A 57,351-nucleotide genomic window follows, 5' to 3' on the forward strand; every position below is an offset into this window, starting at 1 on the left:
ATTTTCATTCCTGTCGCCCTGTCAATCGCCTTTACCGAGATTGTTATTTATTTGTGACAACTTCCCCGCTAACCGCGGGAAGAAAAAGCAACTTTTTGCCTTTTATTCTTCCCGTTTCGCTCAACTTAGTATAAAAAAGCAGGCTATTTCAGTTGTCCCCCTATTGATATGTTTTGCAGGAGCTTCCCTTGAACATTTCCAGGATTTCTCGTCTGGCGCTGGCACTCGCATTTGGCGTGACGTTATCGGCGTGCAGCTCTACCCCGCCGGATCAACTGCCATCAGAGCAGGCTGCGCCGGGCACGGCTTCCCGTCCGATCCTCTCCGCTGACGAAGCGAAAAACTTCCAGCAGGCTCGCTACTTTACGGCCATGGATCCGAACGCGGCGCCGTGGAGTCCTTATGCCATCCGCCTGCCTGAGCAGCCGAACTTTGTGGTTGGCCCGGCGGGAACCCAGGGCGTGACGCACACCACCATCCAGGCGGCAGTCGATGCTGCCATCGCTAAGCACAGCAGCTCCCGTCAGTACATCGCCATTTTACCGGGCGAATACGAAGGTACCGTCTATGTGCCTGCTGCGCCGGGGAGCGTGACGCTCTACGGTACGGGTGAAAAACCAATTGATGTCAAAATTGGTCTGGCGATCGACTCCGAGATCGACACCGCAACCTGGCGTCGTCTGGTTAACCCGGGCGGTAAATACATGCCGGGCAAACCGGCCTGGTATATGTTCGACCGTTGCCAGAGCAAGCACAGCGCCACGGTTGGCCTGATGTGTTCCGCGGTCTTCTGGTCGCAGAACAACGGCCTGCAGCTGCAGAACCTGACGATTGAAAACAATCTGGGTGACAGCGTAGATGCCGGTAACCACCAGGCGGTGGCCCTGCGCAGCGATGGCGATCGGGTCCAAATCGACAAGGTGAACATTCTGGGTCGCCAGAACACCTTCTTCGTCACTAACAGCGGCGTTGACAATACCCTGAAAAACAACCGTATCACCCGTACGCTGGTGACCAACAGCTACATTGAAGGGGATGTGGATATGGTTTCTGGTCGCGGTGCCGTGGTGTTTGATAACACCGATTTCCGCGTCATGAACACCCGTACCCAGCAGGAAGGCTACGTCTTCGCCCCTGCGACGCAGTCCAATCTGTTCTACGGCTTCCTGGCAGTGAACAGCCGCTTTACCGCGATGGGCGACGGCGTGGCGCAGCTTGGCCGCTCCCTGGATGTCGATTCCGCCACTAACGGTCAGGTGGTGATCCGCGACAGCGTGATCAACGAAGGCTTTAATATGGCTAAACCGTGGGGCAACGCCGCCATCTCTCAGCGTCCGTATGCGGGTAATACCGGTGCGGTGGATGAGAAAGGCAACGTGCAGCGTAACCTCAACGACGCTAACTTCAACCGCATGTGGGAATACAACAACCGCGGCGTGGGAAGTAAAGTGATCGCAGAGCCGAAGCAGTAAACGTTTAGCAAAAAGGGGGAGCAACTCCCCCTTAATGCTGCGGCTGAAAACGTCAGGCACCAGTTTTAAGATACGCATCCAGCAGTTGCAGGAACAGAATTATCCATCCCATCATGCTCATACGCCACTCCTTGGGTCAGGAGCACTTCCACTGACTTACCTTTCCGCTGCCTGTCGCCAGTGGGCGTTGGTTTATGTTGATGTGCTCCGCAGTTAAGGCACTGACGGCACCACCCGCCAGCCAGGACTTAAAAGTGATCCCAGATTGCGGACTGCCACACATCCACACCAACAGTTCTGATTATAAGCAGACGAGACTGGATATTTAAACAGTCTTTCATCAAATAGGAATTTATAAAGGAGCGAGACTAAAAACCATATTATTCAAATCATTAAATAAATATCACTACAAGTCACTCTTTCAGGGTTAAGCAACTGACGTTGTGCAAAGGGTCAGCACGACGCTAATATAAGGCGGTTGGTTTATGTTGATGTGCTCACCCGGCTACCACCGGGCATAAAAAAACCTCGCATTCGCGAGGTTTTTTTGTTTCATCCGTCTTAGTGCGCGTTCACCACCACCCACATTGGCCCCTGGCCGACGGCGTAACGTCCCTTCTCTTCCAGCAGCCCCTGCTCGCCCTGAATCTCATACAGCGCGATATGGTGCGATTTTTGCCCCGCCGCAATCAGGAATTTACCGCTGTGATCGACGTTGAAGCCGCGCGGCTGCGTTTCGGTTGGCTGGAAGCCTTCGATAGCCAACACGCTACCATCTTCCGAAACACTAAACACGGTGATCAGGCTGGAGGTACGGTCGCAGGTATAGAGGTGACGGCCATCAGGCGTGATATGGATATCTGCCCCCCAGCGGGTATCGGTGAAATCAGACGGCATCATGTCCAGGGTTTGCACACACTCAATCTTACCGTGCGGATCGCGCAGGGCCCAGACGTCTACCGAGCAGTTCAGCTCATTCACCACATAGGCGTACTGCTGATTCGGATGGAAGGCCATATGACGCGGACCGGCCCCTTCAACGGTAGTCACTTCCGCCGGGTTCTGCGCGGTCAGCTTGCCGTCATCGCCCAGCGTAAAGAGGCAGATACGATCCTGCTTCAGTGCCGGTACCCACAGGGTGCGGTTATCCGGGGAGATGTTCGCCGAGTGGCACCCTTCCAGCCCTTCAATCACCTCAACGGTTTCACCAGGAATACCGTCATCCAGACGGGTTACGCTGACGCAGCCAGCATTGTAGGAGCCGCTAAAAATGAAGCGTCCCTGCAGATCGGTGGAGATATGCGTCGGGCTGCCCGGCAGCGCGGCTTCGGCCGTGTATGTCAGAGCGCCATCTTCAGGCGAGATACGGTACGCGAGCACGCGGAACTCTGGGCGAACACCCACATACAGGAAACGTTTATCCGGGCTGATCACCATCGGCTGAACCTGGCCGGGAACATCGACAACCTGAACAAGGGTGAGCGAACCTTCGGGATTCAGACGCCAGGCATGGATCTGCTGGCTTTCAGGACTGGCGGTATAAACGGTTTGTTTCATGAATGCTCCTTTCCTCACTGCGCGTAAAAGTAATGTACCAGGATAGTCGTTTTTAACGGTGAATGCTGAATTTTAACCAGGAATTTTGCAGCGTTAGTTGCACGGTGTACCATCTGCGCATCCCCTCCTTTCAACATTAACCCGGAATATCAAATGACCTCGCGTGTGATTGCACTGGATTTAGACGGTACGCTGTTAACGCCGCAAAAAACCCTGCTCCCCTCTTCGCTTGAAGCACTGAAGCGTGCCCAGGAGGTAGGATATCAACTCCTCATCGTTACGGGTCGGCATCACGTTGCTATTCATCCTTTTTATCAGGCACTGGCGTTAGATACACCTGCAATTTGTTGTAATGGAACCTATTTGTATGATTATCAAGCAAAAAAGGTTCTGCAAGCCGATCCTTTACCGGTTCCGCAGGCGCTGCAGCTGATCGATCTGCTCGATGAACATGCCATTCACGGCCTGATGTATGTTGACGACGCGATGATGTACGAGCGTCCTACCGGCCACGTGATTCGCACCAGCAACTGGGCACAGGCGCTGCCGGAAGCGCAGCGCCCGGTGTTTACGCAGGTACCGTCCCTCGCCCAGGCCGCACGTGAGGTCAACGCGATCTGGAAATTTGCCCTGACCGGTGAGGACACAGGCAAACTTAACGACTTTGCCTCACAGGTCGAGCAGACGCTGGGGCTGGAGTGCGAATGGTCATGGCACGATCAGGTGGACATCGCCCGTAAAGGCAACAGCAAGGGGAAACGCCTGGCGGAGTATGTGGAATCCATCGGCGGCTCCATGAAGGACGTCATTGCCTTTGGCGATAATTACAATGACATCAGCATGCTGGAAGCGGCTGGCACCGGAGTGGCGATGGGGAATGCGGACGACGCCGTCAAAGCGCGCGCGAATGTGGTGATCGGCGATAACACCACCAACAGCATCGCCGAATTTATCTATACCCGTCTGCTGTGATCAGGTGGTGATGGAGACGCTCTTGATCTGCGCGTAAAGCCAGAGGCCAGGTTTGATCCCCAGTTCATCTCTGGCCCACGGGCTGATGCGGGCCCACAGCGTGCGGCTGCCAATCTCCAGCTGCACCTCCACCTGGCCGTTGTCGTCGTAACACTGGGCGACTTTGGCGCGCAGAATATTACGGATGCTGCTCTGTAGCGGCGGCTGGAGTACCAGCGAGACATCGGACGCCTGAATGCGAATGCGCAGGTTGGTTTGCAGCGGCTTATCCAGCTTGTTGACCCAGACGTGCTGATCGCCAATCGCCAGGGCGGTCATCGCATAGTGCGGATGGTGTTCCAGCACGCTCACCTTCAGAATGCTGCTCTGCTGCTCCTGCGGCAGCCAGGGATGCATTACGCTGCTCCCCCACACCTCTTCCAGATTACCGAACGCTTTCACGCTGCCATTTTCCAGTACCAGCACCTTATCGGCCAGATGCAGGATCTCATCCAGCGAATGGCTCACATAAAGCATTGGGATGTTGATTTCGCGGGCCAGGCGCTGCAGATAAGGCAGCAGCTCGCGCTTACGGGGGATATCGAGGGAGGCCAGCGGTTCGTCCAGCAGCAGCAGTTCCGGGGCGGTAAGCAGCGCCCGGCCTATCGCCACGCGTTGCTTTTCCCCGCCCGACAGCGACGACGGGAGCCGGTCAAGCAGGTGCTCAATGCCCAGCAAAGCCACCAGCTTATCGAACTGCCCGGCCATGCTTTTCGCCATGCCGTAACGCAGGTTGCCCAGCACTTTGTAATGGGGAAACAGCCTGGCGTCCTGGAAGACATAACCAATCCGGCGCTTTTCTGGCGCGAGAAAAATACGCTTTTCGACATCGTTCAGCACCCGATCGTTGAGTACAATCCGCCCCGTCTGAGGTCGAGTTAACCCGCTTATCGCGTTGATTAGCGACGTTTTGCCCGCGCCGGAGACACCAAAAATGGCGGTAATGCCGCTGGCAGGCAGGGTTTCGTTGAGAGTCAGGCAGTGATCGCCCAGCGTCTGGGTAAAATTGAGTTCCAGCATGATTATTTCCCCATCCGTTCACGGCTGATGCGCGACAGCCACTCCGACACCAGCAGCGACACCAGCGCCAGCACAATGGAGATCAGGCACAACCGCGCCGCAGCCCCCTCGCCACCCGGGGTCTGGATCAAGGTATACATGGCCGACGGGAGAGTGCGTGTTTCGCCCGGAATGTTGGAAACAAAAGTGATGGTGGCGCCAAACTCCCCCAGCGAGCGGGCAAATGCCAGCACCGTGCCGACAATAATGCCCGGCAGCGTCAGGGGAAGCGTAATGGTGAAAAAGACGCGCCAGCGCCCGGCACCGAGGGTACGGGCCGCCTGTTCAAGTTTAAGATCGACCCCTTCAAGCGCCAGGCGGATCGCCCGCACCATCAGCGGGAATGACATCACCGCCGCCGCCAGCACGGCGCCGCGCCAGCTGAAGGCAAAGCTGATGCCAAACCACTCATACAGGCGTTCGCCGATAAAACCGCGCCGCCCCATGGCAATCAGCAGCAGATATCCCACCACCACCGGCGGCAGCACCAGAGGCAGGTGCAGAATACTGTCGAGGAGCGCTTTGCCCGGAAACTGACAGCGAACCAGTAACCAGGCGAAAAAGACCCCAAAGGGCAAACTCAATGCAACCGCGAGGGAAGAGACTTTCAGGCTCAGCAGCACGGCCTGCCATTCGGGATCGGTCAATATCATTCGTGCGTCGTAAATCCGTAACGTTTAAAGATGGCAGACGCCTGCGGCCCCTTCAGATAATCGTAAAAGGCGCTGACGGTTGCGTTTTTATGTCCATCAATGATGGCCACAGGATATTCCACTTTCTTATGCGAGTCTTCAGGGAACGTACCCACCACTTTCACCCCTTTTTCAGCAACCGCATCGGAACCGTAGACGATCCCAAGCGGCGCTTCATTGCGCGCCACCAGCGCCAGCGCGCCACGCACATCTTCTGCCGGTGCCAGTTGAGGTGCCAGCGTCTCCCAGGCACCCAGTTTTTGCAGCGCCTCTTTGGCGTAAATGCCTGCTGGAACGTGTTCCGGATCGCCCACCGCCAGACGCCCCCCTTTCAGCAGGCTGGTCCAGTTTGTCTCCTTGTTGATACCCACCTCGCCCAGAGTGCTGGCTTTAGGCGCCACCACAACCAGGCTGTTGCCGAGCAGGGTGACACGGCTCGCTGCATCAACCGCTTTTTTATCGACGGCGTAATCCATCCACTTTTGATCGGCCGAGATAAAGAGATCGGCAGGCGCACCTGCTTCAATCTGTCGCGCCAGGGTGGACGAAGAGGCAAATGACGACACCACGTCGACGTTTTTCTCTTTTTTATACACCGCGGCAATATCCTGCATTGCGTTCGTCAGTGATGCAGCGGCAAAGACGGTGATCTTGCCTTCGTCTGCCAGCGCCTGGCTGGCCAGCGAGAGTGTCAGCGTCACGCCGGTAACAAATCCTGACCATGTACGTTTCATTTAAAGCTCCTGCAAAGACCGTTATATAAATAAAAATATAACGATAACCGTCAGGTTTGCCCAGCGTTAAATCGTACCGATCGGGGAGTAGATCAATTTTGTACTGAAAATAATATCGGCGAGGAAGGGGGAAACTTGAGAGCAAAACGCCCGGCGGAACCGGGCGTTTTAACAGAAATTAAGGCTGTTTTTTCGGCTGTTTTCTGTGGCCGACATTGGAAAAGATGTTGAACACCTCACCCAGGCCGTAGATGGCACCGAGGATGATAGCCATCACCACTGGTACCATGATCACGGCGAATACCAGACTTTTCAGCAACTCTAACATGGCTTTCTCCAGACATTGTGAATTGTCTTATTCTAACCGGAAAAGCGAGAATTACATCCCCTTTTGTGCGGTACAGTTTGCGCCGGTAACGAATTACGTCACAATAACCCTTTTGCCAGGACATTGTTATGCAGGCCGAAATTCTCCTCACCCTACGTCTTTCGCAAAAACTGTTCGCCGATCCCCGCCGCATTGCCCTGCTCAAGCAAATTGAGCAAACCGGCTCCATCAGCCAGGGGGCAAAAAACGCCGGAATTAGCTATAAAAGCGCGTGGGATGCCATCAACGAGATGAATACCCTGAGCGAACAGACCCTGGTCGATCGTGCCACCGGCGGCAAAGGCGGCGGCGGTGCTATCCTGACGCGCTACGGGCAGCGGCTGATCCAGCTCTATGACCTGCTGGCGCAGATTCAGCAAAAGGCCTTCGATGTCTTAAGCGATGACGACGCCCTGCCGCTGGACAGCCTGCTCGGCGCCATCTCGCGTTTCTCTTTGCAAACCAGCGCCCGTAACCAGTGGTTTGGCACAGTCACCGCCCGCGATGATGACCAGGTGCAGCAGCATGTCGATATTTTGCTCGCCGACGGCACCACCCGCCTGAAAGTCGCCATTACGGCCCAGAGCGGCAAGCGGCTGGGTCTGGATGAGGGCAAAGAGGTGCTGGTGCTGCTGAAAGCACCCTGGGTCAACATCACGCTGGACAGTGAGGCGGCAAAACAGGCGGATAACCAGCTACAGGGAGTTATCAACCATATCGACCGTGGCGACGAGCAGTGTGAAGTGCTGATGACCCTGCCTGACGGCCAGACGCTCTGCGCCACCGTACCTGCGGCCCAGAGCCAGGATTTAGAAGAAGGTGCTGAGGCGACCGCATATTTTAATGCTGACCGGGTGATTATCGCCACGTTGTGCTAAGCGCATTGACATGTGTGCCGACAGTAGGTTATCCCTGATGCTTATTGCTGCAAAAAATGGGATAAATCATGTCATCATTGCAAATTTCGCAAGGCACGTTTCGTCTTAGCGACACGCGCACGCTCACCCTCGCTGATTTTACGTTGAATGGTGGTGAAAGCTGGGCTTTTGTGGGCAGTAACGGCAGCGGCAAATCTGCCTTCGCCCGCGCCCTGGCTGGCGAGCTGACGCTGCTGAAGGGCGAACGCCAGAGCAGTTTCACCCGCGTGACCCGCCTCTCCTTCGAGCAACTGCAGAAACTGGTCAGCGACGAGTGGCAGCGTAACAACACCGATATGCTCAGCCCCGATGAAGACGATACGGGCCGAACGGCCGCCGAAATCATTCAGGACGAGATCAAAGACGACGTCCGCTGCCGCCAGCTGGCGGAACAGTTCGGCATCGCTCACCTGCTGGACCGACGCTTTAAATACCTCTCTACCGGCGAAACCCGCAAAACATTGCTGTGCCAGGCCCTGATGGCCGACCCCGACCTGCTGATCCTGGATGAACCTTTTGACGGCCTCGACGTGCAATCCCGCGGCCAGCTGGCGGATCTGCTGGCCTCGCTTAATCAGCAGGGCTATACCCTGGTGCTGGTCCTGAACCGTTTTGATGAGATCCCCGATTTTGTGCAAAACGCTGGGGTGCTGGCCGACTGCACCCTGACGGCGGTGGGCGAAAAAGCGACCCTGCTTAACCAGGCCCTGATTGCCCAGCTTGCACACAGCGAAAAACTGAACGGGGTCACCCTGCCCGAACCGGATGCGCCGTCTGCGCGTCACGGTTTGCCGGAGGGCGAGGCGCGGATTGTGCTGAATAACGGCGTGGTCTCCTATAACGATCGCCCGATCCTCAACCAGTTAAGCTGGACGGTAAATCCCGGCGAGCACTGGCAGATTGTCGGCCCTAACGGCGCCGGTAAATCGACCCTGCTTAGCCTCATTACCGGGGATCACCCCCAGGGCTACAGCAACGATCTCACCCTCTTTGGCCGCCGTCGCGGCAGCGGCGAAACCATCTGGGATATTAAAAAACATATCGGCTACGTCAGCAGCAGCCTGCACCTCGATTACCGCGTCAGTACCACGGTACGCAACGTCATCCTGTCCGGTTATTTCGACTCCATCGGGATTTATCAGGCGGTGTCTGACCGGCAGCACAAGCTGGCGCAGCAGTGGCTGGATATTCTGGGGATGGATAACCGGGTTGCGGATGCGCCGTTCAGCAGCCTCTCCTGGGGACAGCAGCGGCTGGCGCTGATTGTGCGCGCGCTGGTGAAACACCCGACGCTGCTGATCCTCGACGAGCCGCTGCAGGGGCTGGATCCCCTGAACCGCCAGCTTATTCGCCGTTTTGTTGATGTCCTGATTAGCGAAGGGGAGACGCAGCTGCTGTTTGTTTCTCACCATGCCGAAGACGCACCCGCCTGTATCACCCACCGCCTGGAATTTGTCGCCGACGGCGACGGCTATCGCTACCTGGTTGGCCGCATCTGACATCCTGACGGGGGCCACGCCCCCGCTCTTTTTCGGACAACCTGCAACATCCCACCCCGAGCGCTTTGATCTACAATCCTTTTTTAGCCGGAGAGCAGCTGCGTTTTACGCAGTGTAAACGATTCCACTATTTTATCCCATGTCACACTTTCCTGCTCTCTGTTATGCTAGGATTATCTCATACCATAAGCCTAATGGAGCGAAATATGCGAGTTCTGGTAACAGGTGGTAGCGGTTACATAGGAAGTCATACCTGTGTGCAACTGCTGCAAAATGGCCATGACGTCATCATCCTTGATAACCTGTGCAACAGTAAACGCAGCGTGCTGCCGGTTATGGAGCGCCTGGCCGGTAAGCAGCCTGCTTTTGTCGAAGGCGATATTCGTAACGAAGCGCTGATGACTGAGATCCTGCACGATCACGCCATTGATACGGTGATCCACTTTGCTGGCCTGAAAGCAGTGGGCGAGTCCGTGGCGAAGCCGCTGGAATATTACGACAACAACGTCAACGGCACGCTGCGTCTGGTCTCTGCCATGCGCGCGGCGGGCGTCAAAAACCTGATCTTCAGTTCTTCCGCCACCGTCTACGGCGACCAGCCGCAAATCCCTTATGTTGAAAGCTTCCCGACCGGTACGCCGCAAAGCCCGTACGGCAAGAGCAAGCTGATGGTGGAACAGATCCTGACCGACCTGCAAAAAGCACAGCCGGATTGGAGCATTGCCCTGCTGCGTTATTTCAACCCGGTGGGTGCACACCCATCCGGCGACATGGGTGAAGATCCGCAGGGCATTCCTAATAACCTGATGCCCTATATTGCCCAGGTTGCGGTAGGCCGTCGTGACTCGCTGGCGGTCTTCGGCAACGACTACCCTACCCCGGACGGCACCGGCGTTCGCGACTACATTCACGTGATGGATCTCGCCGACGGCCACGTCGCCGCCATGCAACAGCTGGCCGATAAACCGGGCGTTCACATTTACAACCTCGGCGCAGGCGTCGGCAGCAGCGTGCTGGATGTGGTGAATGCCTTCAGCGCCGCCTGCGGCAAACCGGTGAGCTACCACTTCGCCCCGCGTCGCGAGGGCGATCTGCCTGCCTACTGGGCCGATGCATCGAAGGCGGATAAAGAGCTTAACTGGCGTGTCTCCCGCACGCTTGACGAAATGGCACAGGATACCTGGCGCTGGCAGTCTCGCCATCCCCAGGGTTATCCGGACTAAGGACCTGTCATGACCCAATTTAACCCCGTCGATCACCCGCATCGTCGTTTTAATCCATTAACCGGGCAGTGGATCCTGGTCTCTCCGCATCGCGCCAAACGCCCCTGGCAGGGCGCGCAGGAGACACCGTCCAGCGAGACGCTGCCCCAGCACGATCCGGACTGTTTCCTCTGTCCGGGAAATACCCGCGTCACCGGCGATATCAACCCGGACTATAAAGGCACCTTCGTCTTTACCAACGATTTTGCCGCCCTGATGACCGATACGCCGGACGCCCCACAGAGTGACGATCCGCTCCTGCGCTGCGAAAGCGCGCGCGGCACCAGCCGGGTGATCTGCTTCTCGCCGGATCATAGCAAAACCCTGCCGGAGCTGAGCGTAGAGGCGCTGACCGAAGTGGTGAAAACCTGGCAGGAGCAGACCGCCGAACTGGGACAGACCTATCCCTGGGTGCAGGTCTTCGAGAACAAAGGCGCGGCGATGGGCTGCTCCAACCCGCATCCCCACGGCCAGGTGTGGGCCAATAGCTTCATGCCTAACGAAGTGGAGCGGGAAGATCGGTTGCAAAAAGCCTATTACGCTGAGCAACAGTCGCCCATGCTGCTGGACTATGTCCAGCGCGAGCTGGCTGATGGCAGCCGCACCGTCGTGGAAACCGAACACTGGTTAGCGGTGGTGCCATACTGGGCGGCATGGCCATTCGAGACCCTGCTGCTGCCGAAAGCCCACGTTTTGCGGTTAACCGATCTGAGCGACGTCCAGCGCAGCGATCTGGCGCTGGCGCTGAAAAAACTGACCAGCCGCTATGACAATCTGTTCCAGTGCTCCTTCCCCTATTCCATGGGCTGGCACGGCGCACCGTTTAACGGCGAAGAGAATCAACACTGGCAGTTGCACGCCCACTTCTATCCGCCGCTGCTGCGCTCCGCCACCGTACGTAAGTTTATGGTCGGCTACGAGATGCTGGCAGAAACCCAGCGTGACCTGACGGCGGAGCAGGCCGCAGAGCGTCTGCGTGCAGTGAGTGATGTCCATTTTCGCGAATCCGGAGAATAACAATGAGTCTGAAAGATAAAACCCACGCCCTTTTTGCTGAAAAATTTGGTTATCCCGCCACTCACGCAATCCAGGCGCCAGGCCGCGTTAACCTGATCGGCGAACATACCGACTACAACGACGGTTTCGTCCTGCCCTGTGCCATTGATTATCAGACGGTGATCAGCTGCGCGAAACGCGACGACCGCAAGGTGCGCGTGATGGCAGCGGATTATGACAACCAGATCGACGAATTTTCGCTGGATGAGCCGATTGTTGCCCATGACAGCCAGCAGTGGTCTAACTACGTCCGCGGCGTGGTGAAGCATCTGCAAAAACGTAACAAGGAGTTTGGCGGCGCAGATCTGGTGATCAGCGGCAACGTCCCACAGGGTGCGGGCCTGAGCTCCTCCGCCTCACTGGAAGTGGCCGTCGGCACCGTCTTCCAGCAGCTCTATCACCTGCCGCTGGATGGCGCGCAGATTGCCCTTAACGGCCAGGAAGCAGAGAACCAGTTCGTCGGCTGTAACTGCGGCATCATGGATCAGCTGATCTCGGCGCTGGGCAAAAAAGGCCACGCGTTACTGATCGACTGCCGCTCGCTGGGCACCAAAGCGGTCAGCCTGCCGAAAGGCGCGGCGGTGATCATCATCAACAGTAATTTCAAACGCACCCTGGTGGGCAGCGAGTACAACACTCGTCGCGAGCAGTGTGAAACTGGCGCGCGCTTCTTCCAGCAGTCTGCACTGCGTGATGTCTCGCTCACCGAGTTCAATAAAGTGGCCCACGAGCTGGATCCGGTGGTGGCAAAACGCGTTCGTCACGTCCTGACCGAAAACGCCCGTACCGTAGAAGCAGCAGCTGCGCTGGAGAAAGGCGATCTGCAACGGATGGGTGAGCTGATGGCCGAGTCGCATGCCTCTATGCGCGACGACTTCGAAATCACCGTCCCACAGATCGACACCCTGGTGGAGATTGTGAAATCCGCCATTGGCGATCAAGGCGGTGTGCGTATGACCGGCGGCGGCTTCGGCGGCTGCGTGGTGGCGCTGGTACCGGAGGAACTGGTGCCGGTTGTTCAGCAAGCCGTGGAACAACAGTATGAAGCCAAAACCGGTATCAAAGAGACCTTCTATGTTTGCAACGCCTCACAAGGAGCTGGCCAGTGCTAAACGAAACACCTGTTCTCGCCCCTGACGGCCTGCCGTATCGCCTGATCACCCTGCGCAACGAAGCAGGGATGGTCGTCACGCTGATGGACTGGGGTGCGACGCTGCTCTCCGCCCGCGTCCCGATGACCGACGGTAGCGTCCGCGAAACCCTGCTCGGCTGTGCCTCGCCTGAGCAGTATGTGGAGCAAACGGCCTTCCTGGGCGCCTCGGTAGGCCGTTATGCCAATCGTATCGCCAAAAGCCGCTTTGAACTGGACGGCGTGCGCTATGACCTGCTGCCAAGCCAGGGCGAAAACCAGCTGCACGGCGGCCCGGATGGATTTGATAAACGTCGCTGGCGCATTATGCAGCAGAACGACGCCGAAGCGCTGCTGGCGCTCGACTCGCCGGACGGCGATCAGGGTTTTCCGGGTAACTGTTCGGCGAGCGTGCATTACCGCTTAACGGATGATAACCGTATCGCCATTGAGTATCGCGCCACCGTGGATAAGCCCTGTCCGGTCAACCTGACCAACCACGCTTATTTCAACCTCGACGGCAGTTGCAGCGACGTGCGCCAGCACCGCCTGCAACTGCTGGCGCAACGCTATCTGCCTGTGGATGAGATGGGGATCCCGCAGGAAGGGTTAAAAGACGTTGCCGGTACCAGCTTTGATTTCCGCACCACCAAAGCCATCAGCCAGGATTTCCTGGCGGATGACCACCAGCGCAAGGTGAACGGCTACGATCATGCTTTCTTGCTTGATGCCCAGGGCGATCTGAGCCAGCCCGCGGCGCATCTCTGGTCTGCCGATGAAAAGCTGCAGATGACGGTCTATACCACCGCCCCTGCCCTGCAATTCTATTCTGGCAACTTCCTCGAGGGTACCCCGGCGCGCGAAGATGGAGAATACCGGGCCTGGCAAGGTCTGGCGCTGGAGAGCGAGTTCTTACCCGACAGCCCGAATCACGCGGAATGGCCGCAGCCTGACTGCATACTGCGCCCGGGCGAAGAATACATCAGCGTCACCGAATATCACTTTATTGCGCAATAAAAACGAGCCCTCCTGCCGGAGGGCTTTTTTTATCCATCTTGCTGAAAATAGCGTCAGTTACGGACAAAATCACAACCCCTCATTCACAAGCACCTTACACTGCGACACTATTTTCGCTATGGTTAGGGTTAAGCGTTGCCCGCGGCTCAGCCGCAGCAATATAATGAGAATTGTTATCATTCAAATAATGCTTGTTCTGGAGGAGTAAAATATGGCTGTAACTAAGCTGGTTCTGGTACGTCATGGCGAAAGCCAGTGGAACAACGAAAACCGCTTTACCGGTTGGTATGATGTTGACCTGTCCGAAAAAGGTGTTGGCGAAGCGAAAGCAGCGGGCAAACTGCTGAAAGACGAAGGCTTTAGCTTCGATTTTGCTTATACCTCCGTGCTGAAACGTGCCATCCATACCCTGTGGAACGTGCTGGACGAACTGGATCAGGCCTGGCTGCCGGTTGAGAAGTCCTGGAAGCTGAACGAGCGTCACTACGGTGCGCTGCAGGGTCTGAACAAAGCCGAAACCGCAGAGAAATACGGTGACGAGCAGGTTAAACAGTGGCGTCGCGGCTTCGCGGTCACCCCACCAGAGCTGACCAAAGATGACGAGCGTTACCCGGGCCACGATCCGCGTTACGCGAAACTGACCGACGCTGAGCTGCCTACCACTGAAAGCCTGGCGCTGACCATCGATCGCGTTGTTCCTTACTGGAACGAAACCATTCTGCCACGCCTGAAAAGCGGTGAGCGCGTCATTATCGCTGCGCACGGTAACTCCCTGCGCGCGCTGGTGAAATACCTGGATAACATGGGTGAAGATGAGATCCTCGAGCTGAACATCCCGACCGGCGTGCCGCTGGTGTACGAGTTCGACGAAAACTTCAAACCAATCAAGCACTACTATCTGGGTAACGCTGACGAAATCGCGGCTAAAGCTGCGGCCGTTGCGAACCAGGGTAAAGCCAAGTAATAAAAAAGCCCGGTCGCGATGACCGGGCTCTGCGTTCTGAATGCCGGATGCTTATCCGGCATTTTTTAGCCGCGACGGGCTTTCACCGCGTTCGCCAGCTGACGCAGTACCGTTTCGGTATCGTCCCAGCCGATGCAGGCATCGGTAACGCTCTTACCGTAAACCAGCGGCTCGCTGCCTTCCAGATTCTGATTGCCTTCCACCAGGTGGCTTTCAATCATCACCCCGATAATCGCCTTTTCACCGCCAGCAATCTGCTGGCAGACATCGGTGCCGACGTCCATCTGCTTTTTGAACTGCTTGCTGGAGTTGGCATGGCTGAAGTCGATCATTACCTGCGCCGCCAGACCAGCTTTTTCCAGGCCCGCCTTCACTTCGGCGACGTGCGCCGCGCTGTAGTTAGGCTCTTTGCCGCCGCGCAGAATGATATGGCAGTCGCCGTTCCCGCTGGTGTTCACAATCGCGGAGTGACCCCACTTGGTGACGGAGAGGAAGCAGTGCGGCGCCCCGGCAGCGTTAATGGCGTCGATCGCCACTTTGATGGTGCCATCGGTGCCATTTTTAAAACCAACCGGGCAGGAGAGCCCTGACGCCAGCTCGCGGTGAACCTGAGACTCGGTGGTACGCGCGCCAATGGCGCCCCAGCTCATTAGGTCAGCGAGATATTGCGGGGTGATCATATCGAGGAACTCACCCGCCGCAGGCAGACCGCTGTCGTTGATGTCCAGCAGCAGCTTACGGGCGATGCGCAAGCCGTCGTTGATCTGGAAGCTGCCATCCATATGCGGATCGTTAATCAGCCCTTTCCAGCCTACGGTGGTGCGTGGCTTTTCAAAATAGACGCGCATGACGATTTCCAGCTCATCCTTCAGCGCTTCGCGCAGGGTCAGCAGTCGCGCCGCATACTCTTTTGCCGCCGCAGGATCGTGAATGGAGCACGGACCGATTACTACCAGAAGACGATCGTCATTACCTTTCAGGATCTTGTGGATCGCTTTACGGGCATGAGAAACGGTGTTGGCGGCGTTTTCGGTGGCGGGAAACTTCTCAAGGAGCGCTACAGGGGGTAATAACTCGTTGATCTCTTTAATACGTAAATCGTCATTCTGATAATTCATGTTCGTTCCAGCGTTGCCATACTTTTATAAATGAATGCAATCCCTCCAATCTATCTTGTCAGTCAGGAAGTGTAAACTCACTTTTACACTAGGCACAGATAAATCCTGGAATTCGCTTAAAAAACGCAACAAAGTAGCGAAAAACGAGATACACCCTAAACTTTTTAACTGTATGCACTGCATTTATAAACTTTATCGCGATTCCATACTGACCTAAGTAGGGATCATGGCATCTTTAACCACTGAGCACTATATCGATTTCGCATATGCACTGTGGAAAGAAGTTATCCAGAACATAACGACCAGAACAGGAGCAGCATGATGAAAATGACTAAACTCGCAACCCTTTTCCTGACAGCTTCGCTCACGATGGCGAGCGGTGCAGCCCTGGCTGCTGATAGCGCCACCGGCTCTAACACCAATAATGGCCAGGCGAACGCCGCCGCTGATGCAGGGGCCGTTGCGCCTGATGCACGCCAGAATATTGCTCCAAACAACACCGGCAACAGCCAGATTAACACGGGTTCTGGTACAACCGGCACTACCGGCACTACCGGTACCGGCACAACAGGTACGGGTACTGGGACTGGCACGGGTTCCATGCTGAACTCAGATGGTACGAACTCCGGCAGCACTGGGGTGACCAATGGTACCGGCAACAGTTCAACCACTGGCGGCACTAACTCTGTCATGGGTAATGATGACCCAAGTAAGATGGGTAATGACGGCATGACCAAGGACGATCAGCACAAGAATTCAATGTGTAAAGACGGTAAATGCCCGGATCAATCCGGCAAAGTTGATTCTGAAAGAACCCCGCAAGAACAAAAAACTGACGGCACTACTCAGTAATTAAGGGTAATGCAGTTATGATGAATGAGAGCTACGGCTCTCCTTTATTTTTTGTGCAAAATGTTAAAAACTCTACACTTACAATAATAATTTACCGGGAAAGTATTCATGGCGCACTCCCACTCGCACGCCCCTTCTTCACAGGATGAAAATGCTAAACGCTTAACGCTGGCGTTCGGCGTCACCGCCACCTTTATGGTCATCGAGGTGATTGGCGGGTTGGTTTCCGGCTCGCTGGCGCTGCTGGCCGATGCGGGTCATATGTTAACGGACGCCGCTGCGCTGCTGTTTGCGCTGCTGGCGGTGGTATTCGCCCGCCGCCCGCCAAGCCACGGACGCACCTTTGGCTGGCTACGTCTCACGACCCTCGCCGCCTTCGTCAACGCCATCGCGCTGGTCTTGATCACGATTTTAATCGTCTGGGAAGCCTTCCAGCGTTTCCGCCATCCGCAGCCTGTCGCGGGCGTCACCATGATAGTGGTGGCCGTGGCCGGGCTTATCGCCAATATCCTGGCGTTCTGGATTTTGCATCGCGGCAGTGGAGAAAAGAATCTCAACGTGCGGGCAGCAGCGCTGCATGTGCTGGGGGATCTGCTGGGGTCGGTGGGGGCCATCGTTGCGGCGCTGGTGATCCTCTGGACCGACTGGACGCCCATCGACCCGATATTGTCGATTCTGGTCTCCTGCCTGGTGTTACGCAGTGCCTGGCGGCTTCTGCAGGAGAGCGTCAATGAGCTGCTGGAAGGGGCCCCGGCGACGCTGGATATCCCGGCGCTGAAGCGCAACTTAACGCGCTCCATTCCTGAAGTGCGCGATGTGCATCATGTACACGTCTGGATGGTGGGAGAAAAACCGCTGATGACGCTGCATGTTCAGGTTATCCCGCCTCACGATCATGATGCGTTACTGGGGCGTATTCAGCACTTTCTGGAGCACCATTACGCCATTGCGCACAGCACCATTCAGATGGAATACACCCCCTGTAACGGACCGGACTGCCACCTCAATGAGATCCCGTCCGGTCACGCCCATCATCACCATTAACGTGCCAGCGCGTGTGAACCCCGTTCACGCGCGCTGTTAATCCACATCCTGCTGCCGTTCAGGGCGATGAAGGTGAGGATCATGTACTCCAGCGACATGGCGTAGACGCCCTGCAGGGCAAAGATCGCCACGCTTATCACGTTGATAATCACCCACAGCAGCCAGTTTTCGACATATTTACGGGTCATCAGGATCATGGCAGCAATCGACAGAACCATCATGCATGAATCCCAGAACGGGAAGGCATCAGGCTGCAGCTCCGGCATGGTGACGTTCAGCCCCAGGATATTCATCACCGAGACCGCTACGCGGGTCAGGAAGGCGAACACCGGGTCGATATAGACCGTCATCAGGCCAATGGCTACCACGCAGGCAGCCAGCCAGCCGATGGCCTTTGGCAACGGTAGCCAGCGGATCTGCAGTTCCGCCTCCTGCTGGCTGTTCTGCCGGGACCAGGCGTACCAGCCGTAGATATTGGCTCCAAAGAAGAACAGCTGCAGCAGCAGGCTGGCATACAGCTGGATCTGGAAGAAGATAATGGCGAACAGCGTAACGTTCACCAGGCCAAACGCGTAGTTGACGATCTTCTCCAGACTGGCGAGCCAGATACAGAGCAGACCTGCAATCGTCCCGACCGCTTCAATCCATGACAAGTCATAGCCGCCAGCGCCAATCGGTATATGTACCAGAATGTTTTGCGTGCTAAAAAAATCCATCTTTTCCCCTGAGCGTTACGTTTACGTGGTTTAAGGACGTAGTGTAGCCGCAAAATCCAGCATTCGGTTAAGCGGAATCAACGCCCCCTCTCGCAGCGCGGCATCAACATGGATTTCGTGGGCGGCTCCGCCCGTCTCCAGACCGTCTGCAATCGCTTTGAGCCCGTTCATGGCCATCCACGGACAGTGCGCGCAGCTGCGACAGGTTGCCCCCTCGCCTGCGGTCGGTGCTTCCAGCAGCTCTTTCTCTGGCACCGCCTGCTGCATTTTGTAGAAGATGCCGCGATCGGTCGCCACAATCAACTGGCGATGCGGTAGCGTCTTCGCGGCAGCGATCAGCTGGCTGGTTGAGCCGACGGCATCCGCCATATCAACGATCGCCTGCGGGGATTCCGGGTGAACCAGAATGGCCGCGTCCGGGTAGAGCCCCTTCATGCGCGCCAGCGCCTGCGTTTTGAATTCATCATGGACGATACAGGCGCCCTGCCAGCAGAGAATATCCGCTCCGGTCTGTTTCTGGACATAATTGCCAAGATGTCTGTCCGGTGCCCAGATAATCTTCTCGCCCAGGCTGTCGAGATGCTCGATCAGTTCAACGGCGATACTGGAGGTGACAACCCAGTCGGCGCGTGCTTTAACCGCCGCAGAGGTATTGGCGTAGACGACAACCGTTCTGTCAGGGTGGGCATCACAGAAGGCGGTAAACTCGTTGATCGGACAGCCCAGATCGAGCGAGCACTCCGCATTCAGGGTCGGCATCAGAATCGTTTTTTCCGGGCTGAGGATTTTGGCCGTTTCGCCCATAAAACGGACCCCGGCCACCAGCAACGTCGAAGCAGGATGCTTAGCACCAAAGCGCGCCATCTCCAGCGAGTCCGAGATACAACCGCCCGTCTCTTCTGCAAGCTGCTGAATTTCAGGATCGGTATAGTAATGGGCCACCATAACCGCATCACGCTCTTTGAGCAGACGCTTAATTTTCTCACGGTAAAACTGCTTTTCGTCCATGCTCAGCGGGGCAGGCTTTGGTGGAAAAGGATAGATAGCGGCTTCTGGATCAAACATCACACTCATTTTGGCTTCTCGTTTTACAGGCTTAACAAATTTGCCATGCTTTAGCGATGATAACCAAAGTGACGGCAATTGTGTTTTGTATACTAAACAAGATAGCGAATCTGAGAGGGAAAGTCACATCAAAAAGCGTGCGGGCAGCATTTGTCGGGTGGCGCTTCGCTTACCCGACCTACGTAAACCCGCGCATTTTTAATTCTGGAATAATAGATAGCAAAAAGGCGCCTTTAGGGCGCCTTTTTACATTGGTGGGTCGTGCAGGATGACTCGGCTTCGCCTCGCCCTTCGGGCCGTTGCTAAAGCAACGTTATCCTTCACGTTTAATATCTGAGTCAGATATTAAAATTGGTGGGTCGTGCAGGATTCGAACCTGCGACCAATTGATTAAAAGTCAACTGCTCTACCAACTGAGCTAACGACCCCTTGCGGGATGTACTGCTTTTCTTCGAAGTGGTGGGTCGTGCAGGATTCGAACCTGCGACCAATTGATTAAAAGTCAACTGCTCTACCAACTGAGCTAACGACCCATTCGGGTGCTGACTTCGAAGATTTTACTCGGTACCAATTTAAAATTGGTGGGTCGTGCAGGATTCGAACCTGCGACCAATTGATTAAAAGTCAACTGCTCTACCAACTGAGCTAACGACCCGAGTGGTGGGTGATGACGGGATCGAACCGCCGACCCCCTCCTTGTAAGGGAGGTGCTCTCCCAGCTGAGCTAATCACCCGATACTACGCTGGATACTACTTAGTTAGTGGTGGGTCGTGCAGGATTCGAACCTGCGACCAATTGATTAAAAGTCAACTGCTCTACCAACTGAGCTAACGACCCACTATTTCGGCTGCTTCTGGGGTGTTTGATATCCCTTGGCAACGGCGGCATATATTACTGATTTAAGAATTCTGCGCAACTAAAATTTTGATGAATATCACTTAACTGCTTACGAATTATGCGGCAAGACCAGAAATAAAGCGATTTCTGGTCATGCGGCAATCATCCCATCGCAGCAAGGCGTTTTTGCGCTTGTTTTGCCCCTTCGGTGCCTGGGAACTTTGTGACTACCTGCTGGAAAACGGCTTTCGCTTTTGCGGTGTCGCCTTTGTCCTGCATGATCACACCGACCTTATACATCGCGTCAGGTGCTTTCGGTGATTTCGGGTAATTTTTAACGACTGAGGCAAAATAGAATGCCGCATCGTCTTTTTTACCCTTGTTGTAATTCAACTGTCCCAGCCAGTAATTTGCGTTTGGCTGATAAGTCGAATCCGGGTATTTCTTCACGAAGTTCTGAAACGCCGCCATCGCCTCGTCCTGGCGCGAGTTATCCTGCACCAGGGCAATTGCCGCATTGTAATCAGTATTCGCATCACCGCTCTGCACAGGCGCAGCGGTCGAGGCTGATGTGTCAGCCTGAGGCGTTGCCGCAGCACCCTGATCCCCTGCTGCCGGTTGCGCTGCTGCGCCGCCATTATTCAGGTTATCAATCTGCAACATGATCTGCTTCTGACGCTCCACCACCTGATTGAGCTGATACTGGCTTTCCTGGATCTGTCCGCGCAGTGAGTCAATATCGGTTTGGTTGTCAGAGAGTTGCTGCTGAAGTTGGGTTAAAAGCTGGCTGTGAGCATTAGAAATACGCTCGAGTTGGGTGACCCGGTCTTCTACCGAGCCTGAGCCGACACTACTGATTGGTGCCTGAGCAAAAGCGGCCCAGGGGGCCGCTATACCAACCAGTAACGACAGACTCAACAGATGATGTCTGAAGTTACTGCTCATGCAATTCTCTTAGTAAACCAGTACGGCACGACGGTTTTTGGAGTAAGCCGCTTCGTCGTGGCCCAGTACTGCAGGTTTTTCTTTACCGTAAGAAACGATGGAGATCTGGTCAGCAGAAACGCCTTTACCCTGCAGGTACATTTTAACGGCGTTAGCACGACGCTCACCCAGGGAGATGTTGTACTCAGGAGTACCACGTTCGTCCGCGTGACCTTCTACGGTGACTTTATAAGACGGGTTGCTACGCAGGAAGTTAGCGTGCGCATCCAGCATCGCAGCGAAGTCAGAACGGATGTCGAACTTGTCCAGATCGAAGTAAACAATGTTGTTCTGCTGCAGCTGTTGCATCTGAAGACGCGCCTGCTCTTCAGAAGACATATTGCCGTTGCCGTTTGCGTCCATACCGGTGCCGGCACCCATCATGCCTTCGCCGCTCTGGTCGTTGCTGGCGTTCTTGTTAGAAGAACACGCTGCGATTGCCATAACAGGCAGAGCGATCATCAGCCCTTTCAGCACTTTGTTCAGTTGCATTTCTATGATTCCTATATTATTCAATTAATTATTATTACAGGTACGGCGACCAGGCAGGTGATTTTACCTGTCCATCAGTTGCCGGAATACGCGCTTTGAAACGCCCATCGGTAGAAACCAGATTCAGCACGGATCCCATCCCCTGAGAAGAGCTGTAGATAACCATAGTGCCGTTAGGTGCCAGACTTGGCGTTTCATCCAGGAAAGTCGACGACAGAACTTGTACGCCGCCCCCGCCCAGATCTTGTTTAGCAATGTGCTGCTGACCACCGGCCGAGCTAACCATTACCATAAATTTACCATCAGCGCTCACGTCGGCGTCCTGGTTCTGAGAACCTTCCCAGGTGATACGCTGTGGTGCACCGCCATTAATATTAACTTTATAGACCTGTGGACGACCCGCCTGGTCAGAGGTAAAGGCCAGGTTCTGGCTGTCCGGGAACCAGGTTGGTTCGGTATTGTTGCTGCGACCATCAGTTACCTGACGGATCTGGCCGGAGCCAATGTCCATCACGTACAGGTTCAGGCTACCGGTTTTAGACAGGGCAAACGCCAGTTTAGAACCGTCAGGCGAGAATGCTGGTGCGCCGTTGTGACGTGGGAAAGAGGCAACCTGACGTACCGCGCCGTTAGACAGCGTCTGGATAACCAGCGCCGAACGACCGCTTTCGAAGGTTACGTAGGCCAGCTTAGAACCGTCCGGAGACCAGGCCGGAGACATCAGCGGCTGTGGTGAACGGTGAACGGTGAACTGGTTGTAGCCATCGTAGTCAGAGACGCGCAGCTCATACGGGAACTGGCCGCCGTTGGTCTGTACAACGTAAGCGATACGGGTGCGGAACGCGCCTTTGATGCCGGTCAGCTTCTCAAACACTTCATCACTTGCCGTGTGACCCGCATAACGCAGCCACTGCTTGTTCACTTTATAGGTGTTATGTGCAAGCACGGTGCCCGGTGCGCCGCCAGTATCTACCAGCTGATAGGCGACGGTGTAACCGCCGTCCGGGTTAGGGGTAACCTGACCCACCACCACTGCGTCAATACCGAGCGCAGACCATGCCGCCGGCTGTAACTCTGCAGCAGTGCCCGGCTGCTGCGGCAGACGAGAACGATCTAATGGGTTGAATTTACCGCTGTTGCGCAGGTCAGCGGCAACAATGCCGCCCACATCTTCCGGCGCAGCGCCTGGCCCTTTCCACTGGAACGGAACCACACCAATCGGACGTGCCGAATCCACCCCCTGGGTGATCTCGATACGCACTTCTGCGTGCAGCACCGCTGCCCACAGCATTAAGAAACTCATTGCAACACGTAATGCCTGCTTCATCATATCTCCCATATCCGGGTAACCTTACCCGCATAATTTAGCAGAATGTTAACAAACCCAAATAAACAAAACTACCAGAACGCTAAGACTAAACCTGGCCTGTTTTTCCCCGTTTGCACAGGGAAATTAAAACTTAAGGCTTGAAGTCCAGCGGTGCATTTTTGAACGTTTCATACACAGCCTGTGAAGGCGGTTTCGGGAACTTCGTCATCCTGCTGGTTGCAGATAACATCTGCTGACAGAAGGCCTCGTCGCCCCCCTCTTTTTTCACGCTGAGGATGGTTCCGTCCGCGGCCAGGTTTACCCGAAGCGTACAGGTTTTCCCGCGATAGCTATCCCAGTCGTACAGATGCCCACGAATGGCGGCCTGTACCTGTGCAATATACGACGCAATCTCAGCCTGAGATGCACCGCCTTGCCCTGGCTTACTTCCTTTAGCAGGAGAAGTGCCACCTGCGCTACCGCTGTTGGTACCTTTCGGCGCATTCTTACCTGAGCTTAAGTCACCGAACAGGTCGTCAACGTCCGATGCGGCCGCTTTTTCTGCTGCGGCTTTCTTAGCGGCAGCGGCTTTCGCGGCGGCAGCTTTGTCAGCAGCAGCTTTATCGGCAGCCGCTTTCTTTTCTGCAGCCGCTTTTTCTGCTGCGGCTTTCTTCTCGGCTGCGGCTTTTTCTGCGGCAGCCGCTTTCTTCTCGGCAGCCGCTTTTTCAGCAGCAGCCTTTTCAGCTGCCGCAGCTTTTTCCGCAGCAGCGGCTTTCTTAGCAGCTTCGGCAGCCGCTTTCTTCTCGGCTTCCTGGGCTGCTTGTTTGGCCGCTTCCGCTTCCGCTTTTTTCTGGGCGTCGGCAGCAGCTTTCTTCGCGGCTTCGGCTTCTGCTTTCTTCTTCGCATCAGCGGCGGCTTTAGCGGCTTCGGCTTCAGCCTGTTTTTGCGCATCGGCAGCGGCTTTTTTCGCAGCTAATGCAGCGGCATCCGCGGCCTGTTTTGCCGCCTCAGCAGCCTGTTTCGCCTGAGCCTCTGCCTGCGCTTTGGCATCCGCTGCGGCTTTGGCTGCCGCCTCTTCCGCCTGCTTCTGCTGCTCCTGCGCTTTCTTCGCTGCGGCTTCAGCCTGTTTCTGCTGCTCCGCCTGCTCTTTCGCCGCTTCCTGCGCCTGTAGACGCTCTTTCTCAAGCTGCTTCAGGCGCTCCTGCTCGGCGGCCTGCTTTTCACGCAGCTCCTCCGCCTGCTGTTGCGCCTGCTTTTCACGCTGCTCTTCAGCGCGCTTTGCACTCGCCTGCTGCTGCTGCTGACGGTTATAGTTCTGAACGACCGCGCCGGGATCGACCATGACGGCATCGATGGATGAACCTCCACCACCTCCGGCAGCGGCATCCAGATGCTCATCGAACGAACTCCAGATCAGTCCTGCAAAAAGAATGACATGCAGCACCGCCGAGATAATTATCGCCCGTTTAAGCTTATCGTTTTGTTCGGTTGCCTTTGACACTATGGGTTCCCAAAAACTCTGTTGTTTACGCAGATAATCAAATAGGCTGCGTCATCAAGCCAACTGACTTAACGCCCGCGCTATGCAACAGGTTCAGCGCTTTAATTATTTCATCGTAAGGCACGTCTTTCGCACCACCGATTAAGAAGACCGTTTTCGGATTGGACTGCAGACGTCGTTGCGCTTCCGCAATGACCTGCTCCGGCGGTAGCTGATCCATACGATCTTTTTCCACCACCACGCTGTACTGCCCTACTCCGGATACCTCAATGATGACCGGCGGATCGTCATTGGTGCTTACAGCCTGAGATTCTGTCGCATCCGGCAGATCAACCTCAACGCTCTGGGTGATGATGGGTGCTGTCGCCATAAAGATCAGTAGCAGCACCAGCAGCACGTCCAGCAGCGGTACAATGTTGATTTCGGACTTCAGTTCGCGACGACCCCGTCCACGCTGTCTGGCCATGGTTTACCCCTTGTTGCTCTCGGTGCTGGTAAACGCCTGGCGGTGCAGAATCGCAGTGAACTCTTCCATGAAGTTGTCGTAGTTCAGTTCCAGTTTGTTCACGCGCTGGTTCAGACGGTTATACGCCATAACCGCTGGAATTGCCGCGAACAGACCAATAGCAGTCGCGATCAGCGCTTCAGCGATACCTGGTGCAACCATTTGCAGCGTCGCCTGTTTTACCGCACCCAGGGCGATAAAGGCATGCATGATCCCCCAGACCGTACCAAACAGACCGATATAGGGACTGATGGAACCCACGGTACCCAGGAAAGGAATATGCGTTTCCAGCGTTTCCAGTTCACGGTTCATCGAGATACGCATCGCACGAGATGCCCCCTCAACCACCGCTTCCGGCGCATGGTTATTGGCGCGGTGCAAACGGGCAAACTCTTTAAACCCGCTATAAAAGATTTGCTCGGAGCCGGAGAGGTTTTCACGACGGCCCTGGCTCTCCTGATACAAACGGGAAAGTTCGATACCGGACCAGAACTTGTCTTCAAAGGCTTCCGCTTCGCGGCCTGCCGCATTGAGGATACGGGTTCGCTGAATGATGATGGCCCAGGATGCGATTGAAAAACCAATCAAAATCAACATGATAAGTTTAACCAGAAGGCTTGCCTTCAGGAACAAATCAAGGATATTCATGTCAGTCACTGCTTAAACTCCGCGACAATAGACTTAGGAAGCGCACGAGGCTTCATGATGAGTGGATCAACACAGACAATCAGGACTTCAGCTTCGTTCAGTACCGTGTTCTCTGCATTGACGATCCGCTGCGTGAAAACCAGTGAGGTTCCGCGCATTGATGTTATTTCTGTTTGGACTTCGAGCATATCGTCGAGTCTGGCAGGCGCAAAATACTCCAGCGTCATCTTGCGTACCACGAAGGCAACTCGCTCCGCCAACAGAACCTGCTGGCTAAAGTGATGATGGCGCAGCATTTCAGTGCGTGCTCGTTCATAAAAGGCAACGTAGCTGGCGTGGTAAACCACACCACCGGCATCCGTATCTTCATAGTAGACACGAACCGGCCATCGAAATAGCGTTGTATTCACTTTACATCCCGGTAATGCAAAAAAGGTTAGAGCTTTTAAACTTCGCTACTATACGCGCGGGAATGGTGGTTTGGAATGGGGGAAAGTAAACAGAGAGTAAATTTTTATGGGCCCGGGTAAGCCCATAATATTAACGGATAGTTCTTATTCAGTTGAAAAAGAAAAACAGGCCCAACAGCAGGATCACATCAGCAATCAGCGGGCAAAAAATGCCCTGCCAGTGTACGGCTTTCGGACGAAATCCCACCCCGTGGATTACGCCTGCACATACCGCCCACATAATAAGAAAACCGTGCCAGATCTCGAGCTCGCTGGTCTTCGCTGCGAAGCGCGACGGGTCCCAGAAAATGCAGCCCGCCAGCAGTAAGGCCATCACTAAGGAAAGCGCCCTTAACGGGCGCTTGTCCATAATCGCGTAGAGATACGTGATCATCAGTGTTTTTCTTCACCGGCTTTGGACGCTTCAACGTGCTCAAGCGCAAGGGCGGTAATCACACCAAATGCACAGGCCAGAAGCGTTCCTAAAATCCATGCGAAATACCACATATTCAGCTCCTTCCTTAATACAGAGAGTGAGTGTTGCTTTCGATATGTTCTTTCGTGATACGACCGAACATTTTCCAGTAACACCAGGCGGTGTAAGCCAGAATAATCGGTACGAACACGGCAGCCACAAACGTCATCAGATTAAGGGTCATCTGGCTGGAGGTTGCATCCCACATCGTCAGGCTTGAATTCATCATCGTGCTGGATGGCATCACGAACGGGAACATCGCGATACCGGCTGTCAGGATGATGCACGCCAGCGTCAGTGATGAGAAGACAAACGCCAGTGCCCCTTTCTCCGCGCGGGAGGTCAGGATCGTCAGCACCGGCAGCGCGACGCCCAGAGCCGGAATCGCCCACAGGATCGGTGTGTTATTGAAGTTCACCAGCCAGGCGCCAGCCTCGCGAGCCACCTCTTTGGTCAGCGGGTTCGACGGTGCGCTATGGTCAATCGCAGTGGTCACAACATAACCGTCGATACCAAACATCACCCACAAACCTGCCAGCGCAAAGCCAACCAGCGTCACCAGAGCCGCCATCTGCGAGACGGCGCGGGAGCGCAGGTGCAGCTCGCCCACGGTACGCATCTGCAGGTAGGTTGCCCCCTGAGTGATGATCATCGCCACGCTGACGACCCCTGCCAGCAGACCAAACGGATTCAGCAGCTGGAAGAAGTTACCGGTGTAGTAGAGGCGCATATATTCATCGAGGTGGAACGGCACGCCCTGCAGCAGGTTGCCGAACGCCACGCCGATCACCAACGGCGGCACGAAGCTACCGATAAAGATGCCCCAGTCCCACAGGTTACGCCAGCGGGTGTCTTCAATCTTCGAGCGGTAATCAAAACCGACCGGACGGAAGAACAAGGATGCCAGCACCAGAATCATCGCCACATAGAAGCCGGAGAACGCAGCTGCGTAGACCATCGGCCAGGCAGCAAACAGTGCGCCGCCTGCGGTGATGAGCCACACCTGGTTACCGTCCCAGTGTGGGGCGATGGAGTTAATCATAATTCGACGCTCGGTATCATTACGACCGAGGAAGCGGGTGAGCATGCCCACCCCCATGTCGAAACCGTCAGTGACCGCAAAACCAATCAGTAAGATCCCGACCAGCAGCCACCAGATAAAACGCAATACTTCATAATCGATCATTTGATGACTCCTGTCTTACCGTGCCGGCTGAGTAGTCACGGTGGACTGCTCGTATTGAGGCTGAGAAGCAACGGTGGACTGCTCATAATGGTAGCGACCGGTTTTCAGGCTGCTTGGGCCAAGGCGCGCAAACTTGAACATCAGGAACAGTTCAGCCACCAGGAACAGGGTGTAGAGGCCGCAAATCAGCAACATGGAGAAAATCAGATCGCCTGCGGTCAGAGAGGAGTTCGCCACCGCAGTTGGCAGCACCTCACCGATAGCCCACGGCTGACGGCCATACTCCGCAACAAACCAGCCGGATTCAATGGCAATCCACGGCAGCGGAATCGCATACAATGCGGTGCGCAGCAGCCATTTCTTCTCACCGATACGGTTACGAATGACCGACCAGAAGGAGGCGGCGATAATCAGCAGCATCAGCACACCACAACCCACCATGATACGGAAGGCGAAGTAGAGCGGCGCCACGCGCGGAATCGAATCTTTGGTCGCCATCTGGATCTGCTCTTCCGTCGCGTCAGAGACGTTCGGGGTATAGCGTTTCAGCAGCAGGCCATAGCCAAGGTCTTTTTTCACGTCGTTAAACTGGTCGCGAACAGACTGATCGCTGGTCCCGGAACGCAGTTCTTCCAGCAGCGAGTAGGCTTTCATCCCGTTACGGATACGCTCTTCATGCTGCACCATCAGATCTTTCAGACCGATAACCGGCGTATCCACAGAGCGGGTGGCAATGATGCCCAACGCATAAGGGATCTGAATAGCAAAGTGGTTTTCCTGCGCATCCTGATCGGGGATACCAAACAGGGTAAAGGCGGCCGGTGCAGGCTGGGTTTCCCACTCTGCTTCGATCGCTGCCAGTTTGGTTTTCTGCACGTCGCCCATTTCGTAACCGGATTCATCACCCAGCACGATAACGGAGAGGATAGCCGCCATACCGAAGCTCGCCGCGATGGCGAAAGAGCGCTTAGCAAAGGCGAAGTCACGACCACGCAGCATGTAGTAGGCGCTGATGCCCAGCACGAACATCGCGCCGCAGACATAGCCGGAGGCCACAGTGTGAACGAATTTCACCTGTGCGACCGGGTTCAGCACCAGCTCGGAGAAGCTGACCATCTCCATACGCATGGTTTCGAAGTTGAAATCAGACGCGATAGGGTTCTGCATCCAGCCGTTGGCGACCAGGATCCACAGTGCGGAGAGGTTAGAGCCCAGGGCCACCAACCAGGTTACGCACATATGCTGGACTTTACCCAGACGATCCCAACCAAAGAAGAACAGACCTACAAAGGTGGATTCGAGGAAGAAAGCCATCAGACCTTCAATGGCCAACGGAGCCCCGAAGATATCCCCGACATAGTGGGAATAATAAGACCAGTTAGTCCCGAACTGGAACTCCATGGTCAGACCGGTTGCCACGCCCAGCGCAAAGTTGATACCAAACAACTTGCCCCAGAACTTGGTCATATCTTTATAAATCTGTTTGCCGGAGAGGACGTAAACCGTTTCCATGATGGCCAACAGGAACGCCATACCGAGCGTCAGCGGCACAAACAGGAAGTGGTACATCGCGGTCAAGGCAAACTGTAAGCGCGACAGTTCGACTACGTCTAACATTATGACTCCTTGCTCATCGCATGAAGACTCCGAGAGTGAATCCCGTTAGAGAAGGATCCACACACATGCCCCAAAAATTATCAGCACCCTTTCTTCGTTACTTAATCCTCGCAGGAGGAAAAAAGCGATGATGAAAGGTTACAGATGCGTTAATAAAAACTGAAATTGATCCCGCAAATATATTACGCTGCAAAACCCTTACAATAAACAGGTTTTTAATGGAAGTCTTTTACGATTTACGACAGCGATCAATATTTAGCAAAATTACCACTTTCCGACCAATTTGATCGGGAACAATTTAGCGCCTTTTGACGCTCTTTTCCAGGTATTAAATATTGATATAAATCAATAATACCTGAACGTGTTAAGGGTGTTTCCGCGTGGTAAATGCAATGAAAATGATGTTAATGATATGTTTTAATATTCGCTTGATGGTTATCAAATAAAGCGGGGATTATAAATAAAGGTGATTTAAATTAACGCAGGCAGCGAAGCATTTTTTTAATAAGCCTGTGCTGCTAATGTCAGATGGTTCACAGTAATTTTCCGTATAGGTTTTATCAAAAATTATTATCACAAATATTTTACTTTTAATAATCTATAATTTAACACCAATGTGTTGCTAATTTGTTTCAATTCGTCGACCCCAAAATGTTTTCACGCCCGTTCGCTTAACTTTCATCCGCCCTGCCCGCCTCTGTCTCCACGCGGAAACACTGTCGCGCAAAAAAAAGGCCATCTTGCGATGGCCAACCATGTCGAAACGGACATTTATTATGTCAAAGCTCCCCGCACGGGGAGCAGAGAGGATTTACTTAATGATGGATTTCAGTGCTTCACCGATGTCAGCCAGGCTGCGCACGGTTTTCACGCCTGCGGCTTCCAGCGCGGCGAATTTCTCATCCGCAGTGCCTTTGCCGCCCGCGATGATGGCGCCTGCGTGGCCCATACGCTTGCCTTTCGGCGCGGTCACACCCGCGATGTAGCCAACAACTGGCTTGGTCACGTGATCTTTGATGTAAGCAGCCGCTTCTTCTTCCGCGCTACCGCCGATTTCACCGATCATCACAATCGCTTCAGTCTGCGGGTCTTCCTGGAACAGCTTCAGGATGTCGATGAAGTTAGAGCCCGGGATCGGGTCGCCGCCGATGCCCACGCAGGTGGACTGGCCGAAACCGTAGTCGGTGGTCTGCTTAACCGCTTCATAGGTCAGGGTACCAGAGCGGGAAACGATGCCCACTTTACCTGGCTTGTGAATGTGACCCGGCATGATGCCGATTTTGCATTCACCTGGGGTGATCACGCCCGGGCAGTTTGGCCCGATCATGCGCACGCCCGCTTCGTCCAGCTTCACCTTCACGGTCAGCATATCCAGGGTCGGGATACCTTCGGTGATGGTGATAATCAGTTTGATGCCTGCGTCGATCGCTTCCAGAATGGAGTCTTTGCAGAACGGCGCCGGAACGTAGATTACGGTGGCAGTTGCGCCAGTCGCTTCTACCGCTTCACGGACGGTGTTGAACACCGGCAGGCCCAGATGGGTGGTGCCGCCTTTACCTGGCGTTACGCCGCCAACCATCTGCGTACCGTAGGCAATCGCCTGCTCAGAGTGGAATGAACCCTGGCTACCGGTGAAGCCCTGGCAGATAACCTTGGTATCTTTATTAATTAAAACGGACATTATTTCCCCTCCACTGCGGCAACAACCTGCTGAGCTGCATCCGTCAGACTTTTCGCTGCAATAATATTCAGGCCGCTGTCAGCCAGTTTTTTCGCGCCGAGTTCAGCGTTGTTACCTTCCAGACGAACGACAACCGGGACGTTCACGCTCACTTCTTCTACCGCGCCGATGATACCGTCAGCGATCAGGTCGCAACGTACGATACCGCCGAAGATGTTAACCAGAACGGCTTTCACGTTGTCATCGGAGAGAATAATTTTGAATGCTTCGGTCACGCGCTCTTTGGTTGCGCCGCCGCCCACATCCAGGAAGTTTGCCGGCTCGCCGCCGTGCAGCTTAACGATGTCCATGGTGCCCATTGCCAGGCCCGCACCGTTAACCATGCAACCGATGTTGCCATCGAGTGCCACGTAGTTCAGTTCCCACTGTGCAGCCTGCGCTTCACGTGGATCTTCCTGAGACTGGTCGCGCATTTCGCGCAGGTCAGCCTGGCGGAACAGCGCGTTGCCGTCAGCGCCCAGTTTGCCATCGAGGCAGATCAGATCGCCCTGCTTGGTGATCACCAGCGGGTTGATTTCGATCAGCGCCAGATCGCGCTCCAGGAAGATAGTTGCCAGGCCCATGAAGATCTTGGTGAATTGCTGCACCAGTTTGCCTTCCAGACCCAGTTTGAATGCCAGCTCGCGACCCTGGTAAGGCATTGGGCCTGCCAGCGGATCGATAGCGACTTTGTGGATCAGATGCGGCGTCTCTTCCGCCACTTTTTCGATTTCCACGCCGCCTTCGGTAGAGGCCATGAACACCACGCGACGGGAGCTACGGTCTACGACGGCGCCGAGGTAGAGTTCTTTAGCAATATCGGTTGCCGCTTCAACCAGGATCTGGTTAACCGGCTGGCCGCCTGCGTCTGTCTGGTAGGTCACCAGACGTTTGCCGAGCCAGTGCTCCGCAAAAGCGCGGATCTCTTCTTTACTGTTAACGACTTTCACACCGCCCGCTTTACCGCGGCCGCCAGCGTGAACCTGACATTTCACTACCCATGGACCCGCACCGATTTTAGAGGCGGCTTCTTCTGCTTCACGAGGGGTATTGCAGGCATAACCCACCGGAGCCGGTAAGCCATACCGGGCAAACAGCTGTTTTGCCTGATATTCATGTAAGTTCATGTGTTCTATCCATCCTTCAGGGTAATCGTTAGGTCATGCTTTTGTAGGCCCGGCAGACCAGTTGCCGCCGGGCAGTACCGCGAAAAACTAGACGTCCAGCAGCAGACGGGTCGGATCTTCCAGCAGCTCTTTAATCGCCACCAGGAAGCCCACGGACTCGCGGCCATCGATCAGACGGTGATCGTAGGAGAGCGCCAGATACATCATTGGCAGGATCTCCACTTTACCGTCTACCGCCATCGGGCGGTCTTTAATGGCGTGCATGCCAAGGATCGCGCTCTGCGGTGGGTTGATGATCGGGGTAGACATCAGCGAACCGAATACGCCGCCGTTGGTAATGGTGAAGTTACCGCCAGTCAGGTCGTCTACGGTCAGCTTGCCGTCACGGCCTTTCACTGCCAGCTCTTTAATTTTCTTCTCGATGTCAGCCATGCCCAGGGTATCCACATCACGCAGAACCGGGGTCACCAGGCCGCGCGGGGTAGAAACGGCCATGCTCACGTCGAAGTAGTTGTGATAAACCACATCATCGCCATCGATAGATGCGTTCACTTCCGGGTAGCGTTTCAGCGCTTCAACAACCGCTTTCACGTAGAAGGACATAAAGCCCAGACGGATACCGTGACGTTTTTCAAAGGCGTCACCGTACTGCTTACGCAGGTCCATGATTGGCTTCATGTTCACTTCGTTGAAGGTGGTCAGCATCGCGGTGGAGTTTTTCGCTTCCAGCAGACGCTCGGCCACACGCTTACGCAGGCGGGTCATCGGCACGCGTTTTTCGCTGCGTGCGCCCAGAGCAGGCTGTGCTGCTGGTGCAGCTTCAGGCGCTTTGGCTTCTGCTTTCGCTTCAGACGGCGCTTTCGCCAGGTGTTTGTCGATATCTTCGCGGGTCAGGCGACCGCCAACGCCGGTGCCCTTAATGGCCGCCGGGTCGAGGCTGTGCTCAGCCAGCAGGCGACGGATCGCCGGGCTCAGCGCGTCGTTGCTCTGCTCTTCCAGAGAAGCCTGCTGGCGCTGGGCCGGCGTAGAGGCTTTCTCTTCAGACTTAGCGCTGGACTCTTTGCCCGCGCTGTTGCCTTCACGCAGGCGACCAAGGATCTGGCGAGAGGTCACCGTCGTACCTTCATCTTCCAGGACTGCATCCAGAATGCCATCCGCTGAAGCCGGTACTTCCAGTACCACTTTGTCAGTTTCGATTTCTACCAGCACTTCGTCGCGGGTTACCGCGTCGCCTGGTTTTTTGTGCCAGGTGGCGACGGTTGCATCTGCTACGGACTCAGGCAGGTCGGGAACAAGAATATCTACGCTACTCATTATGTATCCTTTAATTAATCGACGTTCAGCGCGTCATTGACCAGATCTTGTTGCTGCTTCTGGTGAACGGACATATACCCTACCGCCGGAGAGGCGGAGGCCGGGCGACCTGCATAACGCAGAGCAGACCCAAATGGAATCACTTCACGGAAATGATGCTGGCTGCAGTACCATGCGCCCTGGTTGAGCGGCTCTTCCTGGCACCAGACAAAATCATGTACGTGAGCGTACTGTTTCAGCACTTCCTGCATCGCCTGATGCGGGAACGGATAAAGCTGTTCGATACGCACGATGGCGACATCTTTCTGATCGTTCTTACGGCGCTGTTCCAGCAGGTCGTAATAAACCTTACCAGAACACATCACGACACGCTTAACGCCCTGCGGATCCAGTTCGTCAATTTCACCGATGGCCGGCAGGAAGGTGCCGTTTGCCAGCTCTTCCAGGCTGGAGACCGCCAGCGGGTGACGCAGCAGCGATTTCGGCGACATCACCACCAGCGGGCGGCGCATCCCGCGCAGCGCCTGACGACGCAGCATGTGATAAACCTGTGCCGGGGTAGACGGTACGCAGACCTGCATGTTCTGCTCGGCGCAAAGCTGCAGATAACGCTCCAGACGTGCGGAGGAGTGCTCCGGGCCCTGGCCTTCGTAGCCGTGCGGCAGCAGCATCACCAGGCCACACATACGGCCCCACTTCTGCTCGCCGGAAGAGATGAACTGGTCGATAACCACCTGCGCACCGTTGGCGAAGTCGCCGAACTGCGCTTCCCAGATGGTCAGGGTGCGTGGTTCTGCGGTGGCGTAACCGTATTCGAATGCCAGCACCGCTTCTTCAGAGAGCACGGAGTCCCAGACCTTAAACTGGCCCTGGCCATTGTGCACGTGCTGCAGCGGGGTGTAGGTTGAACCGTTGGTCTGGTTATGGATCACCGCATGACGGTGGAAGAAGGTGCCGCGGCCCGCATCTTCACCAGACAGACGGACCGGAATACCTTCATCAACCAGAGTGGCATACGCCAGGTTCTCTGCTCCGCCCCAGTCAAAGAGCTTCTCGCCTGAGGCCATTGCCTGACGGTCAGCATAAATCTTCTGCACGCGGGACTGCATCTCGATCGCTTCAGGTACGGTGCTGATGCGTTTTGCCAGCTCCTGCAGACGCTTCATCTCCACCTTGTTCGGGTAGCTCTCATCCCACTCGTGGTTGAGGTATGGCGACCAGGTAAAGGAGTGCATGTTCATCGGACGCAACTCTTTCACCACGCATTCGCCGGCATCCAGCGCGTCGCGGTAGAGGTTGACCATCTCGGTGGCATCTTCCAGGGTGACAACCTTCTCCGCTTCCAGCTTGTCAGCATAGATTTTACGCGGGGTCGGATGCTTTTTGATTTTCTGGTACATCAGCGGCTGGGTTGCACTCGGCTCGTCCGCTTCGTTATGGCCATGACGGCGATAGCAGAAGAGGTCGATGAACACATCGCGCTTAAAGGTGTTACGGAAATCCAGCGCCAGGCGGGTCACGAACGCGACCGCTTCCGGGTCATCGGCGTTCACGTGGAAAATTGGTGCCTGAACCATCTTACCGATGTCGGTGCAGTATGGGGTGGAACGTGCATCCAGCGGGTTAGAGGTGGTGAAGCCCACCTGGTTGTTGATGACGATGCGAACGGTACCGCCCACTTCGTAACCCCGCGCTTTCGACATGTTCAGGGTCTCCTGAACCACGCCCTGCCCGGTGACTGCCGCATCGCCGTGGATGGTGATTGGCAGAACTTTGTTGCTGCTTGGCTCGTCCAGACGATCCAGACGGGCGCGCACGGAGCCAATAACCACTGGGCTGACGATCTCAAGGTGCGACGGGTTAAACGCCAGCGCCATGTGAACCAGGCCGCCCTGGGTTTCGATATCCGATGAGAAGCCCATGTGGTACTTCACGTCACCGGTACCGAGGTGTTCTTTATGTTTGCCCGCGAATTCGTCGAACAGATCCTGCGGCTTTTTACCCAGCACGTTGATCAGCACGTTCAGACGACCACGGTGCGCCATGCCCAGTACCACTTCGCGGGTACCGCTGTTGCCCGCGTGGCGGATCAGCTCTTTCAGCATCGGCACCAGCGCATCGCCGCCTTCCAGCGAGAAGCGTTTTGCGCCCGGGAATTTCGCACCGAGATAACGCTCCAGCCCTTCGGCTGCGGTCAGTTCGTTCAGGAAACGCTTTTTCTCGTCGGCATTGAAGGTGGATTTACCGGCAACGGATTCGATACGCTGCTGGATCCAGCGTTTCTCTTCGGTAGAGGTGATGTGCATATACTCTGCACCGATGGAGCCGCAGTAGGTCTGCTTCAGCGCTTCCAGCAGATCGCCCAGCTTCATGGTGTCTTTGCCGATAGCGAAAGAGCCAACGTTGAAGGTTTCCTGGAAATCCGCTTCGGTCAGATCGTGATATGCCGGATCTAAATCAGCCACGCGCTCCTGCTTCCACAGTCCCAGCGGATCCAGATTTGCGTGCTGGTGGCCGCGGAAGCGGTAGGCGTTAATCAGCTGCAGGACTTTAACCTGCTTCGCATTGGTGTCAGGGTCGGAGATAGCGGAAGAGTAACGTGAGGCATCCTTCGCCAGACGACGGAAATAATCACGTGTTTTGGAATGAAATTGATCCGGTTTGACACCCGTTCCAGGTAACTCCTGGAACATGGAACGCCAGTTAGCGTCCACTGAGTCAGGGTCGGTTAAGAAGTCTTCATAGAGCTGTTCAATCCAGCTTTGGTTTGCACCAGAGAGGAATGAAGAGTCCAGCCAGGCTTTCATTGCGCCGTTCTGCATCGTGATCCCTTAAGCATTTTTATGCTTACTTTCGCCGTAGAAACTACCACGCACACCACGTGTACGTGCCGGGGTTCACCTGCGAGCTCTTTTACTTTGGCCCGCGAAGGAACCTTTAGAAACTGTCTAAATAATCTTCGTCGTTCCGGCTGCGACTGCGTTGCGGCTTTCACTCACCCCAGTCACATAGTTCACTATGCTCCAGGGGATTCGTTCAACCGCGCCTTGTCTCGCGCTGAACGTCTCGATTATTTACTTAACTGGCAGTTTTTAAAGGTTTCTGCAAATTGCCCGGTGGCGCTACGCTGACCGGGCCTACAAAATCGTAGGCCGGATAAGCGCAGCGCCATCCGGCGTTGTTATTTACGCACTGCGCTGCAACAACATCGACTTAATGTGGCCGATAGCACGCGTCGGGTTCAGCCCCTTAGGACATACACTGACGCAGTTCATGATGCTGTGGCAGCGGAATACGCTGAAAGCATCACTCAGCCCTTCCAGGCGGTTGTCGGTTTCGGTATCGCGGCTGTCAATCAGGAAGCGGTACGCTGCCAACAGGCCAGCCGGGCCGATAAACTTGTCCGGGTTCCACCAGAACGACGGGCAAGAGGTCGAACAACATGCACAGAGGATACACTCATACAGGCCATCGAGTTTTTCACGCTGCTCTGGCGACTGTAAATGCTCGCGAGCGGGTGGATTTTGCCCATTATTCAATAAGTAAGGCTTAATTTTCTCATATTGTGCATAGAATTGCCCCATGTCCACCACCAAATCGCGCACGACCGGCAGTCCTGGCAGAGGGCGGATGACAATCTTCTGTCCCGGACGGTTAAGCGCCGAGATTGGCGTGATACAGGCCAGACCGTTCTTGCCATTCATGTTCAGACCGTCGGAGCCACATACCCCTTCACGGCAGGAACGACGGAATGACAGTGTCGGATCCTTTTCTTTCAGCTGCATTAAGGCGTCCAGCAGCATCATGTCACGGCCTTCTTCCGCTTCCAGGGTGTAATCCTGCATACGCGGAGCGTCATCAACATCAGGGTTATAACGATAAACTGAAAATTCGAGTTTCATTGTCCTGTCTCCGCATTAGTAAGTACGAATCTTCGGCGGGAACGCCGGACGCAGTTTCGGTTCCATATTGACGCTGCGTCGCGTCATGGATTCCGTCTCTGGCAGATACAGGGAGTGGCACAGCCAGTTTTCATCATCACGATCCGGGAAGTCGAAGCGGCTATGGGCGCCACGGCTCTCGGTACGGAAGTTTGCAGAGACCGCCGTTGCGTATGCGGTTTCCATCAGGTTATCCAGCTCCAGGCACTCAACGCGCTGGGTGTTGAACTCGCTGGAGGTGTCGTCCAGACGGGCATTTTTCAGACGCTCGCGGATCGCTTTCAGCTGCTCAAGACCTTTGGCCATCGCGTCACCTTCACGGAATACCGAGAAGTTGTGCTGCATGCACTCCTGCAGCGCTTTACGGATTTCCACCGGATCTTCGCCGTTACGGTTGCCGTTCCAGCGGTTGAGACGCTCCAGAGAGGCTTCAATATTTGCTTCGGTGGCATCACGCAGTGGCCCCTGCTCGGCAATAGACTCCTGCAGATGCAGGCCCACCGCACGACCAAACACCACCAGGTCGAGCAGGGAGTTGCCGCCCAGACGGTTGGCGCCGTGTACGGATACGCAGGCAATTTCGCCTACCGCAAACAGGCCCGGGATCACCACATCTTCGCCCTGCTCGTTCACGGTCAGCGCCTGGCCGGTCACTTTGGTCGGAATACCGCCCATCATGTAGTGGCAGGTTGGGATTACCGGGATCGGCTCTTTAACCGGGTCGACGTGAGCGAAGGTACGGGAGAGTTCGAGGATGCCCGGCAGACGGGATTCCAGAACCTCTTTACCCAGATGGTCAAGTTTCAGCTTGGCGTGTGGGCCCCACGGGCCGTCACAGCCGCGGCCTTCACGGATTTCGATCATGATGGAACGCGCCACCACGTCACGACCCGCCAGGTCTTTCGCATTCGGGGCATAACGCTCCATGAAGCGCTCGCCATGTTTGTTCAGCAGATAACCACCTTCACCGCGGCAGCCTTCTGTTACCAGCACGCCCGCACCGGCGATACCGGTTGGGTGGAACTGCCACATCTCCATATCCTGCACCGGCACGCCAGCGCGGATAGCCATACCGACGCCGTCACCGGTGTTGATATGGGCGTTCGTAGTGGACTGATAGATACGGCCTGCGCCGCCGGTCGCCAGCACGGTGGCACGGGCTTTGAAGTAGACTACTTCACCGGTTTCGATGCACAGCGCGGTGCAACCGACGATAGCGCCATCTTCGTTTTTCACCAGATCCAGCGCATACCACTCGGAGAAGATGGTGGTTTTGTTCTTCAGGTTCTGCTGATACAGAGTATGCAGCAGCGCGTGACCGGTACGGTCGGCAGCCGCCGCTGTACGTGCCGCCTGCTCGCCGCCGAAGTTCTTCGACTGGCCGCCAAACGGACGTTGATAGATGGTGCCGTTCTCCAGGCGGGAGAAAGGCAGACCCATGTGGTCAAGCTCCAGAATCGCTTCCGGGCCGGTTTTACACATATATTCAATGGCGTCCTGGTCACCGATATAGTCGGACCCTTTCACCGTGTCGTACATATGCCATTCCCAGTTATCATCATGGGTATTACCGAGCGCAACGGTGATGCCACCCTGCGCAGATACGGTATGGGAACGGGTCGGGAACACTTTAGAGAGCAGCGCACAGGTCTGGCCGCTCTGGGAAATTTGCAGCGCCGCGCGCATACCTGCGCCGCCGGCGCCAATCACTACAGCGTCAAATTCTCTGACTGGAAGTTTCATCACACACCCCACACCACAACAAATCCATAAATAACGTAAACCACCAGTGCAACGACAATAGCCAGCTGCAGCGCGAGACGAATCGCCATTGATTTAACGTAGTCGGTCAGTACCTGCCACATGCCAATCCACGCGTGGATCAGAATGGAGAAGAGCGCCAGCAGGGTAAACACTTTGGTAAAGGCAGACCCGAAGAAGCCAGTCCAGATTTCCCAGGTCAGATCGCCGCTGGTGGCAAAGAAACCGATCATGTAGATGATGTAGAGGGTGAGAACGATAGCGGTAGCACGGACCAGAATGAAGTCATGTACGCCGTTGCGTCCTAATGCGGAGGCGTTGCTTACCATACGAGAACTCCTGCGAGAAGTGAAAGCACGACAGTGATAACAAAGGAGATGTTAGCGGTACGTTTGCCGGTTTCGAAGGTCTCTTCCAGATAGCCGACATCCATCAGCATATGGCGGATGCCGCCAACAACGTGATAGGCCAGCGCGGTGAGGATGCCCCACATGATAAATTTCACAAAGAAACCGTTCATGATGTTGGCGGCCTGCTGGAATCCTTCCGGAGACGAGAGGCTGGTACCCAGTAACCATAACAGGATACCCACCGCGACAAACGTGATCACACCGGATACACGATGAAGGATGGACGCTATTGCCGTTACGGGGAATCGGATCGTTTTGAGATCCAGATTGACAGGTCTTTGTTTTTTCACATTTCTTATCATGAATAACGCCCACATGCTCTTCTTATAGTTTCCTTCCTCCGGACTGCGATGCGGGTCAGACAGCGTGTCTTTTATATAACTGTGCGTCATGCAAAACATTGCTTCCAGATGCTCAAATGACACGTTACAACGCTGGTTGGCTCGGGATTGCAGGGTTTTCCGGAGACCTGGCGGCAGTATAGGCCGTTCACAAAATCATTACAATTAACCTACATACAGTTTGTCGGGTTTTCTCTGGAACAGTGATCAGGGTCACGATAACAACATCTTTTTAATTTTTAATCATCTGATTTGACAAATGTTAAACATTATTGTTACAAACATCACCAGAAAAGGCATATAATGCGCAAAAGTTATGAGGTCTCTCTTTCACCTGAGAATAAGTTATGTAACAGTGTGATGGTATTGACCGAAGTTATCAGGACAGTTATTAGTGATATACAGGTTTGAAAAATTCGGACTGAACAAACACTGATTTGCTGTTATTTCTCTGGTTTCTCATTTGTTTACCTGCTAGCGCCATTGCTCTGTACCCTGGTTTCTCCTCGTGAGCTGAGCGGCGAGCCAAATAACAAACTGGTAACAATGATAAATCAGCTGAATGCAAATCCGGTTATGGGCAGTCTTAAGCAATAAGGCGCTAAGGAGACCGTAAATGGCTGATACTAAGGCAAAAATCACCCTAAATGGTGACGCTGCTATTGAACTGGATGTGCTAAAAGGCACGCTCGGTCAGGATGTTATTGATATCCGTAGTCTTGGTTCTAAAGGTATGTTTACCTTTGACCCTGGTTTTACCTCCACCGCATCTTGCGAGTCCAAAATCACCTACATCGACGGTGATGAAGGCATCCTGTTGCATCGCGGTTTCCCCATCGACCAGTTAGCGACTGACTCCAACTATCTGGAAGTGTGCTACATCCTGCTGAACGGCGAAAAGCCGACTCAGGAACAGTACGATGAGTTCAAAACCACCGTCACCCGTCACACAATGATCCATGAGCAGATTACCCGTCTGTTCCACGCCTTCCGTCGCGATTCACACCCAATGGCGGTAATGTGCGGGATCACCGGTGCGCTGGCTGCGTTCTACCATGACTCCCTGGATGTAAATAACCAGCGTCACCGCGATATCGCCGCGTTCCGTCTGCTGTCCAAAATGCCAACCATGGCAGCGATGTGTTACAAATACTCCATCGGACAGCCGTTTGTTTATCCACGCAACGACCTCTCTTACGCCGGTAACTTCCTGCGTATGATGTTCGCCACGCCGTGTGAAGAGTACGAAGTGAACCCGGTTCTGGAACGCGCAATGGATCGTATCCTGATCCTGCACGCTGACCACGAGCAGAACGCATCCACCTCTACCGTACGTACCGCTGGCTCCTCCGGCGCGAACCCGTTCGCCTGTATCGCAGCAGGTATTGCCTCCCTGTGGGGACCGGCACACGGCGGCGCGAACGAAGCGGCACTGAAGATGCTGGAAGAGATCAGCTCCGTTGAGCACATTCCTGAATTCGTCCGTCGTGCGAAGGATAAGAACGACTCCTTCCGTCTCATGGGCTTCGGTCACCGTGTTTACAAAAACTATGACCCGCGCGCAACCGTGATGCGTGAAACCTGCCATGAAGTGCTGAAAGAGCTGGGCACCAAAGATGACCTGCTGCAGGTGGCGATGGAGCTGGAACACATCGCGCTGAACGACCCGTACTTCATCGAGAAGAAACTCTACCCGAACGTCGATTTCTACTCCGGTATCATCCTGAAAGCGATGGGCATTCCATCTTCCATGTTTACCGTTATCTTCGCGATGGCGCGTACCGTGGGCTGGATTGCACACTGGAACGAAATGCACACCGAAGGCATGAAAATTGCCCGTCCTCGTCAGCTCTATACTGGCTACGAGCAGCGTAATTTCGAGTCTGACGTGACTAATCGCTAAAAGCGATGCCCGGCGGCGTTACGCTTGCCGGGCCTAAGCAGGCCGGGTCAGCGTTAGCGCCACCCGGCTTTTTTACATCTGGCACGCAGGACACCAGTAAAACGGTCTGGAAGAGAGCGTCGTTTTCTCAATCACCCCGCCGCACCGCTCGCACTTTTTCCCCGCCCGATGAAACACCTTAAAGCGGAATAACGCCCCGTGATGCTTCTTGTCATTCACCACCCCGCGGGTGTTGTACGACAGACGCGGGATCGCCAGTAGCGCATGCGCCAGCGCGTCGAGTTGTTCTTCGGTGAGTTGTGACGCTTTATGCTGCGGCGCCAGCCCCACCTCCCACAGAATTTCGACCCGCAGATAGTTGCCTAAACCAGCCAGAAACGCCTGGTCCAGCAGCAGCCCAGAAAACTGCCGGTTGCGGAATTTTGCCGACAACAGCCGCGCTTTCACCTCCTCTGCCGTCAGGCGTAAATCGAGCACATCCGGCCCCACCCGCTGCAGGAAGGGATGGGTAGTGAGCTGCTCCGCCGTCAGCATCTCAATATCCGAGGCGCTGTAGAGCAGAATGGTTTTATCCGCGGCCTGTAACTTAACGCGCAGGACCCGCGTGGTCTGCGGCTCCTGGCCGGTCTCGACCACCCGCCAGACGCCATACAGCTGGTTATGGCTGTAGAGCGTCAGCTGGTTAGAAAAGTGAGTGAGCAGCGCTTTACCGCGCGTCTCCAGATGCGTGACCGTCTCACCGATAAGCCGGGATTCAAACGGTTTTAATTGAGGGAAAGCAAACCACACGTCGGTGAGCGGTTTGCCTTTTATCGCCGCCTCCAGGCTATCCGCCGCGCGGCGGATCTCTGGTCCTTCTGGCATGATGACTCCTTGTTAGTGCGTCGCGCCGCCCACCACTTTAATATCCGCCTCCTGACGCAGCGCCACCGTAATGGCGATCTCCAGCGCCTGCTTCACGGTTTGCGTCGCCATGCTCGGGGCACCAGGGTGCGCCGCCGCCTGCTCGGGCAGGTAAGGAATATGGATAAACCCGCCCTTCACCTCCGGGCGGTCGGCCAGCTTGTGCAGCACGCCATACATCACGTGGTTGCAGACGAATGTCCCCGCCGTCTGCGAAACCGAAGCAGGAATACCTGATTCACGCAGCGCCGCCACCATCGCTTTAATGGGCAGGGTGCTGAACCAGGCCGCCGGGCCGCCCTCAACGATAGCCACATCCACCGGCTGTCGGCCATGGTTATCCGGGATACGGGCATCATCAACGTTGATCGCTACCCGCTCAACGGTGACATCCACCCGGCCCCCGGCCTGCCCTACCGCCAGTACAACGGAGGGCTGTAGCGCGTCAATGGCCGCGTTCAGCACCGATAACGACTCGCCAAACACGCAGGGCAACTGCCGCGCCACCACGCGGCAGTCGTCAATAATTGCGCCATCAAGCTGCTTTACCACCTCCCATGAGGGGTTAACGGTTTCGCCGCCAAACGGCTCAAAGCCGGTGATCAATACGGTTCGCATCATTTCTCCTTACAGGAACATCAGGAAGTAGAGCAGGAAGACGTTAGCGATCAGCAGCAATACCCCGGTGGGGACCTGCGCTTTAATGACCGCGTTTTTATCGGGTAACTCCAGCAGCGCGGCGGGCACAATATTAAAGTTTGCCGCCATCGGCGTCATCAGGGTGCCACAGTAGCCGGAGAACATGCCAATCGCCGCCATCACCGCCGGGTTGCCGCCGTGTTGCAGCACCAGAATGGGAATGCCGATCCCGGCGGTAACAATCGGAAACGCGGCAAAGGCGTTACCCATTACCATGGTCAGCAACGCCATGCCCACGGCATAGACCGCTACCGCAATAAACCGGCTGTCGACTGCCAGGTACGTCTGGGTGAGGTAAGAGATCCCCTCCCCCACGCCGGCGGCGGTAAACAGCAGGCCAAGGGTCGCCAGGATCTGCGGCAGAATAAAGGCCCAGCCGATGGAGTCGAGCAGACGGCGCGCCTCCTGCAAAGGCTGATGCACTTTCTCATGGGTCATTTTAACCGCCATCGCCAGGCCAATCAGCGAGCCGACGGTCATGGAGAAGAGCGTCACCAGGGTCGAGTGGTTACCCGGCCCGAACAACGTCTCCTGCAGGCCCGGGATGTGGTTGAACATCAGCACGCCCACCACCGTCACCACCGGAATGGCCAGCGCCGGTAAAAAGAGGCGATTGCCCAGACGCTTCGCGCTGCTCTCACGCTCTTCTGGCGTGCGCTGATGGTAACTCCCCAGGCGCACCCCGCCGAAACCAGCAATCAGCGCCAACAGCACGACTGCCACACCCACTGCGATATGGACGGTGCGCTTGTCGCCCACCAGATCGTAGGTCCAGTTCCCCAGCAGGAACAGCAGGCCGTAAATGCCCCAGAACAGACCGGTGGTAATACGTCGCGGGTTGGCTTTATCACGAAATGACATCAGCGCCACGATGAGCAGGATCAGGCCTGCCAGCCAGTAGAGATAGCTTTGCTGGAAGTTCATTTTACCTCTCCCTGCACTTTCGCCAGCTCGCGCTCCAGATGCTTATCCAGGCGGTAGAGGCGGGTCGCGTGGATCGCAAAGGCGCAGAGCGCGGTCGGGATCCCCCAGAGGGCAATATGCAGCGGTTCGGTCTGGATCCCGCCGGATTCCAGCATAAAGTTATGCATAAAGATGATGGCGCCAAAGGCGACAAAGATATCTTCGCCAAAGAAGAGCCCGACGTTATCGGTGGCTGCCGACATCGCCCGCAGACGATAGCGCACCGCCCCCGGCAGCTCGCCATACTTTTTCTCCGCCGCCCCTTCCGCCATCGGCGCCAGCAGCGGGCGCACCATCTGCGGGTGTCCGCCAAGGCTGGTCAGCCCCATTGCTGCCGACGTTTCACGGACGAAGAGATAGACGATCAAAAGCCGTCCGGCGGTAGCGCTGTGGATCTTCGCGATCCACGCCTGGGCCCGCTCTTTCAGGCCGTGGCGCTCCAGCAGACCAATAACCGCCAGCGGGATCAGCAGGATATAAGGCAGGTTACGGGTATTGAGGAACCCTTCGCCCAGTTTTTCCAGAATAGTGGCGATGGGCATTTGCGCCGCCAGGCCGGTGACGATCCCGGCGACAATGACCACCAGCACCGGGTTAAAGCGTAAAAGAAACCCGACCACAATCACCGCGATACCGATGAGTGGCCAGAGGGATAGCGTCTCTGGCATGATGTTTTCCTGTTGTGGTGTTTGCAGTTGTGCGTTATGCACTGATTTTTATATTGTTTGCTTCAAATTCTGTGCGCAGGCGACGGGCAAAGGCCAGCGCGTGTTCTCCGTCACCGTGGATACACACCGTCTGCGCGTGCACGGTTGCCCATTCACCGGTAATACTCTTTACCCGCCCGTGCTGGATCATCTCCAGGGTTTGCGCCAGGGCCTGATCTTCATCGGCGATCAGCGCCCCGGCCTGGGTACGCGGCACCAGGCTACTATCGGCCTGATATCCACGATCGGCAAACACCTCTTCCCGGGTGATCAGGCCATAGCGCGTTCCCGCGCGGATCAACTCGCTCCCCGCCAGACCGACCAGAATCAGATCCGGGTCAACGGTCGAAACGGCGCGGGCGATCGCATCCGCCAGGTCGCGATCTTTTGCCGCCTGGTTATAGAGCATGCCGTGCGGTTTTACGTGACGCAGCTGCCCGCCTTCGGCACGAACGATCGCCGCCAGAGCACCAATCTGGTAGAGCATCTGGGCGTAGACCGTCTCCGGCGGCAGGGTCATGGCCGTTCGGCCAAAGTTTTCCCGGTCCGGGAAGCTGGGGTGCGCCCCAATCGCGACCCCATTTTTTAGCGCCTCGCGCACGCAGGCCAGCATGGTTTCGGCATCGCCGGCATGGAATCCGCAGGCGATATTGGCTGACGACACCAGCTTTAACAGTGCGGCATCGCTGCCGCACCCTTCACCTAAATCTGCATTTAAATCAACCGCGATCATGTAACCTCCACGCCAGCTGTTCGATGTACTGCTTCTGGATGCGCCGCGCCTCCAGCGCCTCTTCCAGCGTGCAGGGGACAAAGTGAATAGGTTGTCCGAGCGGGGCCTGCGCCAGATGGTACATATCGGCCTCGATGATGCAGGCGATCCGCGGATAGCCCCCGGTGGTCTGGGCATCGTTCATCAGAATGATAGGCTGCCCGTTGTGCGGCACCTGAATCACGCCCGGGAGTAGCCCGTGCGACAACATCTCCCGATCGGTGGTGCGCGCCAGTTTTTGCCCCTGCAGGCGATAGCCCATACGGTTACTCTGTGGGCTGAGCTGCCAGGGCAGGCGCCAGAGCGCATCCTGGGAGGCCTGATCGAACTCATGGTATTCCGGTCCCGGCAAGGCCCGCACGCGGTTACTCCAAAGAAGCTGTTTCACGCCCTGGGCTTCACGGAATTCGCGTCCACCGGCCCGAACCTGCAGGCGATCGCCATCTTTCAGCAGCCGCCCTTCGTGACCGCCCAGCCCCACCTTCAGATCGGTGCTGAGGGAGTTCATTATCGACGGCACATCAATTCCGCCCGCAATCGCCAGATAGCTGCGCATGCCGCGGCGGGGACGATTGAGCGTGAGTTGCTGCCCGGCTTTCACCGGCAGGCGCCAGCCGGTCCAGACCGCGGCCCCGTCAAGCCGGGCATCACAGCCCGCACCGGTCAGGGCAAACCAGCCATCCTGTTCAAATTCGAAGATACATTGCCCCAGGGTGATCTCCAGCGCGGCATCATCCGGGTCATTGCCCACAAGTATATTGCCAATCTGCAAGGCCGGTTTATCCAGCGCGCCACAGTAACTGATCCCTGACTGGCGAAAACCGATGCGCCCGCCATCCTGCACCGAGGTATAGAGCCCTGCCCGAATAATTTTTAACATACCCCCTCCTTCTGCGGGATAAACCGCACGGTATCGCCCGGTCGCAGCAGCACCGGCTCGTCACGAGCGGGATCGAACAGCGGCAGAGAGGTGTGCCCAATCAGCTGCCAGCCTCCGGGTGTAGCTAAGGGATAAATACCGGTCTGCGACCCGCCAATCCCCACCGAGCCCGCCGGCACCTGCAACCGGGGTTCGGCGCGACGCGGCGTAGCCAGTTGCTCAGGCAGCCCGCCCAGATACGGAAAGCCCGGCTGAAAACCCAAAAACCAGACCACATAATCCGCGGAGGAATGGAGCTCCACGACCTGTTTCTCGGTCAGACCCGCGTGCCGCGCCACCTCGCCCAGATCGGGGCCTGCGGCGGTACCGTACACCACAGGGATCTCGATAGCGCGGGAATCGGGTTCCAGCGCCTCGCTCTCTTCCCACCAGCGCTGCAGACGTTCGATGGCATCCAGCGCCACCGAATGGGGATTGCGCAGCACCACGGTGATGTTATTCATCCCCGGAATGGCTTCCACCACTTCAGGGATTTCTCCCAGTCGCTGGGTCAAGCGCCAGATCCGTTTTTGCGTCGCCAGGGTTACCGGCGGCTCCAGTTCCAGTACCACGGCGGTTTCGCCTAGCAGATAACAACGTGCTCGCTGCACTTAGATACCTCTCATCAGGCTGGATTAGGAATATCGACAAAGGTGACATCCAGGTCGGTGTTTTCTGTCAGCCATTCGCTGAGCGCGCGAATGCCGCCGCGTTCCGTGGCATGGTGACCTGCCGCATAAAAATGCAGCCCCTGCTCGCGGGCGGAGTGAATGGTTTGCTCAGAGACTTCGCCGGTGATAAACGCATCGACGCCAAAACGCGCCGCGCTGTCAATAAAGCTCTGCCCGCCGCCGGTACACCAGGCGACGCGTTTTACCTCATCCGGCCCGGTATCGCCGCTCCACAGCGGACGACGCCCCAACCGCGCTTCGATCCACGAGGCCAGCTCCAGCCCCGGCACCGGCATGGAGAGTTCCCCCCACGGCACCAGCGGCTCGATTTCGCCCATGATGTTAATACCGAGCAGCGCCGCCAGCTGGGCGTTGTTCCCCAGCTCCGGGTGCGCATCCAGCGGCAGGTGCCAGCCATAGAGGTTGATGTCGTTCTCCAGCAAGGTCTTCAGGCGGTTGCGCTTCATGCCGCGAATAACCGGGGATTCCCCCTTCCAGAAATAGCCGTGGTGAACGATAACGGCATCCGCCTTCTGGCGTACCGCTTCATCCAGCAGCGCCTGGCTTGCCGTCACGCCGGTAACAATCTTCTGAATAGTTTCGCGCCCTTCCACCTGCAGGCCATTCGGTGCGTAGTCGCTGAAGCTGGCGCTGTTCAGTTTGTCGTTAATCAGTCGTTCCAGTTCACTGTTTTTCATTATGACTCCCTATGCTTTACGGGCGGCTTCATACGCGGCCAGCGTGGCAACGCGCGCCTGTTTATGGTCGACAACCGGGCGGGGATACGCGAGGGTGACGCCCTGCTTGTCCGCCCAGATCCAAGGATCGTGGATGGCCTTGTCCGGCACGGTGGCCAGCTCCGGCAGCCAGCGGCGGATAAACACGCCGTCGGAATCAAACTTCTGTCCCTGGGTTGTCGGGTTAAAAATACGAAAATAGGGGGCGGCGTCGGTTCCGGTTGATGCCGCCCACTGCCAGCCGCCGTTATTAGCGGCCAGGTCGCCATCGATCAGCTGTGAAATAAAGTAACGTTCCCCGGCACGCCAGTCGATAAGCAGATCCTTCACCAGAAAGCTGGCGGTGATCATCCGCAGGCGGTTGTGCATCCAACCGGTTTCATTCAGCTGACGCATGGCTGCATCGACAATCGGATAGCCGGTTTGCCCCTCTTGCCAGGCTTTCAGCTGCACATCGTCAGACTGCCATTCAACGTTATCAGTCCAGCGGATGAATGGCCGATATTTACATAAATCAGGGTGATACGTCATCAGATGACGATAAAACTCCCGCCAGATAAGCTCGTTGAGCCATACCGCCCCCGGCCCGCCCTCCAGCGCCTGGGGTTGCTCGGCCAGCAAGCGGTGCAGGCACTGGCGAGGAGAAAGCACCCCCAGCGCCAGGCAGGCGGAGAGACGGCTGGTGCCTTCGATAGCCGGAAAATCGCGCTGCGCCTCATACTCCCCTGCCCCCTGTTGGCAGAACTGACGCAGACGGGCAATCGCCTCTCTCTCGCTCGCCGGAAAGAGGTCGGTATCGAATGGTTGTTGCGGATAATCGAAATCCAGCGCCGACGGGGTCACCTTTTCGCCCTCGCGGGCGGCAGGTGCCGCCGCGCACTCAGGCAGCCCCTCTTTCAGCCGCCGCAACCAGGCATTTTTAAACGGCGTAAAGACCTTGTACATCTTATGATCGCCGGTCATGACGCTACCCGGCGGCAGGATCACGCTGTCATCAAAACCCTGACAGATCACCTCCTGCAACGCGCGCTCCAGCTGGCGATCGCGCTGCTGCTCGTTCAGTTCGTACTGGTAGTTATAAAAGAGATGGGTGACCTCATGCTCTGCGCAAAGCTGCGCCACTTTTTCGCCCTGGGCGGCGAAATCAGCCACCTGAGCATAGAGCAGCGGAATACCTCTGTCGGCCAGCTGCTGTTGCAGATCGTTGAGATGAGCATGAAGAAAGGCGGCCTGGCGAGGCGCCATGGCGTGCTCATGCCACTGCTGCGGCGTGGCGATGAAAAGCGCCAGGACGCGGGCATGTTTGTCGCGGCAGGCGGCGGCAAGCGCAAGGTTATCGTGGATGCGCAGATCGGCGCGAAACCAGACCAGATGGGTGGCCATAACACTCCAGTATTATCGTCTGTAACATCTACAAGTCACCGAGGATACTTTGCTTTAACAAGTGTAGCCATACTGAAATAAAAAAGGCCGCCCAACGGACCGCGAATCCCGGGGGATAAAAAAACCGCCACATTGCTGTGGCGGTTTTTTTGTTACTGCAATTGCTGTGTGTAGTCTTTCTTAATAAAAATCACAAATGGCTTTTTCAGCCTGATCCATCCACACCGGTTTATCGCTGGTCTTCGCCCATACGCGATGCAGATAGCTGTAAAAACGTGCACGATCTTTCCAGAAAAGCATGACTGGTAACGCCAGAACACCCGCTAAAACAGCGAAAGTGCGGCGAATAAAAACGATATGTGCCGGATACGCTTTGTAAAATTCCATCATTTTCTCCCCTCTTTCTGGCCGGAAACCTGCTCCGGAAAAATAAAACTGATTATCTGCTGAAAATAGTAACGCTTTGGCTGTAATTTTACTACTCATCCGACCACTTTTTTGCCCTGAAAAAAGGGATCTTTACACTTCATCCCGTAATTTAGTTACATAAAAGTTAAATTAATACTAACCATTAGTTAAATTATGGTCTTAGCCATTTTTATACTTTTTTTACACCTCCCCGTCTGATTTTTGCGAAATCTTTGCGCCAGAAAATTTACCGTTTGCACCATGACTAATGTCACCCGGAGGTGAATTGTGAGTGCAGGTGTAATTGTGGGCATCGCGCTGGTGTTTCTGTTACTGGGGTATCTGATTTATGCCCTGCTTAACGCGGAGGCATTCTGATGGCCGCTCAGGGATTTCTGCTTATCGCCAGCTTTCTGCTGGTGCTGTTCATACTCGCCCGGCCACTGGGGATGTGGCTGGCACGCATGATTAACGGCCTGCCGCTGCCCGGGGTGCAGGCCATTGACGCAGGTATACTGCGTCTGCTCGGGATCCGCGCCGATGAGATGGACTGGCGTCACTACCTGTTTGCTATTCTGCTGTTGAATGGCGTGGGCCTGGTTGTACTTTTCGCCATGCTGATGCTTCAGGGCGCTCTGCCGCTCAATCCGCAGCAGCTCCCGGGGCTGTCATGGCATCTGGCGCTGAACACCGCGGTGAGCTTTGTCAGCAACACCAACTGGCAGTCCTATGCCGGTGAAACCACTCTGAGCTATTTCAGCCAGATGGCGGGGCTGACGGTGCAAAACTTCCTCTCGGCAGCCAGCGGCATTTCGGTGATCTTCGCCCTGACCCGCGCCTTCTCCCGCCAGAATGTCACTACGCTTGGCAACGCCTGGGTCGATCTGACCCGCATCACCCTGTGGGTGTTGCTGCCGCTGTCGCTGGTTATCGCCCTGCTGTTTATGCAGCAGGGCGTATTGCAGAACCTGCTTCCTTATCAGCCCTTCACCTCGCTGGAGGGGGCCAGACAGCTGCTGCCGATGGGGCCGGTCGCCTCCCAGGAAGCAATCAAAATACTGGGTACCAACGGAGGGGGTTTCTTTAATGCCAACTCCACCCATCCGTTTGAGAATCCGACCGCGCTGACGAACGCCGTGCAGATGCTGGCAATCTTCCTGATCCCCACCGCACTGTGCTTTGCCTTTGGCGAGTCGGTCAGCGATCGGCGCCAGGGGCATACGATCCTGTGGACCATGTCCGCCATCTTTGTGGTCTGCGCGGCGCTGGTGATGTGGGCGGAGTGGCAGGGCAACAGCCACTTTATGCTGCTCGGCGCGGACAGCAACAGCAATATGGAAGGTAAAGAGAGCCGCTTTGGCATTCTCGCCAGCAGCCTGTACGCCGTCGTCACTACTGCCGCCTCCTGCGGAGCGGTTAACGCCATGCATGACTCCTTCACCGCCCTGGGCGGCATGATCCCGATGTGGCTGATGCAGATTGGTGAAGTGGTGTTTGGCGGTGTCGGGTCGGGCCTGTACGGCATGCTGCTGTTTGTGCTGCTGGCGGTCTTTATCGCCGGGCTGATGATTGGCCGCACCCCGGAATATCTGGGTAAGAAAATCGACGTGCGTGAGATGAAACTGACCGCGTTGGCGATCCTCGTCACCCCGGCGCTGGTACTCCTCGGCACCGCACTGGCGCTGATGACCGACGCCGGGCGCAGCGGCATCTTTAACCCCGGGATCCACGGCTTCAGCGAGGTGCTGTACGCGTTTTCGTCGGCGGCCAACAATAACGGCAGCGCCTTTGCGGGCCTGAGCGCCAACTCGCCGTTCTGGAACTGCCTGCTGGCGTTCTGCATGTTGGTCGGTCGCTTTGGGGTGATTATTCCGGTCATGGCCATCGCCGGCGCGCTGGTGAACAAGACCCGCCAGCCTGTTTCTGGCGGCACACTGCCTACCCACGGCGCGCTGTTTGTGGGTCTGCTGATCGGCACTGTCCTGCTGGTCGGCGCCCTCACCTTTATTCCCGCCCTCGCATTAGGCCCGGTTGCGGAACACCTCTCTTTACGCTGATTTTACGGAGTATTCTTCATGAGTCGTAAGCAACTGGCCCTGCTTGAACCTGCTCTGGTTCGCCAGGCGCTGATGGATGCGATAAAAAAATTAGATCCGCGCGTGCAATGGCGCAATCCGGTGATGTTTATCGTCTGGCTGGGGAGCCTGCTGACCACCCTGCTGGCTCTTGCCATGGCGGGTGGATGGTTGTCAGGCAGCGCCACCTTTACCGCGGCGATCAGCCTGTGGCTGTGGTTCACCGTGCTGTTTGCCAACGTCGCCGAAGCGCTGGCGGAAGGACGCAGCAAAGCGCAGGCCAACAGCCTTAAAGGGGTGCAGAAAACCGCGTTCGCCCGCAAGCTGCGCGAAGCGAAATATGGTGCTGCCAGCGAAACAGTGCCAGCGGATACGCTGCGCAAAGGCGACATCGTTCTGGTGGAAGCCGGAGATATTATCCCCTGCGACGGGGAAGTGATCGAAGGGGGCGCCTCGGTGGATGAGAGCGCCATCACCGGGGAGTCCGCGCCGGTGATCCGTGAGTCCGGGGGCGATTTTGCCTCGGTCACTGGCGGAACACGCATTCTTTCCGACTGGCTGGTGATCCAGTGCAGCGTCAACCCTGGCGAAACCTTCCTCGATCGGATGATCGCCATGGTAGAAGGCGCCCAGCGGCGCAAAACCCCAAACGAAATCGCCCTGACCATTCTGCTGGTGGCGCTGACCATCGTCTTCCTGCTGGCGACCGCCACCTTGTGGCCCTTCTCGTCTTATGGCGGGACGGCAGTGAGCGTCACCGTGCTGGTGGCCCTGCTGGTCTGCCTGATCCCGACCACCATCGGCGGCCTGCTGTCGGCCATCGGTGTGGCGGGCATGAGCCGGATGCTGGCGGCCAACGTTATCGCCACCAGCGGGCGAGCCGTCGAGGCAGCAGGCGACGTCGACGTGCTGCTGCTGGATAAAACCGGCACCATCACCCTCGGCAACCGTCAGGCTTCTGAGTTCCTGCCCGCCCCGGGCGTGGATGAGCAAACGCTGGCCGACGCCGCCCAGCTGGCATCGCTGGCGGACGAAACTCCGGAAGGCCGCAGCATCGTCATTCTCGCCAAACAGCGCTTTAACCTGCGCCAGCGCGACGTGCAGAGCCTGCATGCCACCTTTGTGCCCTTCACGGCGCAAACGCGGATGAGCGGGATCAACATTCAGGACCGGCTGATCCGCAAAGGCTCGGTGGACGCCATTCGCCGCCATATTGCGGCCAACAACGGCCATTTCCCCCCGCAGGTCGATACGCTGGTGGAGAACGTCGCGCGTCAGGGGGCCACGCCGCTGGTGGTGGCGGAAGGAGCCAGCGTTCTCGGGGTGATCGCTCTGAAAGATATCGTCAAAGGCGGTATCAAGGAGCGCTTTGCCCAGCTGCGTAAAATGGGCATCAAAACGGTGATGATCACCGGGGATAACCGCCTGACGGCGGCCGCCATTGCCGCCGAAGCGGGGGTGGATGATTTTCTCTCGGAAGCGACGCCGGAGGCCAAACTGGCGCTGATCCGCCAGTATCAGGGAGAAGGACGGCTGGTGGCCATGACCGGTGACGGCACCAACGACGCCCCGGCCCTCGCCCAGGCGGACGTGGCGGTAGCCATGAACTCCGGTACCCAGGCGGCGAAAGAGGCGGGCAATATGGTTGACCTCGACTCTAATCCGACCAAGCTGATCGAGGTGGTACATATCGGCAAACAGATGCTGATGACCCGGGGCTCGCTCACCACCTTCAGTATCGCCAACGACGTGGCGAAATATTTCGCCATTATTCCGGCGGCGTTTGCCGCGACTTATCCGCAACTGAACGCCCTGAATGTGATGCATCTGCACTCCCCCGCCTCGGCCATCCTGAGCGCGGTGATCTTCAACGCGCTGATCATTATCTTTCTCATCCCGCTGGCGCTGAAAGGGGTGAGCTACAAGCCGTTCACCGCCGCCGCCATGCTGCGCCGCAACCTGTGGATTTACGGTCTGGGTGGGCTGGTGGTGCCGTTTATCGGCATTAAAGCCATCGACGTTGTGCTCACCCTGTTCGGGCTGGTTTAAGAGGAAAATCAAATGGCTATGTTACGTCCCGCTATACTGTTGTTTATTCTGCTGGCCCTGATAACCGGCGGGCTCTATCCGCTGGTGACCACCGCGCTGGGTCAGTGGTGGTTTACCGACCAGGCGAACGGATCGCTTATCTACCAGCAGGGGGAGATCCGCGGTTCCCGGCTGATTGGGCAAGACTTTACCGCGGCGGGTTACTTTCACGGGCGTCCTTCCGCTACGGCTGAGAGCCCGTATAATCCCATGGCCTCGGGCGGCAGCAATCTGGCGGGCAGCAACCCTGAGCTGGATAACGCCGTTCGCGCCCGCGTGGCGGCTCTGCGTGCAGCCAACCCGCAGGCGAGCCCGGCAGTGCCGGTTGAACTGGTGACCGCATCAGGCAGCGGGCTGGACTACAGCCTGACGCCGCAGGCCGTCGCCTGGCAGATCCCACGGGTGGCTCTGGCGCGTCAGCTCAGCGCCGAACAGCTCAGCCAGCTGGTGGCCGCCCATACGCAAAAGCCATTATTCAGCGCGATGGGCAATCCAGTGGTCAATATTGTTGAATTGAATCTGGCGCTGGACGCGCTAAGGAAAGAGTAAATGATTGACGAGCCTCTGCGCCCGGACCCGGACAAACTGCTGGAGCAGGCTGCCACTCCCCATCGCGGCATGCTGAAAATTTTCTTCGGCGCCTGCGCGGGCGTCGGCAAGACCTTCGCCATGCTCAGTGAAGCCCAGCGTCTGCGCGCCCAGGGGCTCGATATTCTCATCGGTGTGGTGGAAACCCACGGTCGCCAGGAGACCGCCGCGCTGCTGGCGGGGCTGGCAACCCAGCCGCCACGCCGCATTCATCATCGTGGACGTCTGGTAACGGAATTCGATCTCGACGCCGCCCTCGCCCGCCGTCCGGCGCTGATCCTGATGGACGAGCTGGCGCACACCAATGCTCCGGGCTCGCGCCATCCCAAACGCTGGCAGGATGTCGAGGAGCTGCTGGACGCCGGGATTGATGTCTTTACCACCGTCAACGTCCAGCATCTGGAGAGCCTCAACGACGTGGTCAGCGGCGTCACCGGTATTCAGGTGCGGGAGACCGTCCCGGATCCCTTCTTCGACGCGGCGGACGAGGTGGTGCTGGTGGATCTTCCCCCGGACGATCTGCGCCAGCGCCTGCATGAGGGCAAAGTCTATATCGCCGGGCAGGCTGAGCGGGCAATCGAGCACTTCTTCCGCAAAGGCAATTTGATCGCCCTGCGCGAGCTGGCTCTGCGCCGCACCGCCGACCGGGTGGACGATCAGATGCGGGCCTGGCGCGACCGGCAGGGCGAGGAGAAAGTGTGGCATACCCGCGATGCGATTTTGCTCTGCATCGGTCACGGCAGCGGCAACGAGAAGCTGGTGCGCACCGCCGCGCGTCTGGCCGCGAAGTTCGGCAGCGTCTGGCATGCGGTCTACGTGGAGACGCCGCAGCTGCACCGTCTGCCGGAGAACCAGCGCCGCGCCATTCTTGGCGCTCTGCGCCTGGCCCAGGAGCTGGGCGCCGAAACCGCCACCCTGGCCGAGCAGGCGGAAGAGAAAGCCATCCTGCGCTACGCCCGGGAGCATAACCTCGGTAAAATTGTTATCGGCAGGCGCGCCCGTCGCCGCGGGTTCAGCCGGGAGAGCTTTGCCGACAAGCTGGCACAGCGCGCCCCCGATCTCGATTTGCTGATCGTCGCGCTGGACGACAAACCGGCCGCCCTGCCCGCCAGAACCCCGGACAACCGGGCATTTAGCGACAAATGGCGGATCCAGCTGCGCGGCTGTCTGGTGGCGGTGCTGCTCTGCGCGCTGATCACCTTTGTCGCCAGCCAGTGGTTACCCGGCTTCGATGCCGCCAACCTGGTGATGATCTACCTGCTGGGGGTGGTGCTCGTAGCCCTGTTTTATGGCCGCTGGCCCTCGGTGCTGGCGACGGTGATCAACGTCATCAGCTTCGATCTCTTTTTTATCGCCCCGCGCGGCACCCTGGCGGTGTCGGATGTGCAGTACGTCCTCACTTTCGCCGTGATGCTGGCGGTAGGTTTGCTTATCGGCAACCTGACGGCGGGGGTGCGCTATCAGGCGCGGATCGCCCGTTACCGCGAGCAGCGCACCCGCCATCTGTATGAGATGTCGAAGGCGCTGGCGGTGGGCCGTACGGCGCAGGATATCGTCCAGACCAGCCAGCAGTTTATTCACTCCACCTTTAACGCCCGCAGCCTGATCCTGCTCCCGGATCGCGAAGGCAAACTGTGTCCGCTCACCCCGGTCTCGGGGATGACCCCGTGGGATGAGGCTATTGTCCGCTGGAGCTTTGATAAAGGCCAGCCTGCGGGAGCGGGCACCGACACGCTCCCGGGTGTGCCCTATCAGATCCTGCCGTTGCAGCGTCAGGGGGTGGTGATTGTCGAGCCGGCTAACCTGCGCCAGCTGATGATCCCCGAGCAGCAGCGGCTGCTGGAGACCTTTACCCTGCTGGTGGCGAGCGCGCTGGAGCGGCTGGCGCTCACCGCCAGCGAAGAACAGGCTCGGTTAGCCAGCGAGCGGGAGAGCATTCGCAATTCGCTGCTGGCCGCCCTCTCCCACGATCTGCGCACGCCGCTGACGGTGCTGTTCGGTCAGTCGGAGATCCTGACCCTCGACCTGGCGGCAGAAGGCTCCCGCCACGCTATCCAGGCCAGCGAGATCCGCCAGCACGTGCTGAACACCACCCGGCTGGTGAACAACCTGCTGGATATGGCGCGGATCCAGTCCGGCGGCTTTAACCTGAAAAAAGAGTGGCTGACGCTGGAAGAGGTCATCGGCAGCGCCTTAAAAACGCTGGAGCCGGGGCTGGGTGGTCGGCATATCGCGCTCGCGATGTCCGATCCCCTGGCGTTGATCCACGTGGATGGCCCGCTGTTCGAGCGGGTGCTGATTAATCTGCTGGAGAACGCCGCAAAATATGCGGGCAGCAGAGCGCAAATCGGCATTGATGCCAGCGTCACCCCCGAGCAGCTGCAGC

The 57,351-nt window shown here is 56.5% G+C and carries 54 protein-coding genes and 5 tRNA genes (1 of these 59 running past the window's edge); 17 read left to right on the plus strand and 42 right to left on the minus strand.

From position 1 onward, the window contains the following. The first annotated feature begins 188 nt into the window (after positions 1 to 188). The gene (locus DVA44_RS17010; RefSeq protein ID WP_114315583.1) at positions 189 to 1,472 is read left to right on the plus strand and encodes a putative acyl-CoA thioester hydrolase; all 1,284 of its coding nucleotides are present in this window, start codon (positions 189 to 191) and stop codon (positions 1,470 to 1,472) included. 561 nt (positions 1,473 to 2,033) lie between these two features. Here DVA44_RS17010 and pgl read toward each other — a convergent pair. After that, positions 2,034 to 3,029: a 6-phosphogluconolactonase gene (gene pgl / locus DVA44_RS17020; protein ID WP_114387631.1), complete on the minus strand. Its 996-nt coding sequence runs from the start codon at positions 3,027 to 3,029 to the stop codon at positions 2,034 to 2,036. A gap of 153 nt (positions 3,030 to 3,182) precedes the next feature. On the opposite strand from pgl, the gene DVA44_RS17025 reads away from it, so the two are divergent. Next, positions 3,183 to 4,001 (plus strand): pyridoxal phosphatase, encoded by an 819-nt coding sequence (locus tag DVA44_RS17025; RefSeq protein WP_114315586.1) that lies wholly within the window; start codon positions 3,183 to 3,185, stop codon positions 3,999 to 4,001. Here DVA44_RS17025 and modC read toward each other — a convergent pair whose 3' ends face one another. The 4 genes from modC to DVA44_RS17045 form a co-directional block, all read right to left on the minus strand. Continuing rightward, positions 4,002 to 5,060: a molybdenum ABC transporter ATP-binding protein ModC gene (gene modC / locus DVA44_RS17030; protein ID WP_103823539.1), complete on the minus strand. Its 1,059-nt coding sequence runs from the start codon at positions 5,058 to 5,060 to the stop codon at positions 4,002 to 4,004. It abuts the gene before it with no gap. Between the two features lie 2 nt (positions 5,061 to 5,062). Further along, positions 5,063 to 5,752: a molybdate ABC transporter permease subunit gene (gene modB / locus DVA44_RS17035; protein ID WP_103823540.1), complete on the minus strand. Its 690-nt coding sequence runs from the start codon at positions 5,750 to 5,752 to the stop codon at positions 5,063 to 5,065. After that, the gene (modA, locus tag DVA44_RS17040; RefSeq protein WP_114387632.1) at positions 5,749 to 6,525 is read right to left on the minus strand and encodes a molybdate ABC transporter substrate-binding protein; all 777 of its coding nucleotides are present in this window, start codon (positions 6,523 to 6,525) and stop codon (positions 5,749 to 5,751) included. Before modA ends, modB begins: the two co-directional genes overlap by 4 nt. Positions 6,526 to 6,703: 178 nt before the next feature. Further along, positions 6,704 to 6,853, minus strand: coding sequence for an AcrZ family multidrug efflux pump-associated protein (locus DVA44_RS17045; protein WP_114315589.1), 150 nt, complete (start codon positions 6,851 to 6,853; stop codon positions 6,704 to 6,706). 128 nt (positions 6,854 to 6,981) lie between these two features. On the opposite strand from DVA44_RS17045, the gene modE reads away from it, so the two are divergent. The 7 genes from modE (at position 6,982) to gpmA (ending at position 14,736) form a co-directional block, all read left to right on the plus strand. Beyond that, complete coding sequence (gene modE / locus DVA44_RS17050) at positions 6,982 to 7,770, plus strand: molybdenum-dependent transcriptional regulator (protein WP_114387633.1); 789 nt, start codon at positions 6,982 to 6,984, stop codon at positions 7,768 to 7,770. A gap of 68 nt (positions 7,771 to 7,838) precedes the next feature. After that, entirely contained in the window at positions 7,839 to 9,308 is a 1,470-nt protein-coding gene (modF, locus tag DVA44_RS17055; RefSeq protein WP_114387634.1) for a molybdate ABC transporter ATP-binding protein ModF, read from the plus strand. A 206-nt stretch (positions 9,309 to 9,514) separates the two neighbouring features. Next, on the plus strand, positions 9,515 to 10,531 hold the full coding sequence (gene galE, locus DVA44_RS17060) for a UDP-glucose 4-epimerase GalE (protein ID WP_114387635.1): 1,017 nt from the start codon (positions 9,515 to 9,517) through the stop codon (positions 10,529 to 10,531). A 9-nt stretch (positions 10,532 to 10,540) separates the two neighbouring features. Next, positions 10,541 to 11,587: a galactose-1-phosphate uridylyltransferase gene (gene galT, locus DVA44_RS17065; protein ID WP_114387636.1), complete on the plus strand. Its 1,047-nt coding sequence runs from the start codon at positions 10,541 to 10,543 to the stop codon at positions 11,585 to 11,587. A 2-nt stretch (positions 11,588 to 11,589) separates the two neighbouring features. Continuing rightward, positions 11,590 to 12,738: a galactokinase gene (galK, locus tag DVA44_RS17070; protein ID WP_114387637.1), complete on the plus strand. Its 1,149-nt coding sequence runs from the start codon at positions 11,590 to 11,592 to the stop codon at positions 12,736 to 12,738. Continuing rightward, positions 12,732 to 13,772: a galactose-1-epimerase gene (galM, locus tag DVA44_RS17075; RefSeq protein WP_114387638.1), complete on the plus strand. Its 1,041-nt coding sequence runs from the start codon at positions 12,732 to 12,734 to the stop codon at positions 13,770 to 13,772. Before galK ends, galM begins: the two co-directional genes overlap by 7 nt. A 211-nt stretch (positions 13,773 to 13,983) precedes the next feature. Further along, positions 13,984 to 14,736, plus strand: coding sequence for a 2,3-diphosphoglycerate-dependent phosphoglycerate mutase (gene gpmA, locus DVA44_RS17085; protein WP_103823548.1), 753 nt, complete (start codon positions 13,984 to 13,986; stop codon positions 14,734 to 14,736). Between the two features lie 65 nt (positions 14,737 to 14,801). Here gpmA and aroG read toward each other — a convergent pair whose 3' ends face one another. Continuing rightward, positions 14,802 to 15,854 carry a 3-deoxy-7-phosphoheptulonate synthase AroG gene (aroG, locus tag DVA44_RS17090; protein ID WP_103178735.1) on the minus strand — a complete coding sequence of 351 codons (1,053 nt, stop codon included), beginning with the start codon at positions 15,852 to 15,854 and terminating at the stop codon, positions 14,802 to 14,804. Between the two features lie 321 nt (positions 15,855 to 16,175). On the opposite strand from aroG, the gene DVA44_RS26275 reads away from it, so the two are divergent. After that, positions 16,176 to 16,706 (plus strand): protein YbgS, encoded by a 531-nt coding sequence (locus tag DVA44_RS26275; protein ID WP_114387639.1) that lies wholly within the window; start codon positions 16,176 to 16,178, stop codon positions 16,704 to 16,706. Positions 16,707 to 16,814: 108 nt separating this feature from the next. Further along, positions 16,815 to 17,750: a CDF family zinc transporter ZitB gene (gene zitB / locus DVA44_RS17100; RefSeq protein WP_114387640.1), complete on the plus strand. Its 936-nt coding sequence runs from the start codon at positions 16,815 to 16,817 to the stop codon at positions 17,748 to 17,750. Here the strand turns inward: zitB and pnuC are convergent. The 26 genes from pnuC to sdhC form a co-directional block, all read right to left on the minus strand. Beyond that, complete coding sequence (gene pnuC, locus DVA44_RS17105) at positions 17,747 to 18,466, minus strand: nicotinamide riboside transporter PnuC (RefSeq protein ID WP_114387641.1); 720 nt, start codon at positions 18,464 to 18,466, stop codon at positions 17,747 to 17,749. The two genes, zitB and pnuC, sit on opposite strands and share 4 nt — an antisense overlap. Before the next feature lie 30 nt (positions 18,467 to 18,496). Continuing rightward, the gene (gene nadA, locus DVA44_RS17110) at positions 18,497 to 19,540 is read right to left on the minus strand and encodes a quinolinate synthase NadA (RefSeq protein ID WP_114387642.1); all 1,044 of its coding nucleotides are present in this window, start codon (positions 19,538 to 19,540) and stop codon (positions 18,497 to 18,499) included. A 343-nt stretch (positions 19,541 to 19,883) separates the two neighbouring features. Further along, a tRNA-Lys gene (locus tag DVA44_RS17115) sits at positions 19,884 to 19,959 on the minus strand. 29 nt (positions 19,960 to 19,988) lie between these two features. Next, a tRNA-Lys gene (locus DVA44_RS17120) sits at positions 19,989 to 20,064 on the minus strand. 46 nt (positions 20,065 to 20,110) lie between these two features. Continuing rightward, positions 20,111 to 20,186, minus strand: a tRNA-Lys gene (locus DVA44_RS17125). 3 nt (positions 20,187 to 20,189) lie between these two features. After that, positions 20,190 to 20,265: transfer RNA gene (locus DVA44_RS17130), tRNA-Val, on the minus strand. Positions 20,266 to 20,293: 28 nt separating this feature from the next. Beyond that, a tRNA-Lys gene (locus DVA44_RS17135) sits at positions 20,294 to 20,369 on the minus strand. Positions 20,370 to 20,531: 162 nt separating this feature from the next. Next, the gene (gene cpoB / locus DVA44_RS17140) at positions 20,532 to 21,314 is read right to left on the minus strand and encodes a cell division protein CpoB (protein WP_103823554.1); all 783 of its coding nucleotides are present in this window, start codon (positions 21,312 to 21,314) and stop codon (positions 20,532 to 20,534) included. A gap of 9 nt (positions 21,315 to 21,323) precedes the next feature. After that, positions 21,324 to 21,845: a peptidoglycan-associated lipoprotein Pal gene (gene pal / locus DVA44_RS17145; protein WP_032617096.1), complete on the minus strand. Its 522-nt coding sequence runs from the start codon at positions 21,843 to 21,845 to the stop codon at positions 21,324 to 21,326. A 34-nt stretch (positions 21,846 to 21,879) separates the two neighbouring features. Next, positions 21,880 to 23,172, minus strand: coding sequence for a Tol-Pal system beta propeller repeat protein TolB (tolB, locus tag DVA44_RS17150; RefSeq protein ID WP_114387643.1), 1,293 nt, complete (start codon positions 23,170 to 23,172; stop codon positions 21,880 to 21,882). A 133-nt stretch (positions 23,173 to 23,305) separates the two neighbouring features. Beyond that, a complete protein-coding gene (tolA, locus tag DVA44_RS17155; RefSeq protein WP_114387644.1) occupies positions 23,306 to 24,655 on the minus strand; it encodes a cell envelope integrity protein TolA in 1,350 nt (449 codons plus the stop codon). A 37-nt stretch (positions 24,656 to 24,692) separates the two neighbouring features. Further along, complete coding sequence (tolR, locus tag DVA44_RS17160; RefSeq protein ID WP_039029343.1) at positions 24,693 to 25,121, minus strand: colicin uptake protein TolR; 429 nt, start codon at positions 25,119 to 25,121, stop codon at positions 24,693 to 24,695. 3 nt (positions 25,122 to 25,124) lie between these two features. Continuing rightward, entirely contained in the window at positions 25,125 to 25,817 is a 693-nt protein-coding gene (tolQ, locus tag DVA44_RS17165; RefSeq protein ID WP_072036639.1) for a Tol-Pal system protein TolQ, read from the minus strand. Then, a complete protein-coding gene (ybgC, locus tag DVA44_RS17170) occupies positions 25,814 to 26,218 on the minus strand; it encodes a tol-pal system-associated acyl-CoA thioesterase (protein WP_032617092.1) in 405 nt (134 codons plus the stop codon). Before ybgC ends, tolQ begins: the two co-directional genes overlap by 4 nt. A 148-nt stretch (positions 26,219 to 26,366) precedes the next feature. Further along, positions 26,367 to 26,651, minus strand: a complete 285-nt coding sequence (ybgE, locus tag DVA44_RS17175) for a cyd operon protein YbgE (RefSeq protein WP_103178726.1) — start codon at positions 26,649 to 26,651, stop codon at positions 26,367 to 26,369. Beyond that, on the minus strand, positions 26,651 to 26,764 hold the full coding sequence (cydX, locus tag DVA44_RS17180) for a cytochrome bd-I oxidase subunit CydX (RefSeq protein ID WP_006177208.1): 114 nt from the start codon (positions 26,762 to 26,764) through the stop codon (positions 26,651 to 26,653). Before cydX ends, ybgE begins: the two co-directional genes overlap by 1 nt. Positions 26,765 to 26,778: 14 nt before the next feature. Continuing rightward, positions 26,779 to 27,918, minus strand: coding sequence for a cytochrome d ubiquinol oxidase subunit II (gene cydB / locus DVA44_RS17185; protein ID WP_114315599.1), 1,140 nt, complete (start codon positions 27,916 to 27,918; stop codon positions 26,779 to 26,781). A gap of 15 nt (positions 27,919 to 27,933) precedes the next feature. Beyond that, positions 27,934 to 29,535, minus strand: coding sequence for a cytochrome ubiquinol oxidase subunit I (cydA, locus tag DVA44_RS17190; protein ID WP_114387645.1), 1,602 nt, complete (start codon positions 29,533 to 29,535; stop codon positions 27,934 to 27,936). An 811-nt stretch (positions 29,536 to 30,346) separates the two neighbouring features. Then, positions 30,347 to 31,216 (minus strand): succinate--CoA ligase subunit alpha, encoded by an 870-nt coding sequence (sucD, locus tag DVA44_RS17195; RefSeq protein WP_032617085.1) that lies wholly within the window; start codon positions 31,214 to 31,216, stop codon positions 30,347 to 30,349. After that, the gene (sucC, locus tag DVA44_RS17200) at positions 31,216 to 32,382 is read right to left on the minus strand and encodes an ADP-forming succinate--CoA ligase subunit beta (protein ID WP_114387646.1); all 1,167 of its coding nucleotides are present in this window, start codon (positions 32,380 to 32,382) and stop codon (positions 31,216 to 31,218) included. Before sucC ends, sucD begins: the two co-directional genes overlap by 1 nt. Before the next feature lie 87 nt (positions 32,383 to 32,469). After that, positions 32,470 to 33,696 (minus strand): 2-oxoglutarate dehydrogenase complex dihydrolipoyllysine-residue succinyltransferase, encoded by a 1,227-nt coding sequence (gene odhB / locus DVA44_RS17205; protein ID WP_103178721.1) that lies wholly within the window; start codon positions 33,694 to 33,696, stop codon positions 32,470 to 32,472. Between the two features lie 14 nt (positions 33,697 to 33,710). Beyond that, the gene (gene sucA, locus DVA44_RS17210) at positions 33,711 to 36,518 is read right to left on the minus strand and encodes a 2-oxoglutarate dehydrogenase E1 component (RefSeq protein WP_103823558.1); all 2,808 of its coding nucleotides are present in this window, start codon (positions 36,516 to 36,518) and stop codon (positions 33,711 to 33,713) included. A 363-nt stretch (positions 36,519 to 36,881) separates the two neighbouring features. Continuing rightward, complete coding sequence (sdhB, locus tag DVA44_RS17220; RefSeq protein WP_103178719.1) at positions 36,882 to 37,598, minus strand: succinate dehydrogenase iron-sulfur subunit SdhB; 717 nt, start codon at positions 37,596 to 37,598, stop codon at positions 36,882 to 36,884. 15 nt (positions 37,599 to 37,613) lie between these two features. Continuing rightward, positions 37,614 to 39,380, minus strand: a complete 1,767-nt coding sequence (sdhA, locus tag DVA44_RS17225; protein ID WP_103178718.1) for a succinate dehydrogenase flavoprotein subunit — start codon at positions 39,378 to 39,380, stop codon at positions 37,614 to 37,616. Next, positions 39,380 to 39,727, minus strand: coding sequence for a succinate dehydrogenase membrane anchor subunit (sdhD, locus tag DVA44_RS17230; protein ID WP_103178717.1), 348 nt, complete (start codon positions 39,725 to 39,727; stop codon positions 39,380 to 39,382). The genes sdhA and sdhD overlap by 1 nt, the downstream gene beginning before the upstream one ends. Then, the gene (sdhC, locus tag DVA44_RS17235; protein WP_168194524.1) at positions 39,721 to 40,125 is read right to left on the minus strand and encodes a succinate dehydrogenase cytochrome b556 subunit; all 405 of its coding nucleotides are present in this window, start codon (positions 40,123 to 40,125) and stop codon (positions 39,721 to 39,723) included. The genes sdhD and sdhC overlap by 7 nt, the downstream gene beginning before the upstream one ends. Positions 40,126 to 40,765: 640 nt before the next feature. Between sdhC and DVA44_RS17245 the strand changes: the two genes are divergently transcribed. Then, positions 40,766 to 42,052, plus strand: a complete 1,287-nt coding sequence (locus DVA44_RS17245) for a citrate synthase (protein WP_103823560.1) — start codon at positions 40,766 to 40,768, stop codon at positions 42,050 to 42,052. A 72-nt stretch (positions 42,053 to 42,124) separates the two neighbouring features. Here DVA44_RS17245 and nei read toward each other — a convergent pair whose 3' ends face one another. From nei to DVA44_RS17295, 10 genes are all read right to left on the minus strand, one after another. After that, positions 42,125 to 42,916 (minus strand): endonuclease VIII, encoded by a 792-nt coding sequence (gene nei / locus DVA44_RS17250; protein WP_114387647.1) that lies wholly within the window; start codon positions 42,914 to 42,916, stop codon positions 42,125 to 42,127. 12 nt (positions 42,917 to 42,928) lie between these two features. After that, on the minus strand, positions 42,929 to 43,573 hold the full coding sequence (gene pcp, locus DVA44_RS17255) for a pyroglutamyl-peptidase I (protein WP_114387648.1): 645 nt from the start codon (positions 43,571 to 43,573) through the stop codon (positions 42,929 to 42,931). Between the two features lie 9 nt (positions 43,574 to 43,582). After that, positions 43,583 to 44,578 carry a DUF979 domain-containing protein gene (locus tag DVA44_RS17260; protein ID WP_114387649.1) on the minus strand — a complete coding sequence of 332 codons (996 nt, stop codon included), beginning with the start codon at positions 44,576 to 44,578 and terminating at the stop codon, positions 43,583 to 43,585. Next, positions 44,575 to 45,285: a DUF969 domain-containing protein gene (locus DVA44_RS17265; protein ID WP_114315604.1), complete on the minus strand. Its 711-nt coding sequence runs from the start codon at positions 45,283 to 45,285 to the stop codon at positions 44,575 to 44,577. The genes DVA44_RS17260 and DVA44_RS17265 overlap by 4 nt, the downstream gene beginning before the upstream one ends. 34 nt (positions 45,286 to 45,319) lie before the next feature. Next, entirely contained in the window at positions 45,320 to 46,054 is a 735-nt protein-coding gene (gene pxpA / locus DVA44_RS17270) for a 5-oxoprolinase subunit PxpA (protein WP_114388444.1), read from the minus strand. Then, entirely contained in the window at positions 46,044 to 46,976 is a 933-nt protein-coding gene (pxpC, locus tag DVA44_RS17275) for a 5-oxoprolinase subunit PxpC (RefSeq protein WP_114387650.1), read from the minus strand. The genes pxpA and pxpC overlap by 11 nt, the downstream gene beginning before the upstream one ends. Next, the gene (pxpB, locus tag DVA44_RS17280) at positions 46,970 to 47,626 is read right to left on the minus strand and encodes a 5-oxoprolinase subunit PxpB (RefSeq protein WP_103823566.1); all 657 of its coding nucleotides are present in this window, start codon (positions 47,624 to 47,626) and stop codon (positions 46,970 to 46,972) included. The genes pxpC and pxpB overlap by 7 nt, the downstream gene beginning before the upstream one ends. A gap of 14 nt (positions 47,627 to 47,640) precedes the next feature. Further along, positions 47,641 to 48,384: a type 2 GTP cyclohydrolase I gene (locus DVA44_RS17285; RefSeq protein ID WP_103823567.1), complete on the minus strand. Its 744-nt coding sequence runs from the start codon at positions 48,382 to 48,384 to the stop codon at positions 47,641 to 47,643. 9 nt (positions 48,385 to 48,393) lie between these two features. After that, positions 48,394 to 49,806: a deoxyribodipyrimidine photo-lyase gene (phrB, locus tag DVA44_RS17290; protein WP_114387651.1), complete on the minus strand. Its 1,413-nt coding sequence runs from the start codon at positions 49,804 to 49,806 to the stop codon at positions 48,394 to 48,396. 180 nt (positions 49,807 to 49,986) lie between these two features. Beyond that, the gene (locus tag DVA44_RS17295; protein WP_103181047.1) at positions 49,987 to 50,193 is read right to left on the minus strand and encodes a YbfA family protein; all 207 of its coding nucleotides are present in this window, start codon (positions 50,191 to 50,193) and stop codon (positions 49,987 to 49,989) included. A 309-nt stretch (positions 50,194 to 50,502) separates the two neighbouring features. On the opposite strand from DVA44_RS17295, the gene kdpF reads away from it, so the two are divergent. The 5 genes in view from kdpF to kdpD are tightly spaced (at most 18 nt apart) and all read left to right on the plus strand, a layout consistent with a single transcriptional unit that may run on beyond the window. Then, complete coding sequence (kdpF, locus tag DVA44_RS17300; protein ID WP_103823569.1) at positions 50,503 to 50,592, plus strand: K(+)-transporting ATPase subunit F; 90 nt, start codon at positions 50,503 to 50,505, stop codon at positions 50,590 to 50,592. Then, the gene (kdpA, locus tag DVA44_RS17305) at positions 50,592 to 52,271 is read left to right on the plus strand and encodes a potassium-transporting ATPase subunit KdpA (RefSeq protein WP_114387652.1); all 1,680 of its coding nucleotides are present in this window, start codon (positions 50,592 to 50,594) and stop codon (positions 52,269 to 52,271) included. The genes kdpF and kdpA overlap by 1 nt, the downstream gene beginning before the upstream one ends. A gap of 18 nt (positions 52,272 to 52,289) precedes the next feature. After that, positions 52,290 to 54,338 carry a potassium-transporting ATPase subunit KdpB gene (gene kdpB / locus DVA44_RS17310; RefSeq protein WP_114387653.1) on the plus strand — a complete coding sequence of 683 codons (2,049 nt, stop codon included), beginning with the start codon at positions 52,290 to 52,292 and terminating at the stop codon, positions 54,336 to 54,338. Positions 54,339 to 54,350: 12 nt separating this feature from the next. Further along, positions 54,351 to 54,926: a potassium-transporting ATPase subunit KdpC gene (gene kdpC, locus DVA44_RS17315; RefSeq protein ID WP_114315609.1), complete on the plus strand. Its 576-nt coding sequence runs from the start codon at positions 54,351 to 54,353 to the stop codon at positions 54,924 to 54,926. Beyond that, positions 54,927 to 57,351, plus strand: the 5' portion of a protein-coding gene (gene kdpD, locus DVA44_RS17320) for a two-component system sensor histidine kinase KdpD (RefSeq protein WP_114387654.1). Its footprint extends 251 nt past the window's final position; the window shows 2,425 of its 2,676 coding nt (coding positions 1-2,425); its start codon is at positions 54,927 to 54,929; its stop codon lies off the right edge, out of view.

Source organism: Leclercia sp. W17, assembly GCF_003336325.1.
Lineage (GTDB): Bacteria > Pseudomonadota > Gammaproteobacteria > Enterobacterales > Enterobacteriaceae > Enterobacter.

What these genes read in the sequence shown, in the direction of transcription:
- pgl (WP_114387631.1), bottom strand. Translation starts at nt 3,029, where the DNA reads ATGAAACAAACCGTTTATACCGCCAGTCCTGAAAGCCAGCAGATCCAT.
- DVA44_RS17025 (WP_114315586.1), top strand. Translation starts at nt 3,183, where the DNA reads ATGACCTCGCGTGTGATTGCACTGGATTTAGACGGTACGCTGTTAACG.
- modC (WP_103823539.1), bottom strand. Translation starts at nt 5,060, where the DNA reads ATGCTGGAACTCAATTTTACCCAGACGCTGGGCGATCACTGCCTGACT.
- modB (WP_103823540.1), bottom strand. Translation starts at nt 5,752, where the DNA reads ATGATATTGACCGATCCCGAATGGCAGGCCGTGCTGCTGAGCCTGAAA.
- modA (WP_114387632.1), bottom strand. Translation starts at nt 6,525, where the DNA reads ATGAAACGTACATGGTCAGGATTTGTTACCGGCGTGACGCTGACACTC.
- DVA44_RS17045 (WP_114315589.1), bottom strand. Translation starts at nt 6,853, where the DNA reads ATGTTAGAGTTGCTGAAAAGTCTGGTATTCGCCGTGATCATGGTACCA.
- modE (WP_114387633.1), top strand. Translation starts at nt 6,982, where the DNA reads ATGCAGGCCGAAATTCTCCTCACCCTACGTCTTTCGCAAAAACTGTTC.
- modF (WP_114387634.1), top strand. Translation starts at nt 7,839, where the DNA reads ATGTCATCATTGCAAATTTCGCAAGGCACGTTTCGTCTTAGCGACACG.
- galE (WP_114387635.1), top strand. Translation starts at nt 9,515, where the DNA reads ATGCGAGTTCTGGTAACAGGTGGTAGCGGTTACATAGGAAGTCATACC.
- galT (WP_114387636.1), top strand. Translation starts at nt 10,541, where the DNA reads ATGACCCAATTTAACCCCGTCGATCACCCGCATCGTCGTTTTAATCCA.
- galK (WP_114387637.1), top strand. Translation starts at nt 11,590, where the DNA reads ATGAGTCTGAAAGATAAAACCCACGCCCTTTTTGCTGAAAAATTTGGT.
- gpmA (WP_103823548.1), top strand. Translation starts at nt 13,984, where the DNA reads ATGGCTGTAACTAAGCTGGTTCTGGTACGTCATGGCGAAAGCCAGTGG.
- aroG (WP_103178735.1), bottom strand. Translation starts at nt 15,854, where the DNA reads ATGAATTATCAGAATGACGATTTACGTATTAAAGAGATCAACGAGTTA.
- DVA44_RS26275 (WP_114387639.1), top strand. Translation starts at nt 16,176, where the DNA reads ATGAAAATGACTAAACTCGCAACCCTTTTCCTGACAGCTTCGCTCACG.
- zitB (WP_114387640.1), top strand. Translation starts at nt 16,815, where the DNA reads ATGGCGCACTCCCACTCGCACGCCCCTTCTTCACAGGATGAAAATGCT.
- pnuC (WP_114387641.1), bottom strand. Translation starts at nt 18,466, where the DNA reads ATGGATTTTTTTAGCACGCAAAACATTCTGGTACATATACCGATTGGC.
- nadA (WP_114387642.1), bottom strand. Translation starts at nt 19,540, where the DNA reads ATGAGTGTGATGTTTGATCCAGAAGCCGCTATCTATCCTTTTCCACCA.
- cpoB (WP_103823554.1), bottom strand. Translation starts at nt 21,314, where the DNA reads ATGAGCAGTAACTTCAGACATCATCTGTTGAGTCTGTCGTTACTGGTT.
- pal (WP_032617096.1), bottom strand. Translation starts at nt 21,845, where the DNA reads ATGCAACTGAACAAAGTGCTGAAAGGGCTGATGATCGCTCTGCCTGTT.
- tolB (WP_114387643.1), bottom strand. Translation starts at nt 23,172, where the DNA reads ATGAAGCAGGCATTACGTGTTGCAATGAGTTTCTTAATGCTGTGGGCA.
- tolR (WP_039029343.1), bottom strand. Translation starts at nt 25,121, where the DNA reads ATGGCCAGACAGCGTGGACGGGGTCGTCGCGAACTGAAGTCCGAAATC.
- ybgE (WP_103178726.1), bottom strand. Translation starts at nt 26,651, where the DNA reads ATGATCACGTATCTCTACGCGATTATGGACAAGCGCCCGTTAAGGGCG.
- cydX (WP_006177208.1), bottom strand. Translation starts at nt 26,764, where the DNA reads ATGTGGTATTTCGCATGGATTTTAGGAACGCTTCTGGCCTGTGCATTT.
- cydB (WP_114315599.1), bottom strand. Translation starts at nt 27,918, where the DNA reads ATGATCGATTATGAAGTATTGCGTTTTATCTGGTGGCTGCTGGTCGGG.
- cydA (WP_114387645.1), bottom strand. Translation starts at nt 29,535, where the DNA reads ATGTTAGACGTAGTCGAACTGTCGCGCTTACAGTTTGCCTTGACCGCG.
- sucD (WP_032617085.1), bottom strand. Translation starts at nt 31,216, where the DNA reads ATGTCCGTTTTAATTAATAAAGATACCAAGGTTATCTGCCAGGGCTTC.
- sucC (WP_114387646.1), bottom strand. Translation starts at nt 32,382, where the DNA reads ATGAACTTACATGAATATCAGGCAAAACAGCTGTTTGCCCGGTATGGC.
- odhB (WP_103178721.1), bottom strand. Translation starts at nt 33,696, where the DNA reads ATGAGTAGCGTAGATATTCTTGTTCCCGACCTGCCTGAGTCCGTAGCA.
- sucA (WP_103823558.1), bottom strand. Translation starts at nt 36,518, where the DNA reads ATGCAGAACGGCGCAATGAAAGCCTGGCTGGACTCTTCATTCCTCTCT.
- sdhB (WP_103178719.1), bottom strand. Translation starts at nt 37,598, where the DNA reads ATGAAACTCGAATTTTCAGTTTATCGTTATAACCCTGATGTTGATGAC.
- sdhA (WP_103178718.1), bottom strand. Translation starts at nt 39,380, where the DNA reads ATGAAACTTCCAGTCAGAGAATTTGACGCTGTAGTGATTGGCGCCGGC.
- sdhD (WP_103178717.1), bottom strand. Translation starts at nt 39,727, where the DNA reads ATGGTAAGCAACGCCTCCGCATTAGGACGCAACGGCGTACATGACTTC.
- sdhC (WP_168194524.1), bottom strand. Translation starts at nt 40,125, where the DNA reads ATGTGGGCGTTATTCATGATAAGAAATGTGAAAAAACAAAGACCTGTC.
- DVA44_RS17245 (WP_103823560.1), top strand. Translation starts at nt 40,766, where the DNA reads ATGGCTGATACTAAGGCAAAAATCACCCTAAATGGTGACGCTGCTATT.
- nei (WP_114387647.1), bottom strand. Translation starts at nt 42,916, where the DNA reads ATGCCAGAAGGACCAGAGATCCGCCGCGCGGCGGATAGCCTGGAGGCG.
- pcp (WP_114387648.1), bottom strand. Translation starts at nt 43,573, where the DNA reads ATGCGAACCGTATTGATCACCGGCTTTGAGCCGTTTGGCGGCGAAACC.
- DVA44_RS17260 (WP_114387649.1), bottom strand. Translation starts at nt 44,578, where the DNA reads ATGAACTTCCAGCAAAGCTATCTCTACTGGCTGGCAGGCCTGATCCTG.
- DVA44_RS17265 (WP_114315604.1), bottom strand. Translation starts at nt 45,285, where the DNA reads ATGCCAGAGACGCTATCCCTCTGGCCACTCATCGGTATCGCGGTGATT.
- pxpC (WP_114387650.1), bottom strand. Translation starts at nt 46,976, where the DNA reads ATGTTAAAAATTATTCGGGCAGGGCTCTATACCTCGGTGCAGGATGGC.
- DVA44_RS17285 (WP_103823567.1), bottom strand. Translation starts at nt 48,384, where the DNA reads ATGAAAAACAGTGAACTGGAACGACTGATTAACGACAAACTGAACAGC.
- phrB (WP_114387651.1), bottom strand. Translation starts at nt 49,806, where the DNA reads ATGGCCACCCATCTGGTCTGGTTTCGCGCCGATCTGCGCATCCACGAT.
- DVA44_RS17295 (WP_103181047.1), bottom strand. Translation starts at nt 50,193, where the DNA reads ATGGAATTTTACAAAGCGTATCCGGCACATATCGTTTTTATTCGCCGC.
- kdpA (WP_114387652.1), top strand. Translation starts at nt 50,592, where the DNA reads ATGGCCGCTCAGGGATTTCTGCTTATCGCCAGCTTTCTGCTGGTGCTG.
- kdpB (WP_114387653.1), top strand. Translation starts at nt 52,290, where the DNA reads ATGAGTCGTAAGCAACTGGCCCTGCTTGAACCTGCTCTGGTTCGCCAG.
- kdpC (WP_114315609.1), top strand. Translation starts at nt 54,351, where the DNA reads ATGGCTATGTTACGTCCCGCTATACTGTTGTTTATTCTGCTGGCCCTG.